Annotated in this window: 63 protein-coding genes and 1 pseudogene (2 of these 64 cut by a window edge); 23 read left to right on the top strand and 41 right to left on the bottom strand. The window is 42.3% G+C overall.

Annotated features, from left to right (window positions below):
* From rpsK to L3V41_RS18770, 15 genes are all read right to left on the bottom strand, one after another.
* On the bottom strand, positions 1-28 hold the 5' portion of the coding sequence (gene rpsK / locus L3V41_RS18840; RefSeq protein ID WP_036974009.1) for a 30S ribosomal protein S11. The gene continues 359 nt to the left of window position 1, outside the view; the window shows 28 of its 387 coding nt (coding positions 1-28); its start codon is at positions 26-28; the stop codon falls past the left edge of the window.
* A 13-nt stretch (positions 29-41) separates the two neighbouring features.
* Positions 42-398, bottom strand: a complete 357-nt coding sequence (rpsM, locus tag L3V41_RS18835) for a 30S ribosomal protein S13 (protein WP_054562818.1) — start codon at positions 396-398, stop codon at positions 42-44.
* Between the two features lie 127 nt (positions 399-525).
* A complete protein-coding gene (rpmJ, locus tag L3V41_RS18830; protein WP_002959476.1) occupies positions 526-639 on the bottom strand; it encodes a 50S ribosomal protein L36 in 114 nt (37 codons plus the stop codon).
* 22 nt (positions 640-661) lie between these two features.
* A complete protein-coding gene (gene secY, locus L3V41_RS18825) occupies positions 662-1990 on the bottom strand; it encodes a preprotein translocase subunit SecY (RefSeq protein WP_036974013.1) in 1329 nt (442 codons plus the stop codon).
* Positions 1991-2000: 10 nt separating this feature from the next.
* The gene (rplO, locus tag L3V41_RS18820) at positions 2001-2435 is read right to left on the bottom strand and encodes a 50S ribosomal protein L15 (RefSeq protein WP_036974015.1); all 435 of its coding nucleotides are present in this window, start codon (positions 2433-2435) and stop codon (positions 2001-2003) included.
* A gap of 4 nt (positions 2436-2439) precedes the next feature.
* On the bottom strand, positions 2440-2622 hold the full coding sequence (gene rpmD, locus L3V41_RS18815) for a 50S ribosomal protein L30 (RefSeq protein ID WP_016710201.1): 183 nt from the start codon (positions 2620-2622) through the stop codon (positions 2440-2442).
* 3 nt (positions 2623-2625) lie between these two features.
* The gene (rpsE, locus tag L3V41_RS18810) at positions 2626-3132 is read right to left on the bottom strand and encodes a 30S ribosomal protein S5 (protein ID WP_036974018.1); all 507 of its coding nucleotides are present in this window, start codon (positions 3130-3132) and stop codon (positions 2626-2628) included.
* Positions 3133-3141: 9 nt separating this feature from the next.
* Positions 3142-3492: a 50S ribosomal protein L18 gene (gene rplR / locus L3V41_RS18805; protein WP_062568277.1), complete on the bottom strand. Its 351-nt coding sequence runs from the start codon at positions 3490-3492 to the stop codon at positions 3142-3144.
* Between the two features lie 9 nt (positions 3493-3501).
* Entirely contained in the window at positions 3502-4035 is a 534-nt protein-coding gene (gene rplF / locus L3V41_RS18800) for a 50S ribosomal protein L6 (protein WP_062568278.1), read from the bottom strand.
* 13 nt (positions 4036-4048) lie between these two features.
* Positions 4049-4441 carry a 30S ribosomal protein S8 gene (gene rpsH, locus L3V41_RS18795; protein WP_062568279.1) on the bottom strand — a complete coding sequence of 131 codons (393 nt, stop codon included), beginning with the start codon at positions 4439-4441 and terminating at the stop codon, positions 4049-4051.
* 21 nt (positions 4442-4462) lie between these two features.
* The gene (gene rpsN / locus L3V41_RS18790; RefSeq protein WP_062568280.1) at positions 4463-4768 is read right to left on the bottom strand and encodes a 30S ribosomal protein S14; all 306 of its coding nucleotides are present in this window, start codon (positions 4766-4768) and stop codon (positions 4463-4465) included.
* A 10-nt stretch (positions 4769-4778) separates the two neighbouring features.
* Positions 4779-5318: a 50S ribosomal protein L5 gene (rplE, locus tag L3V41_RS18785; protein ID WP_010392500.1), complete on the bottom strand. Its 540-nt coding sequence runs from the start codon at positions 5316-5318 to the stop codon at positions 4779-4781.
* A 16-nt stretch (positions 5319-5334) separates the two neighbouring features.
* On the bottom strand, positions 5335-5649 hold the full coding sequence (rplX, locus tag L3V41_RS18780; protein WP_036974032.1) for a 50S ribosomal protein L24: 315 nt from the start codon (positions 5647-5649) through the stop codon (positions 5335-5337).
* A gap of 10 nt (positions 5650-5659) precedes the next feature.
* On the bottom strand, positions 5660-6028 hold the full coding sequence (rplN, locus tag L3V41_RS18775; RefSeq protein ID WP_058031680.1) for a 50S ribosomal protein L14: 369 nt from the start codon (positions 6026-6028) through the stop codon (positions 5660-5662).
* 276 nt (positions 6029-6304) lie between these two features.
* Complete coding sequence (locus L3V41_RS18770) at positions 6305-8248, bottom strand: AsmA family protein (protein ID WP_193987927.1); 1944 nt, start codon at positions 8246-8248, stop codon at positions 6305-6307.
* Between the two features lie 350 nt (positions 8249-8598).
* Here L3V41_RS18770 and L3V41_RS18765 point away from each other — a divergent pair, with 350 nt between their 5' ends.
* Both L3V41_RS18765 and L3V41_RS18760 read left to right on the top strand, forming a co-directional pair.
* Entirely contained in the window at positions 8599-9765 is a 1167-nt protein-coding gene (locus L3V41_RS18765; RefSeq protein ID WP_237128293.1) for a hypothetical protein, read from the top strand.
* 286 nt (positions 9766-10051) lie between these two features.
* Positions 10052-10729 carry a TorF family putative porin gene (locus tag L3V41_RS18760; RefSeq protein ID WP_237128290.1) on the top strand — a complete coding sequence of 226 codons (678 nt, stop codon included), beginning with the start codon at positions 10052-10054 and terminating at the stop codon, positions 10727-10729.
* 60 nt (positions 10730-10789) lie between these two features.
* Here L3V41_RS18760 and L3V41_RS18755 read toward each other — a convergent pair whose 3' ends face one another.
* Positions 10790-11686, bottom strand: a complete 897-nt coding sequence (locus L3V41_RS18755; protein WP_193987931.1) for an aldo/keto reductase — start codon at positions 11684-11686, stop codon at positions 10790-10792.
* Positions 11687-11806: 120 nt separating this feature from the next.
* On the opposite strand from L3V41_RS18755, the pseudogene L3V41_RS18750 reads away from it, so the two are divergent.
* Positions 11807-11995, top strand: a pseudogene (locus tag L3V41_RS18750) (multidrug ABC transporter substrate-binding protein); the annotation flags it as partial.
* On the opposite strand, the gene L3V41_RS18745 reads toward L3V41_RS18750, so the two are convergent.
* Positions 11996-12322 carry a hypothetical protein gene (locus tag L3V41_RS18745; protein WP_062568288.1) on the bottom strand — a complete coding sequence of 109 codons (327 nt, stop codon included), beginning with the start codon at positions 12320-12322 and terminating at the stop codon, positions 11996-11998.
* Positions 12319-12627, bottom strand: coding sequence for a Bor family protein (locus tag L3V41_RS18740; RefSeq protein WP_130149119.1), 309 nt, complete (start codon positions 12625-12627; stop codon positions 12319-12321). Before L3V41_RS18740 ends, L3V41_RS18745 begins: the two co-directional genes overlap by 4 nt.
* A gap of 169 nt (positions 12628-12796) precedes the next feature.
* On the opposite strand from L3V41_RS18740, the gene L3V41_RS18735 reads away from it, so the two are divergent.
* From L3V41_RS18735 to L3V41_RS18725, 3 genes are read left to right on the top strand one after another with little or no spacing between them, the layout of a single operon-like run.
* Positions 12797-13639, top strand: coding sequence for an endonuclease/exonuclease/phosphatase family protein (locus L3V41_RS18735; RefSeq protein WP_193987932.1), 843 nt, complete (start codon positions 12797-12799; stop codon positions 13637-13639).
* Positions 13636-14010 (top strand): DUF5329 domain-containing protein, encoded by a 375-nt coding sequence (locus L3V41_RS18730; protein ID WP_237128289.1) that lies wholly within the window; start codon positions 13636-13638, stop codon positions 14008-14010. The genes L3V41_RS18735 and L3V41_RS18730 overlap by 4 nt, the downstream gene beginning before the upstream one ends.
* A gap of 37 nt (positions 14011-14047) precedes the next feature.
* Positions 14048-14725, top strand: a complete 678-nt coding sequence (locus L3V41_RS18725) for a nitroreductase family protein (protein WP_054554404.1) — start codon at positions 14048-14050, stop codon at positions 14723-14725.
* Here the strand turns inward: L3V41_RS18725 and L3V41_RS18720 are convergent.
* The 3 genes from L3V41_RS18720 to L3V41_RS18710 are packed head-to-tail and all read right to left on the bottom strand — an operon-like array spanning position 14718 to position 19365.
* A complete protein-coding gene (locus L3V41_RS18720) occupies positions 14718-15779 on the bottom strand; it encodes an efflux RND transporter periplasmic adaptor subunit (protein WP_062568292.1) in 1062 nt (353 codons plus the stop codon). The two genes, L3V41_RS18725 and L3V41_RS18720, sit on opposite strands and share 8 nt — an antisense overlap.
* Positions 15769-19056, bottom strand: coding sequence for an efflux RND transporter permease subunit (locus tag L3V41_RS18715; protein WP_237128288.1), 3288 nt, complete (start codon positions 19054-19056; stop codon positions 15769-15771). The genes L3V41_RS18720 and L3V41_RS18715 overlap by 11 nt, the downstream gene beginning before the upstream one ends.
* A 3-nt stretch (positions 19057-19059) precedes the next feature.
* Positions 19060-19365: a metalloregulator ArsR/SmtB family transcription factor gene (locus L3V41_RS18710; RefSeq protein ID WP_062568294.1), complete on the bottom strand. Its 306-nt coding sequence runs from the start codon at positions 19363-19365 to the stop codon at positions 19060-19062.
* Positions 19366-19498: 133 nt separating this feature from the next.
* On the opposite strand from L3V41_RS18710, the gene L3V41_RS18705 reads away from it, so the two are divergent.
* The 3 genes from L3V41_RS18705 to L3V41_RS18695 all read left to right on the top strand — a co-directional run bounded on the left by L3V41_RS18705 (position 19499) and on the right by L3V41_RS18695 (position 21886).
* On the top strand, positions 19499-19687 hold the full coding sequence (locus L3V41_RS18705) for a DUF2892 domain-containing protein (RefSeq protein ID WP_054562832.1): 189 nt from the start codon (positions 19499-19501) through the stop codon (positions 19685-19687).
* A gap of 1 nt (position 19688) precedes the next feature.
* Complete coding sequence (locus tag L3V41_RS18700; RefSeq protein WP_054562833.1) at positions 19689-20033, top strand: rhodanese-like domain-containing protein; 345 nt, start codon at positions 19689-19691, stop codon at positions 20031-20033.
* A 62-nt stretch (positions 20034-20095) separates the two neighbouring features.
* Positions 20096-21886: an alkaline phosphatase D family protein gene (locus L3V41_RS18695; protein ID WP_237128287.1), complete on the top strand. Its 1791-nt coding sequence runs from the start codon at positions 20096-20098 to the stop codon at positions 21884-21886.
* Here L3V41_RS18695 and L3V41_RS18690 read toward each other — a convergent pair.
* From L3V41_RS18690 to L3V41_RS18680, 3 genes are read right to left on the bottom strand one after another with little or no spacing between them, the layout of a single operon-like run.
* Positions 21883-22422 carry a PH domain-containing protein gene (locus L3V41_RS18690; RefSeq protein ID WP_237128286.1) on the bottom strand — a complete coding sequence of 180 codons (540 nt, stop codon included), beginning with the start codon at positions 22420-22422 and terminating at the stop codon, positions 21883-21885. The genes L3V41_RS18695 and L3V41_RS18690 overlap by 4 nt on opposite strands.
* A gap of 10 nt (positions 22423-22432) precedes the next feature.
* A complete protein-coding gene (locus L3V41_RS18685) occupies positions 22433-23050 on the bottom strand; it encodes a LysE family translocator (RefSeq protein ID WP_237128285.1) in 618 nt (205 codons plus the stop codon).
* Complete coding sequence (locus L3V41_RS18680; protein ID WP_237128284.1) at positions 23050-23448, bottom strand: DUF3224 domain-containing protein; 399 nt, start codon at positions 23446-23448, stop codon at positions 23050-23052. The genes L3V41_RS18685 and L3V41_RS18680 overlap by 1 nt, the downstream gene beginning before the upstream one ends.
* Positions 23449-23526: 78 nt before the next feature.
* On the opposite strand from L3V41_RS18680, the gene L3V41_RS18675 reads away from it, so the two are divergent.
* Positions 23527-25299 (top strand): ABC transporter transmembrane domain-containing protein, encoded by a 1773-nt coding sequence (locus L3V41_RS18675; RefSeq protein WP_237128283.1) that lies wholly within the window; start codon positions 23527-23529, stop codon positions 25297-25299.
* Positions 25300-25362: 63 nt separating this feature from the next.
* Here L3V41_RS18675 and L3V41_RS18670 read toward each other — a convergent pair whose 3' ends face one another.
* Positions 25363-25995, bottom strand: a complete 633-nt coding sequence (locus L3V41_RS18670; RefSeq protein ID WP_062568300.1) for an OmpA family protein — start codon at positions 25993-25995, stop codon at positions 25363-25365.
* An 80-nt stretch (positions 25996-26075) separates the two neighbouring features.
* Positions 26076-26945, bottom strand: coding sequence for a transporter substrate-binding domain-containing protein (locus L3V41_RS18665; RefSeq protein WP_237128282.1), 870 nt, complete (start codon positions 26943-26945; stop codon positions 26076-26078).
* A gap of 31 nt (positions 26946-26976) precedes the next feature.
* On the opposite strand from L3V41_RS18665, the gene chrA reads away from it, so the two are divergent.
* Positions 26977-28116, top strand: a complete 1140-nt coding sequence (chrA, locus tag L3V41_RS18660; RefSeq protein ID WP_237128292.1) for a chromate efflux transporter — start codon at positions 26977-26979, stop codon at positions 28114-28116.
* 8 nt (positions 28117-28124) lie between these two features.
* Here chrA and L3V41_RS18655 read toward each other — a convergent pair whose 3' ends face one another.
* From L3V41_RS18655 to L3V41_RS18630, 6 genes are all read right to left on the bottom strand, one after another.
* Positions 28125-29363, bottom strand: a complete 1239-nt coding sequence (locus tag L3V41_RS18655; RefSeq protein WP_062568302.1) for a mechanosensitive ion channel domain-containing protein — start codon at positions 29361-29363, stop codon at positions 28125-28127.
* Positions 29360-30283, bottom strand: a complete 924-nt coding sequence (locus tag L3V41_RS18650; protein WP_062568303.1) for an acetyltransferase — start codon at positions 30281-30283, stop codon at positions 29360-29362. Before L3V41_RS18650 ends, L3V41_RS18655 begins: the two co-directional genes overlap by 4 nt.
* Positions 30284-30309: 26 nt before the next feature.
* Entirely contained in the window at positions 30310-31191 is an 882-nt protein-coding gene (locus L3V41_RS18645) for an acyltransferase (RefSeq protein WP_062568304.1), read from the bottom strand.
* A gap of 21 nt (positions 31192-31212) precedes the next feature.
* On the bottom strand, positions 31213-33093 hold the full coding sequence (gene speA / locus L3V41_RS18640; protein ID WP_237128281.1) for a biosynthetic arginine decarboxylase: 1881 nt from the start codon (positions 33091-33093) through the stop codon (positions 31213-31215).
* Positions 33094-33272: 179 nt separating this feature from the next.
* A complete protein-coding gene (locus L3V41_RS18635; RefSeq protein WP_237128280.1) occupies positions 33273-34829 on the bottom strand; it encodes an ABC transporter ATP-binding protein in 1557 nt (518 codons plus the stop codon).
* A gap of 1 nt (position 34830) precedes the next feature.
* The gene (locus L3V41_RS18630; RefSeq protein ID WP_237128279.1) at positions 34831-35895 is read right to left on the bottom strand and encodes a molybdopterin guanine dinucleotide synthesis B family protein; all 1065 of its coding nucleotides are present in this window, start codon (positions 35893-35895) and stop codon (positions 34831-34833) included.
* Between the two features lie 261 nt (positions 35896-36156).
* On the opposite strand from L3V41_RS18630, the gene L3V41_RS18625 reads away from it, so the two are divergent.
* From L3V41_RS18625 to speE, 6 genes are all read left to right on the top strand, one after another.
* Positions 36157-36555, top strand: a complete 399-nt coding sequence (locus L3V41_RS18625; RefSeq protein ID WP_062568307.1) for a hypothetical protein — start codon at positions 36157-36159, stop codon at positions 36553-36555.
* Positions 36556-36566: 11 nt separating this feature from the next.
* The gene (locus L3V41_RS18620; RefSeq protein ID WP_237128278.1) at positions 36567-37229 is read left to right on the top strand and encodes a response regulator transcription factor; all 663 of its coding nucleotides are present in this window, start codon (positions 36567-36569) and stop codon (positions 37227-37229) included.
* A complete protein-coding gene (locus tag L3V41_RS18615) occupies positions 37216-38583 on the top strand; it encodes an ATP-binding protein (protein WP_237128277.1) in 1368 nt (455 codons plus the stop codon). The genes L3V41_RS18620 and L3V41_RS18615 overlap by 14 nt, the downstream gene beginning before the upstream one ends.
* Before the next feature lie 14 nt (positions 38584-38597).
* A complete protein-coding gene (locus L3V41_RS18610) occupies positions 38598-39386 on the top strand; it encodes an SH3 domain-containing protein (RefSeq protein WP_062568310.1) in 789 nt (262 codons plus the stop codon).
* Positions 39387-39476: 90 nt separating this feature from the next.
* Positions 39477-40532 (top strand): porin, encoded by a 1056-nt coding sequence (locus L3V41_RS18605; RefSeq protein WP_237128276.1) that lies wholly within the window; start codon positions 39477-39479, stop codon positions 40530-40532.
* Positions 40533-40769: 237 nt separating this feature from the next.
* Complete coding sequence (gene speE / locus L3V41_RS18600; protein WP_062568312.1) at positions 40770-41633, top strand: polyamine aminopropyltransferase; 864 nt, start codon at positions 40770-40772, stop codon at positions 41631-41633.
* Between the two features lie 52 nt (positions 41634-41685).
* On the opposite strand, the gene L3V41_RS18595 is transcribed toward speE, so the two are convergent.
* From L3V41_RS18595 to L3V41_RS18585, 3 genes are all read right to left on the bottom strand, one after another.
* Complete coding sequence (locus L3V41_RS18595; protein WP_237128275.1) at positions 41686-43287, bottom strand: methyl-accepting chemotaxis protein; 1602 nt, start codon at positions 43285-43287, stop codon at positions 41686-41688.
* A 74-nt stretch (positions 43288-43361) separates the two neighbouring features.
* On the bottom strand, positions 43362-44591 hold the full coding sequence (locus L3V41_RS18590) for a hypothetical protein (protein ID WP_193987945.1): 1230 nt from the start codon (positions 44589-44591) through the stop codon (positions 43362-43364).
* Entirely contained in the window at positions 44578-45192 is a 615-nt protein-coding gene (locus L3V41_RS18585; protein ID WP_062568315.1) for a methylamine utilization protein, read from the bottom strand. The genes L3V41_RS18590 and L3V41_RS18585 overlap by 14 nt, the downstream gene beginning before the upstream one ends.
* A gap of 146 nt (positions 45193-45338) precedes the next feature.
* On the opposite strand from L3V41_RS18585, the gene L3V41_RS18580 reads away from it, so the two are divergent.
* The gene (locus L3V41_RS18580; RefSeq protein WP_237128274.1) at positions 45339-47381 is read left to right on the top strand and encodes a glycoside hydrolase family 97 protein; all 2043 of its coding nucleotides are present in this window, start codon (positions 45339-45341) and stop codon (positions 47379-47381) included.
* A gap of 63 nt (positions 47382-47444) precedes the next feature.
* On the opposite strand, the gene envZ is transcribed toward L3V41_RS18580, so the two are convergent.
* Together envZ and ompR are read right to left on the bottom strand one after the other, a co-directional pair.
* Entirely contained in the window at positions 47445-48740 is a 1296-nt protein-coding gene (envZ, locus tag L3V41_RS18575) for a two-component system sensor histidine kinase EnvZ (RefSeq protein WP_237128273.1), read from the bottom strand.
* A gap of 5 nt (positions 48741-48745) precedes the next feature.
* Positions 48746-49465: a two-component system response regulator OmpR gene (gene ompR / locus L3V41_RS18570; protein WP_062568318.1), complete on the bottom strand. Its 720-nt coding sequence runs from the start codon at positions 49463-49465 to the stop codon at positions 48746-48748.
* A 165-nt stretch (positions 49466-49630) separates the two neighbouring features.
* Here ompR and greB point away from each other — a divergent pair, with 165 nt between their 5' ends.
* From greB to L3V41_RS18550, 4 genes are all read left to right on the top strand, one after another.
* Positions 49631-50113, top strand: coding sequence for a transcription elongation factor GreB (gene greB, locus L3V41_RS18565; RefSeq protein WP_062568319.1), 483 nt, complete (start codon positions 49631-49633; stop codon positions 50111-50113).
* A gap of 112 nt (positions 50114-50225) precedes the next feature.
* A complete protein-coding gene (locus L3V41_RS18560) occupies positions 50226-50531 on the top strand; it encodes a hypothetical protein (RefSeq protein WP_062568320.1) in 306 nt (101 codons plus the stop codon).
* A gap of 53 nt (positions 50532-50584) precedes the next feature.
* The gene (locus tag L3V41_RS18555) at positions 50585-51166 is read left to right on the top strand and encodes a CBS domain-containing protein (RefSeq protein WP_130149154.1); all 582 of its coding nucleotides are present in this window, start codon (positions 50585-50587) and stop codon (positions 51164-51166) included.
* A 134-nt stretch (positions 51167-51300) separates the two neighbouring features.
* Positions 51301-53616 (top strand): Tex family protein, encoded by a 2316-nt coding sequence (locus L3V41_RS18550; RefSeq protein WP_237128272.1) that lies wholly within the window; start codon positions 51301-51303, stop codon positions 53614-53616.
* 60 nt (positions 53617-53676) lie between these two features.
* On the opposite strand, the gene L3V41_RS18545 is transcribed toward L3V41_RS18550, so the two are convergent.
* From L3V41_RS18545 to bioH, 3 genes are all read right to left on the bottom strand, one after another.
* Positions 53677-54540, bottom strand: a complete 864-nt coding sequence (locus L3V41_RS18545) for a putative metalloprotease CJM1_0395 family protein (RefSeq protein WP_062568323.1) — start codon at positions 54538-54540, stop codon at positions 53677-53679.
* A 2-nt stretch (positions 54541-54542) separates the two neighbouring features.
* Positions 54543-54851, bottom strand: coding sequence for a hypothetical protein (locus L3V41_RS18540; RefSeq protein ID WP_062568324.1), 309 nt, complete (start codon positions 54849-54851; stop codon positions 54543-54545).
* 102 nt (positions 54852-54953) lie between these two features.
* Positions 54954-55691, bottom strand: a complete 738-nt coding sequence (gene bioH / locus L3V41_RS18535) for a pimeloyl-ACP methyl ester esterase BioH (RefSeq protein WP_237128271.1) — start codon at positions 55689-55691, stop codon at positions 54954-54956.
* 58 nt (positions 55692-55749) lie between these two features.
* Between bioH and L3V41_RS18530 the strand changes: the two genes are divergently transcribed.
* Positions 55750-56457, top strand: a complete 708-nt coding sequence (locus tag L3V41_RS18530; protein ID WP_062568326.1) for a phosphoribosyltransferase family protein — start codon at positions 55750-55752, stop codon at positions 56455-56457.
* A gap of 6 nt (positions 56458-56463) precedes the next feature.
* Here L3V41_RS18530 and L3V41_RS18525 read toward each other — a convergent pair whose 3' ends face one another.
* Positions 56464-56672 carry the 3' end of a M14 metallopeptidase family protein gene (locus L3V41_RS18525; RefSeq protein ID WP_237128270.1) on the bottom strand. It continues 2341 nt past the right edge of the window, so 209 of the gene's 2550 nt are visible here — the last part of the coding sequence; the start codon falls outside the window, past its right edge; the stop codon is at positions 56464-56466.

Raw genomic sequence — 56672 nt, 5'->3', positions numbered from 1 at the left:
TCTTACGACGAATTGGTGCTTTAGCCATAATCTACCCCACCTTATTTCTTGATAGGCTTGCGAGGACCCTTACGAGTACGCGCGTTAGTCTTAGTACGTTGACCACGTAGTGGTAACGAACGACGGTGACGTAGGCCACGGAAACAACCAAGGTCCATAAGGCGCTTGATATTTAATGTAACTTCACGACGAAGGTCACCTTCTACAGTGTACTTGCCAACTGCTTCACGCAATACGTCAAGTGTTTCGTCTGAAAGTTCACCGATTTTTGTGGTCTCGGCGATACCAGTCGCTGCTAAGATTTCCTTAGAGCGAGTCTTACCTATGCCATAAATAGCAGTTAAACCGATAACTGCATGTTTATGATCAGGGACGTTAATGCCAGCGATACGGGCCACTAACACATCTCCTATATTTGAATTTGGTTATCATCTGTTTGAAAAGCCCGCAAGGATACTCAAACGAAGACCAAATCACATTAAAAACACAGGCCGAGTGAATAACTCAGCCTGCACGACTGTTTACTTAGCCTTGCCTTTGCTTATGCTTAGGCTCACTGCAAATTACGCGTACTACACCAGCACGTTTAATAACTTTACAGTTACGGCATATTTTCTTAACGGAAGCACGTACTTTCATTGCTCAACTCCGTAAACTGACCTTATCGACCGTAGCCTTTAAGGTTTGCTTTTTTCAGCACAGAATCATACTGATGTGACATCAGATGCGTCTGTACTTGTGCCATAAAGTCCATGATTACAACAACGATAATCAAAATTGATGTACCGCCGAAATAGAATGGCGTTTGCCATGCCATAGTCATGAATTCGGGCACCAGACAGATAAAGGTTATATACAAAGCACCTGCCAATGTCAGGCGTGTCATCACTTTATCAATGTATTTAGATGTCTGCTCACCTGGACGAATACCTGGGATAAATGCGCCAGATTTTTTCAGGTTATCTGCTGTTTCACGCGGGTTAAATACCAACGCGGTGTAGAAAAAGCAGAAGAAGATAATAGCCGCAGCTAAAACCATCGCATATAAAGGTTGACCCGGAGTCAACGTTGTAGCGATTGCTTGTAGCACATCAGCGACCGGACCTTCACCCTGGCCGAACCAGCTTGCAATTGTACCAGGGAACAGAATTATACTGCTAGCAAAGATTGGTGGAATAACACCCGCCATATTTACTTTTAATGGTAAGTGCGTGCTTTGAGCAGCAAATACCTGACGACCTTGTTGACGCTTTGCATAGTTAACGACGATACGACGTTGACCACGTTCAAAGAATACCACAAGGTAAGTAACAGCGAATACGATTACAGCAATCAATAACAGTACAAGTACATTCAGATCACCTTGGCGCGCCATTTCGGCTGTCGAACCAATAGCAGACGGCAGGTTAGCTACGATACCAACAAAAATAAGAACAGAGATACCGTTACCGATACCGCGTTCTGTAATTTGTTCGCCCAACCACATCAGGAACATAGTACCAGTTACTAAACTCACTACAGCAGTGAAGTAGAAACCAATACCTGGGTTAACAACTAACCCGTCCATCATACCCGGTAAGCTGGTAGCAATACCGATTGATTGGATAGTAGCAAGCACAAGCGTGCCGTAGCGTGTGTACTGGCTAATTTTCTTACGCCCTTGCTCACCTTCTTTCTTAAGCTCTATAAACGGCGGATACATATGCGTTAATAGTTGCGTAATAATCGAAGCCGAGATATACGGCATAATACCCAGTGCTAACACTGAAGCGCGCTCAAGCGCACCACCGCTGAACATGTTAAACATTTCAACAATGGTGCCCTTTTGTTGCTCGAAGAAATCGGCAAGTACAGCGGCGTCAATCCCAGGGATCGGCACGAATGAACCTAGACGGTAAATAATGATAGCACCTAATACAAATAGTAATCGACGCTTCAATTCCGAAAGCCCACTTTGTGCACTTTTCATATCTTGACCTGGTTTAGCCATTAGTACTTCCTTAGTCTTCTACCTTGCCTCCGGCAGCTTCGATAGCTTCGCGAGCACCTTTAGTCACTTTAAGACCTTTAACGGTTACTGCGCGTGAAACTTCGCCAGATTTAACTACTTTAACGAACTGGATGTTCTTTTTAACTAGACCAGCTGCTTGTAACGCGTTTACGTCTACTACATCGCCTTCAACTTTAGCGATTTCAAAAAGGTTAACTTCAGTAGATACTAGTGATTTACGTGAAGTGAAACCAAATTTTGGTAGACGACGTTGCATAGGCATTTGACCGCCTTCGAAACCAACGCGAACTTTACCGCCAGAACGTGATTTTTGGCCTTTATGACCACGACCACCAGTCTTACCAAGACCAGAACCGATACCACGACCTAGACGTTTCTTTTCAGTTTTTGCACCTGCAGCAGGTGAAAGTGTATTCAAACGCATCGAATTAACCCTCAACCTTTACCATGTAAGAAACTTGGTTAATCATACCACGCACACATGCTGTGTCTTCTAACTCAACAGTGTGATTGATACGACGTAAACCAAGACCGCGTAATGTAGCTTTATGCTTCGGTAAACGACCGATAGAGCTCTTTACTTGTGTTACTTTTACAGTTTTATTAGCCATGGTTTACCCCGTGATTTCGTCAACGCTAAGACCACGTTTAGCAGCGATTGACTCTGGAGAGTTCATGTTCTCTAGAGCTGCAATCGTTGCACGAACGATGTTGATCGGGTTAGTTGAACCGTATGCTTTTGACAATACGTTCTGTACACCAGTTACTTCTAGTACTGCACGCATCGCACCACCGGCGATGATACCTGTACCTTCAGAAGCAGGCTGCATGTATACTTTAGAACCCGCGTGGCGACCCTTGATTGGGTGCTGTAGCGTGTTACCGTTTAGATCTACACTGATCATGTTACGACGTGCTTTTTCCATTGCTTTTTGAATAGCAGCTGGAACTTCACGTGCTTTACCATAACCGAAACCTACTTTACCTGCGCCGTCACCAACTACTGTTAGTGCAGTGAAGCTAAAGATACGACCACCTTTAACCACTTTAGACACACGGTTTACCGCGATTAGCTTTTCAGCCAAATCAGGCTGTTGTTGCTTTGCTTCTACGTTAGCCATTGTCTACTCCTAGAATTGCAGACCGGCTTCACGCGCTGCATCAGCAAGCGCCTTCACACGGCCGTGATATTTAAAGCCACTGCGATCAAAAGCAATCTTCTCGATGCCTTTGTCAGCTGCACGTTCAGCAACCGCTTTACCAACTGCTTGCGCAGCTGCAACGTTACCTGTGCCTTTAACTGTTTCGCTAATTGCTTTTTCAACAGTAGAAGCAGCAGCCAGTACAGTACCCTCAGCGTTTACAACTTGAGCGTAAATGTGACGTGGCGTGCGGTGGATAACAAGACGCGTTGTGCCTTGTTCAATATAATTTCTACGAGTGCGTTTAGCACGACGTAGACGAGCTGTTTTTTTATCCATCGTCTTACCTTACTTCTTCTTAGCCTCTTTACGGCGTACATTCTCGTCCGCGTAACGAACACCTTTACCTTTATAAGGCTCAGGTTTACGGTATGCACGGATGTTAGCAGCTGTTTGACCAACTAACTGCTTGTCTACGCCCTTAACTAGAACTTCTGTTTGGCTTGGTGTTTCAACCGTAATACCTTCTGGTACTTCGAAGTTTACCGGGTGTGAGAAACCAAGAGTTAAGTCTAATACTTTGCCCTTAGCTGCTGCACGGTAACCAACACCTACTAACTGAAGCTTCTTCTCGTAACCTTCATGCGTACCAACAACCATGTTGTTGATTAGAGCGCGAGCAGTACCTGCTTGTGCCCATGCATTTGCTACGCCTTCACGAGGTAAAGTTGTAATAACGTTATCGTTAACTTGTACTTCAACAGCGTCGTTGATTGTACGAGTTAATTCACCGTTTTTGCCTTTAACTGTGATGTCCTGGCCTTTTAATGTAACTTCTACACCGGCAGGAACATTGATTGGTGCCTTTGCTATGCGAGACATAGTTCCCCTCCGATTAAGCTACAAAGCCAATGATCTCACCACCAACGCCTGCACTGCGTGCTGCGCGGTCTGTCATTAGGCCTTTAGAAGTTGATACGATAGCGATACCAAGACCACCCATTACCTTAGGTAATTCGTCACGTTTCTTATAGATACGTAAACCAGGGCGGCTAACACGCTGGATATTTTCAATAACAGCTTTGCCTTCGAAGTATTTTAACTCGATAGAAAGCTCAGGCTTCGCTTCGCTGTTTACAGCGTAATCTGCGATATAACCTTCATCTTTTAGTACTTTAGCTACTGCTACTTTCAGTTTTGAAGTTGGCATCGATACTGATACTTTCTTCGCTGACTGACCGTTACGGATACGTGTAAACAAATCCGCAATAGGATCTTGCAAGCTCATAGTCTTACTCCCGTGATTCTATTACCAGCTAGCCTTTTTAAGGCCAGGAATTTCACCGCGCATAGCTGCTTCGCGAACTTTGATACGGCTCATGCCGAATTTACGAAGGTAACCATGTGGGCGGCCCGTAACGTTACAACGATTACGTTGACGTGAAGAGCTAGAATCACGCGGTAAAGACTGTAGCTTTAATACCGCGTCCCAACGATCATCGTCAGATGTATTTACATCACTGATGATAGCTTTTAGTGCCGCACGCTTTTCAGCATACTGAGCAACTAATTTAGTGCGCTTTGCTTCGCGCGCTTTCATAGAATTCTTTGCCATAACCCTACCCTTATTTCTTGAATGGGAAGTTAAACGCTTCTAACAACGCACGGCCTTCCTCATCAGATTTCGCAGAAGTAGTGATTGTGATATCCATACCGCGTACACGGTCTACTTTATCATAATCGATTTCTGGGAAGATGATTTGCTCACGTACGCCCATGCTGTAGTTACCACGTCCATCAAAAGACTTAGCACTTACACCACGGAAGTCACGGATACGTGGGATAGCGATTGAAACCAAACGCTCAAAAAAGTCCCACATACGCTCGCCACGTAGGGTTACTTTACAACCAATTGGGTAACCTTCACGCACTTTGAAGCCAGCAACTGATTTGCGTGCTTTAGTGATTAGAGGTTTCTGACCAGAGATTGCTTCTAGATCCGCAACAGCGTTATCTAGGATCTTCTTGTCAGCTAGAGCTTCGCCCACACCCATGTTTAATGTGATCTTTTCGATCTGAGGGACTTGCATGACAGAGCTGAAACCAAACTTCTCTTGAAGCTCAGCAACTACTTTGTCTTTATATACTTCATGCAGTTTCGCCATCATTCTACTCCAACTATTAGATAGTTTTACCAGTAGATTTAAAGATACGTAATTTCTTACCATCTTCAATCTTGAAACCTACACGATCTGCTTTACCCGTTTCCGAGTTGTAGATCGCAACGTTTGATACGTCGATAGACGCTTCTTTCTCAACAATACCGCCAGCTTGGTTCAACTGAGGAACCGGCTTTTGGTGCTTCTTGATTAAGTTGATGCCTTCGACAAATACTCGACCAGACTCAGTAACAACTGAAAGCACTTTACCGCGCTTACCTTTGTCTTTACCGGCTAGTACGATTACTTCGTCATCACGACGGATTTTTGCTGCCATGATAGACTCCTTATAGTACTTCTGGGGCTAGTGAAACGATTTTCATGAACTTGTCATTACGAAGCTCACGAGTCACAGGGCCGAAGATACGAGTACCAATTGGCTGTAAGTTATCATTTAAGATAACAGCCGCATTGCTATCGAAACGGATCAAAGAACCGTCCGGACGACGAACGCCTTTTTTAGTACGCACAACTACTGCGTTTTTAACATCACCTTTCTTCACTTTACCGCGAGGAATTGCTTCTTTTACAGAAACTTTGATGATATCGCCAACCGCTGCATAGCGACGGTGCGAACCGCCAAGGACTTTAATACACTGCACTTTGCGAGCGCCGCTGTTATCAGCAACGTCCAGCTGAGTTTGCATTTGGATCATGTTAATGACCTCCGGTGTAGATATTACAACACGCCTTAATTTTGTTTAAAATCAAGACATTTCGGTTAAATTCCACTCAAAAAACACGCGAGTTGTCTCTTAAGGGCGGGCAATTGTATCAGCAATGACAGTGAAGTGGTAGGTTATTTTTTAATTAATTTTATAATTACGTGTTGCTAAGTCGAGGGGTCTATATGGAATATCAGCACTTGTTATTGATTATAAAACAAACAGGGCGCTAATGCGCCCTATTTTGATTTACGTATTAAAGTTTTATTAATTTCCGAATAGGCCTTTTAATTTATCTTTAATTTTATCTTTAGCCTTTTCCTTTACTTCTTCCTTCGCTGCGTCACTAACGTCAAGCTTGAAACCAACATCATGGAAAGGACCTTTTATACGCAGAGGGATCTTGAAGCCCGTACTGTCATCAGTCGTGCCTTGGCCTTCAATTGAATCAACAATGCCTGTTACTAAACGATAATCGACATTGGTCATTGGTAAGTTAACTTTACCTGATCCTGTAATGCGAATTAATGGGCTAAGTAATGATAAGTCATTGTTAGTCCCTACCCCATCTGTAAAATTGAAGCGACCTGTAAGTGCTGAGAAGTCTGTTTGCTGAGAGTTATCGAAACCAGTATCTAACCCTTCAGACACAGCATTTAAGTTCCCTTTAATGAGCTCTTTACCTTTTCGCACCATCTCTGCCACATTCGCACCTTTAATTGCACCATCTGCAAACTCAAATGCTAACTGACCATCTAATGCATTAACAAAGTCTTTTTGACTTTGTCCTGTGGTCGCTAGATCCCAGTTTAAAGAGCCTTTACCCATAAGCTTATTGAAACCTGCTGCATCAGTCAGTAATGGCTGTGCATCAATTTTATCTAAAGCAAAGTTAGTGCTAATTTTATAGGGTGTTTGCTTAGCATTGACTGTGATCACACCTTTACCACTGCCTTCATAAGCAACAAATTTATCTAAGCTAATTTTTGCTAGTGCATTTTTAAGGTTCACCGTTAACTGGTTTTCACCGAGTGTAATATCATTTGCTTTTAGACCACTTGAACGAACAACAATATTTGCATCAAGTGCATTTAAGCCACTCATATCAATTGGTGTATCATCCCAAACAATTGGCTGTGCAGGCGTATCTGTGGCTGGTTCTGCTTGCTCTTCTTTAGCTACACCCTCTGGAAGGTAAGGGTTCAAATCAAGCATGCCTAAATCAATATCGGCATTCACAGCTAAGCGACTCCCTAAGTTAATGTCGCTTTTACCTTTAATTTGTAGCTCATCTAAGGTGGCAAGTAACTCAGTGAGCTTAAATTTATCACCTTTTAAGTGCATTGAACCTTTAACATTGAACGCATTAAAGGCATTTTCTTTTGCATTAAGCTCAACACCTTGCCAGCTTGCTATCTCTTTAACTGAGTCACCACTTACTGATAACTGACCTTGCACATCTTTACCCATTTGGGCAATCGCGCCTTTGAAGTTCACATCCACTAAACGTGAATCAACCTCAGTGCTGACATTAAAAGTTTCGCCTTCAATCGCTTTTACCGGTGTATCTAGGGTGACATCTAAGTCAAAGCGTTCACCCATATAGGTAATACCGCCTTTTAACTCAAGAGTCTTACGAAGAGAAGGTAATAAGATTGCTAATTCTAAATCGCTTATTTGTTGTTTTGCCCCTGTTTTGCCATCAAGGTAGGTGAAAGTCCCGCCATAAATGGCTACTTCACCAAGCTCGATATCAAAGTTATCTGGTAAGTTAACGGCGCCAGAACTTTTTTGCTGCTCTGTCTGTGGTCGCTCAGCAACTGCATCAAATAATTGCCAGTTTGCTTTACCATTTTTATCGGTTTCTAATAAAATTGTCGGTTCATTAATAACAAACTTATCTAGTTTGAAATCACCGCCAAATAACGACATCCAAGGAATACGAATTGCAAGTTGCTGCATGCTTGCCATATCTTTTTGCGAGCCAGTTTGCATATTCGCAAAATGTACATCATTCAATTCGAGCTTTAATGATGGAAATACCGACAGCTTTTTATCGCCATTAATAGTCAGACTACGACCTGTGGTTTGTTCTACTTGCTCCGATACTTTGTTAAATATGGCATCGGTAGGTATGAGGAATGGTGCGGCGACTACTAATGCAATCAGTAATACGAAAATGACACCAACAATTTTCAGTAGGGTTTTCATAATCATCCTTAAACATGGGCAAACAATGTTCATATCATAGCGGGAGTTAGGCGCAAATGCATTGCCCAATCCATAAAAAGGTTTTTGAACAAGCTTAGGTACAAGAATATAAATCAACGCTGAAATAACTTAGAGCCATATACAGAGAAAAATAACCCACAAATATAAATAAATAGTTTAATGAACAATCGAGGTGATCTAAGCATGCTTTTTACTATTAAATGAAAAGTCTTCACTGTAGGTTACATCTAAGGGGTGACTTCTGTATGATGCACGACCCTGTTGTTTTTGCACCCTGTGTACTAAAATTAAACAACCTAATTTGGTCAAAACTGGAGTATCGATTAAGCATGAAGAAACTGCTTATTTCACCGTCAAAAATGGCGCTTGGCGAGCAAGAAAGTCAAATTTATCAAAACATCCTCAAGCAAGCCTCTGATATCAGCTTAAATCTAATGGCAGTTAAAGTAGAAAACCATCCTGAAGACTTTTTAGGTTGGTGCTATGAGCTATTAAGTGCAAGCCGCGATCGCATTAATTACGATCTATTAGAAGATAAGCAATTACCGACACTTAAAAAACTTCATGACTTATTAATTTCTGCAATCAGCTTTTTGCAGTTAAAAACGTTAAGAGTTGCGCCATGGCCAGTTATCGCAAGTTTCATCGAACAGCATAAAGAGCTTGTAGCCCTTGATGAGCAACTACGCTTAGCTAATTACATTGCAGCGATTAAATCACAATCACTAAAAGAGATGATCCCAGAAGACCGTTTAGCGTTTTCAGGTAAGCACAGTGCCTCGCTCGATCCAAGCAGCTATAACTTTGACGTTGAATGGTTTGCTTCTACTAAAAACGCCAAAGGTTTCCACCAAATGTTGAGTGATTTACCTGGTTCGTTCGATGAGGCTCTTGCACATATTCCACTTGAGGGTGAAGTAACTCAAGAACATTATCAGCATTTTATGGTTGCTTACTTCATGGCATTTAATGGCAGCGATGAAAAGCCAACGCTTGCGCCTGCTACTCGCTTACTTGCAATGCGCCGACCTGACGTGTTTACACCAATCGTAAATAGTAAACTTGATGCATTGTGTGCTGCATTAGGTATAACTAAGTTAAATAACCGCGATTTTGAGCGCTACTGGCAAGATGTTGTATCAACTGTGCATAGTATGCCTTGGTACAAAATGGCTAGTGCGGCTAATGAACTTGAACAATCTCTAGTTGAAATTAAAGCCTTGTTACCTAGCTTCTTTTATTATGCAGACAAAGCGACTGCTGATAGCTCTAACTATATTAAGTTACTAAACAAACCTAAAAGCAGCACAAGCTCTGCGGGTAAAAAGACTGTACGCCGCGGTAAAGAATCGGCTGAAATACTGGTAGACCGAGCCCTTGCAAGTGATGATATCCCTGAACATATTAAAGCTAAGCGCGATTCAATCATCAGTGAAGTTGAAAAAGGCCGTAGCGTTGAAGAAACCATTAGTTTAATACGTGCCATTTTCGGCTAAGTCTCTATCAAGTAAGAAAAACCTGGTTGCGTCTTCATTGTGCAACCAGGAAATTTATTGCACCATGCAAGTGCGCATGAATAATTCAAATACAAGTCAACTTTAACCAAAAGAATACTTACAAGACTGTTTTAAAAGAAATAAAGCATAAAAATTCCCACCGTAAATTAACTTGGCACAACCAGTGCTATATCGTATCCAGACAACACATAAAAATAATGCCCCGACAAATAACCAGACTGCAATCTGAAATGGGCAAAATCAACATAACAACAGGATACAAAACATGCTAAAACTAAAAAAAGTGGTCGCGGCCAGCGCCCTCACGCTACTTACTTTAAGCTCGACGTATAGCTTTGCAGAAGTAACAGCTAACGCGGCAGCAACCTCAAACTACTTATGGCGTGGTCAAGAACAGACAGGCGGTGATGCCGCAATTCAAGGTGGTATTGATTACGCAAGTGAATCTGGCTTTTATGCAGGTACTTGGGTATCAAATGCTAGCTGGGCAGAAGATATGACCTACGAGCTTGATCTCTACGCTGGTTTTGGCGGCGATATCAATGAAACCTTTAGCTACGATGTTGGCTACATTTATTATGCATACCCAGATGCGGCCTCGTTTACCGATGCAGACTTTTCAGAGATCTACGGTAGCATTAGTATGGGTAGCTTCACGTTTGGCGCAGCCGTATTAGCTTCATCAGCAGCAAGCGGCGATGGCACCGACTTTGGAGATTCACTGTATTTAAATGCCGATTATAGCTTTCCAATAGGAAATAATGGCACAGAGCTGGCGCTGCATGTCGGCCATTACTCAGGTGATTTCATTGGTGATGACAATATCATCGACTACGGTGTTTCGGTATCTAAAGACGGCTTTACATTAGGCGTTTCAGATACTGACATTGATGGAACAGATGTGAAAGTGTATGTCGCTTACGCGGTAGATTTTACACTTTAAAAAGAATGTGTTACTTGCTGCAACACGAAGGGCCGCAAGGCCCTTTTCTAGTTTAGAAGCTTAAGGAACACTGTGGCCTGTTGAGCCCTGCCAAATACGATACCACTGCTCACGGCTTATCTTAAGAGCCTTAGCTGCAACAGCTGATTTAACGCGTTCAATGTTACCCGTACCTAGCACTACAGATGGCGCACTCGGATGCATCAATAACCAAGCATACACCACTTGATCAAGAGAACTTGCACCAACTTCAGTGCCGACCTGCTCTAACACTGCGCGTAAACGTATCGCTTTTTCATCATCACTTGAGAACAGACGTCCACCTGCTAACGGCGACCAAAGCATTGGTTTGATATCGAGCAATTGACATTGGTCTAAAGTTCCATCATCAAGGGCTTTCATTTCGTAAGGCGAAAACTCAATCTGATTGGTAACCAATTCAAAATCTAAACGGGATTGTAATAAGCTGAGTTGAGATGGCGTAAAATTAGATACACCAAAGTCAATCACATCACCATTCGCTTTGAGGGTATTGAATGCTTCAGCCATTTCATCAGCATTCATTAAATAATCAGGACGATGAATTAATAACACATCTAACCTATCTGTATTGAAATGCTTTAATGACTGTTGCGCTGAGGCAATGATATGCACAGCACTGGAATCATAATGGTTAGCCTTACCTTGTAACCCTAAACTTGCAAATGCGGGTTTGATACCACACTTGGTAATTATTTTAATTTCATCACGAATACTTGGTTTCAACTTAAGCGCTTTACCAAATTCGGCTTCGCAGCCATATTCGCCGTAAATGTCAGCGTGGTCGGTATGTGAAACCCCCATATCGATTGCATTTTCTAAAAAACTTAAACACTGTTGTGGCGTAACTTGCCAATCTAACAAGCGCCAAAACCCTAACACTAACTCATCAATACAACGTCTATTGTTATTCGTCATAACTACCTACTTACTTAAAAATATCGACTCATTCCAGTGCTTACACAATAACACAACTAACAGCATCACACCTGTTAACATACAGTTACAATATAAATTGCTAAAGAATCAACAATTAGGGTATTGATTGGTTATGGCGCCGCGTCGCTGATTTCGTTATCAGTGCCGAGCATGCCAGATGCCTACATACCGAGTTGGGCAGTTATACTGTCATTTGGCTTTACTTCATTGATTGGTATTGTGTTTGGCTTAGCGCCCGCTATTAAAGCGGCACGCTTAAACCCAATTGATGCTTTACGATACGAATAATTAATCGGCTTTATAGGGTACCTGAGCACAGCTTACTTCCACTGTTTTTGGGTACCAAATAGGCCCACCTATTTCATTAACCGCCTCGCCTGCTACAACATTAAGGAATGACTTGTAAGTATGTACACTTTGCCACTCGGAATTAGGACAGTATATTGATAAATCCACAGGCTTGGAGCCTTCGTACAACGCAGCAGCAAAATTGTGATGCCAACGTTCTGTAACTGCTCCCTTATTTGCTGAGGTAGGGCTGCCATTATCAAAATAAATATGTGTACAACCACTTAAAGCAGCAGCAAGAATTACAGTTAAGCATACATGTTTCATAATTGCTCCTGCCCATATTGTTCACACCATACTTTCACAGTGTGAGGCGCATAAATACCCAGTGTAACCAACCCCAAAGCTCCATCTGTAAATGTTTGCTGGGATTGCATTTGCATTACTTTTTTATCTTGGCAGACCGCTTTAACATCAACACGCTGTTCACCCACCAATCCCCACAAGTAGAAAGGTCTACTGTCTTGATAGTCAGCATTCCGTGTTAATTTGTCTGCCTTATTAGGCACGATAGTCACCGATGAACATGCTACTAACGATAGCGTAAGTAACACGCACACTAACTGCTTCATGTGTTTTCCTTCAGATATAATTTGAAGCTGCAGTGTACAACATGAAGTTTCTATAAAGGGTAAGAAAATATATAAAATTGTAAAAAAGCTACAGTTTCTCACAGGCTCAGTTTGAACTAAACTGGAAAGAGTAAAGACTAATCAGGAAGGTCTGTAAGTAAAGGTAATTATGACGTCGTATCTACATTTATTGTTCTTAAGTTTATTGTCTTGGCAAAGTATTGCAAATACTCCAAGCTCAGATGAGCAACAAGGCATTACCAAAACCGCAGCCAACCTAGCAAACTGTCAACAACAATTAGCACAAAGCCGCATGCAAACTTATGCAGCGCATTACATTTTACCCTATCAATTCACATTGTTGAGCTGGAACATCTACAAAGCACAAACAGATGGCTTACTCACAGATTTGCAAAAGCTAAATGCCAATGCTGATATTGTGTTACTGCAAGAAGCTATCAAAGAGCCTGCGCTTACAAAGCTCAAACCTTACTGGCGTTTTGCTAAAGGGTATAAAAGTGGCAGTGTGCAATCTGGTGTTATGACACTCAGCCGCTGGCCCGCCGCGGTGCATTGCACACTCACCCACACAGAGCCTTGGTTACGTAGCCCAAAAGCGACCAACATTGTTGAATATGCACTGCCTAATCAACAGTTATTACTAAGTATTAATCTACATGGCATTAACTTCACAATAGGTGTGAGTGACTTTAAACAACAGCTCGAAGATGCAGCGAGCATCATGCGAATGCATCAAGGACCGATCATATTTGCTGGTGACCTTAATACTTGGAGCGACCGAAGACAGGCTCTTTTGAAACAAACACTTAACAAGTTAGGGTTACATGAAGCTATTTATTTAGATGATAAACGTACAAAAGCATTTGGATTAGCACTTGACCAAGTATGGGTACGTGGTGTCAAAATAGAAACAACGGTCGTGCCAGAAATGGATAGTTCAGATCATAACCCTATTATTGCCACTTTAACGATAGAACCAGAAATGCTATGAAAAATTTAATAACTGTATATTGGCTCTTTGCGCTCATTCTGCTGGGTGTTAGTCAATTAAGCTACGCTCAGAGTGCACAGCAGGAGATCGATCACTTAATTGACTTTGTCGCTAACAGCGATGCCGTATTTATTCGCAATGGCACAGAGCATTCAAGCCAAGATGCTGCTGAGCACCTTGCCATGAAATATCGTAAAGCGACCCGTTATGCGAAAACTGCCGAGAAATTTATAGAAAACCTAGCAAGTAAAAGCTCATGGAGTGGCAAGCCTTACAAGGTAAGATTTAGCGACGGTACTTTAATTAATGCAAAAGACTGGTTAAGTAATGAGTTGGCAGATTATCGCCGTAGCCAGCATAGACAACAATAACACGATTTTATCATCAACACACAAGAAGCGAAAAGCCATGCAAGAACACAAAAATCAGCCACTCAATGATTTTATTGAGTACCCTCATGACGAGATGCTAAAACGCGCCGAAGAGTTTTTAGCCGTGAGTCAACGTCGCCATAGTATTCGCAGTTTTAGCGACCGACCTGTGCCAAAAGAAATAATCGAAACCTGTATTAAAGCGGCTGGCACTGCACCAAGTGGTGCCAATCATCAACCTTGGCACTTTGTGGCAATACACAGCAGCGATGTGAAGAAACAAATTCGTGAAGCAGCTGAAAAACTAGAGCGCTCATTTTATGAAGGTCGCGCAGGTGAAGAATGGTTAGATGCATTAAAACCACTTGGCACAGATGCCAGTAAGCCCTACCTTGAGCATGCACCTTGGCTAATTGCCGTGTTTAGCCAAAAGAAAGGGGGTATTTCTGCCGATGACAAAAATACCAATTACTATGTTCATGAGTCTGTAGGCTTGGCAACTGGCTTTTTAATTCAAGCACTTCACAGAGCGGGCCTTGCAACTCTTACGCATACACCAAAACCAATGAGCTTTTTAACCGAAATTTGTGGCCGCGATAAAGATAATGAGCGCCCTTACATGCTGCTCATTGCAGGCTACCCAGGCACAGATGCAACCATCCCTGAACATGCCTTAGTGAAAAAGTCGCTGGACGAAATAGCGACCTTTATTTAGCTTTAAAATCAACAGCCAGCACATCACCTGGGTTTAAACCTGAAACGATGTGCTGCTGTCCATCGACCATTTCGCCAAGGCGAACGTAGCGACGCACGATTTGATTATTTTCAAGTAAATAAACCATACTCAATTGGCCATATTGATGCACCCAGCTCAAGTCAATCAACACCCCTTTTTCAGGGGCGAGCGGTAATTGTAATTGTGCGTAAAGGCCAGGCATTAACCCAGTTTGCGCATCTGTTTCTAAACGGATTTCCATACTACGCGCAGCACTATCAGCAACGGGCACAATTTCTGTCACTGTGGCAGGCATCGATATTGATAAAGCAGGTAATTTAACCGTTAGGGTTTGGCCAACATTCAGCTTAATTGCTTGCTGCTCTCTGACATTAAACGCTAATTGCAATTGCTGTGGGTTATACAGTGCGAGTAATGGCGTGCCAGGGGTTGCGGTGTCGCCAGGTTCTGCAAAACGCTCCACCACAACACCTGAAATCGGCGCTTTAATTTGCGTAAAACTCAATGCAACTTGTGCTTGTGTTTGCTGCTGCTTAGCAATGGCTAGATTTGCGCTTAAATTATCAAACCTTGCTTTCGCATCATCATAATCACTGACTGACACTAAACCTTGTTTGAAAAGGTCATTAACTCGCTTGAGCTGCTTTTCAGCTTGAGTAAGCGAGGCATTAATAGCATTAATTTGTGCATCACTTTGAGCAAGCCCTGCTTGAAAGTCATCTTGCTGCAAGGTAATTAGCACATCACCTTGTTTTACTGTATCGCCAGCGCGGACATTTAAACGCTCAACTTGTGCCATAACTCGCGATGAGATTTGCGTATTTTGTTTGGCAATCACAGTGCCCGGTACAACTTCATCACGCGCAATATCAGCCAGTCTCACTGTCACTAACTGACCCTTGTAATCATTTGCCGATGGGTTTTTCATGCCTGCAGCTTGCTTATCAGAAAAACTGCCCGCCATGTAAAGTACCGCCACAATGATCACTGATAACGCGATGATTGAACCAATAAGTTTTGATTTACCTTGCATGAGCTTGTTCCTCTTTGGCTGCATCCTTTGCAAACACTAAATAATAAACCAGCGGCACAACAAATAATGAGAACAATGTTGATGCCACAATCCCAAAAATAATCGCAATCGCTAGACCGCTAAATACTGGGTCTAGGGTGATCACCAAGTTACCTAATAAGGTGGTTCCGGCTGTCAGCAACACGGGGCGCATTCGCACCGTGCCTGCGGCGATTAAAGCCTGTTTAATTGCCATACCTTGGCTGCGAGCTTGATTAATAAATTCAACCAAAATAAGTGAGTTACGAACCACAATACCGGCAAGTGCAATCATGCCAATCATGGCTGTTGCAGTGAATAGCACCGGCTCTGGAGCACCAGCAATGGTGCGCTCTCCAAATTGATTTAATAACCAAAAGCCCGGCATGATCCCTATTACGGTTAATGGAATAGCCGACATGATGATCAGTGACAAACTGACAGAATTTGTTTGAATTCGTAAGATGATGAAAATTGCAGTGAGCGCAAACGCAAAGGCAATGCCCATATCTCTAAATACATCAATGGTAATTCGCCATTCACCTTCACCACTAAAGGTTACGTCAGTGCCAGCAGGTAATTGCCAAGCCTGGCTACCACCATTATTGAAAAAGTGCCTACTTTGCCAATCAGTTTGGCTAAATTCGTCTGCGCTGATACCTAAGTCGGCATTGACGTCAGCAATAATTTCAGCGGGTGTACGACCGTTTAGCTCAGCCATTACATACACCACATTACGCTGATCTTTACGCATAATTGGTTTAGCAACATCTTGATGCTGAAACTCACCCAATTCAGATAACGCCACCAGCGGACGCGGTGCACTTTGCAGCCCAAATTCGTCACTGGTTTTTGCAAGCTCTCTGTCACCGCGAACCTGCAATGCCAGCAATTGAGCAAATTGATTTCGGTCTTGATACGGCAGTTGCAGCTTAATATCAACAGGGTCTGTTTCACCGCTCACATATAACACCCCAACATTTTGCCCATGCGAGGCAATGGCTAAAGTCTGGGCAATATCTTGCGTAGACACCGCCGACAATGACGCTTTACTTTTATCAGTCACAAAACGCTGTAAGGGCGCATTAGCAGCAATACTGGTATCAACCTCTACCACATGCGGCTCTTGCTTTAACCTTGCTGCAACAGCAAGAGCTGCTTGATAGTGAATCTCTGTATCAACAAATGGCTCACTGTAAACTTCGGCCACTAAGGTACTTAAAACAGGCGGGCCTGGTGGTACTTCAACCACTTTAATAACAATGCCATCAGTTGCCAATGGCGCTAATGCGGCACGCAAGCGCATGACCACAGCATGAGATTGATGGCCGCGCTCAGTTTTATCAAGCAGAAGTACTCTGAGCTCAGCAAGGTTCGCTGCTTCACGTCGATAATAACCACGCACCATACCATTAAAGTCCATGCTCGATGGCTGGCCAACGTAGGCTGCCGCCTCGCTTACTTCATTTAATTGCCAAGTGATGGTTTGTACTTGTCGAGTGAAAGCCGCGGTTTGCTCAAGGCTCGTGCCTTCTGGCATATCGATTAAAACTTGTAACTCATTTTTATTATCAAACGGTAATAGCTTTAAAGGCACAACACGCATGACGGGTAACATGGCACTGGCGACAAACAAGGCTAATGTAGTCCATAAAACGAGTTTGGCACGGCCTTTAGACTCAAGTAATGGCGATAATATACGCTCATATAAACCATGCTGATTGGCATCGAGTTGTACGCTGTCATCGACTGGCGCTTTAAGTAGTTTCATGGCCAACCAAGGCGTAACAAAAAATGCCACTATGGTTGAAACCATTACACTTACCGGCACATTGAATGCCATCGGTGCCATATACGGCCCCATCATGCCGGTGATAAACGCAAGTGGGATAAATGCCACCATAATGGTCAATGTAGACATAAACAGCGCTACACGTATTTCACTCATGGCATCAACTATGCGCTGTTTTTTATCGCCTTTGTGGGTTAAAAAGCGACTTATGTTGTCTATTCCTGTGATCGGATCATCAACCAATAAACCTAAAGAAAGTATTAGTGCAAACAGTGTGACTCGGTTAATTGTATAGCCAAAGGCAAAATCAAGTGTCAGGGTGATGCCGTAGCAAATAGGTACTGCTAAACCAACCACAATTGCTGGTCGCCAGCCTAAAAATACACCAACAAAAATAACCACGGTAAATACCGCAAACACTAAGCTCGAGGTAAGGTTATTTACTTTTTCGTTCGCTGTTTGGCCATAGTCACGCAGTACGGTGTAGCCCACTTCATCTGGTAGTAGATTAGCCGATAAACTGCCCATCATACTGTGCACTTCATTCGCTACAGCGACCGCATTGGTGCCTGCTTGTTTAGCGACACTAATGGTCACTAAAGGAAGTTGTTGCTGATTATCTGATTGAGCCAGCCATTGATAGCTTTGTGCTTCGCTTGGGCCATCACTCACCTGGGCCACATCACTTAGGTAAACACTCTTACCGTTTACCACGTTGACAACAAGGCGTTCAATCGCAGATTGTGAACGTAAAACATCACCCACTTGTAAGGTAATTTGCTGCCTCCCCTCAACAACACTGCCCACATTCACTAATTGGTTAGATACGCTAAGTGCATAATACACATCGGTTAGGGTTGTTTGGTGTGCAGCGAGCGCGCTCGCATCAAGGTTAATCGTTAATTGTCGAGTTCTACCAGCAATCACTTTCACTTCGCTGGTGTTTTCGATGCGCTGTAAACTGTTAGCGATTTCGTTGGCAAAGCGGGTTAGTTGGTAATCATCGTAGAGTTTTGGATCTTTACTAAATAAGCCCAGCATCACAATGGGCACATCGTTCACTTCAACCGGACGAATTTGCCATGAACTGATCACTGACGCCATGGTGTGTTGATAGCTATAGAGTTTAGTGTAAGTGTCGAGAATGGCTCGCTCACGATCGTGACCGACTTCAAAGCGAAGAGTGACAACAGCAGCATTACTTTGTGTAGTCGAGTAAATATGCTCAACGCCCGTTAACTGCGCCAATAACTTCTCCAATGGCTCAGTTACCAACCTTGCTACTTCTGGCGCTTCAACGTTTGGCGCTGCCACATATATATCAAGCATAGGAACCACAATTTGCGGTTCTTCTTCACGAGGGGTTTGCTTTAATGCCATTAAACCGAGCAATACCGACATAATAAAAATAATGACAGGGAGGCGACCGCTCAAGCTGTTTTTTACTGCATTATCGATAGCATTCATTACCTAACTACCTTTGCAAAATAAACCATATAAGGTTGCAAGAATAGCCACTACATTCTTATCTATTACACGGTAATAGATGGTTTGGCTTTCGCGTCGAGTCGCGACGATCTGAGCTTTTCTCAGCGCCGCTAAGTGTTGCGATAATGCCGACTGCGCCAACGGCACAGCTTCGTTTAATTCGCTCACGCTCATTTCACCATCTTGTAGGGAACATAAGATCATCAAACGATTTTTATTCGCCAATATCTTTAGCATTTGCTCTGCTTGTTCAACATTGTCGGCCATAGCCGCAAAATCGATGTTCATAATCACACTACTCTATATTCTTAAAATACCGCTAAAGTATAGATTGATATATTAGAAAAGTCTAATATTAGAATTTACTAATGTAGAATTATCTAATATATTAAATACATCACTCTGTTATCGAGGTCTTATTATGAAACTAAATGACGCGCTTCGCTTAATTGCTGGTGTAATGATCTGTATTTCATTGTTGCTACAACAGTTTCACAGTCCGCTGTGGATTTGGTTTACGGTATTTATTGCTCTAAACTTAATTCAATCCGCATTCACTAAGTGGTGCCCAATGATCACCATTTTACGCAAACTTGGCATGGAGGATTAGTATGCTGACCCCAATTCCTGACTTAATGAAAATTATTGCTCCAAACCAGCGCCGCATTAGCGCTGACCAAGCAAAACAAGAATTAAGCGAAAACCATGGTTTACTAATTGACGTACGTGAACCTGCTGAACACGCCACTAAAGCAGCGACAGGTGCAATTAATATCCCACGTGGTGTACTTGAAATGAAATTAATGGAAATTGAAAAAGACCCTGCTCGGCCAATCTACTTACACTGTGCAAGTAGTGCCCGTGCTACACTCAGTGCCGAAGCACTGACTCGTGTTGGCTACGAAAATGTCACAGTAATCACCTGTAATGCAGAACAAATTTGCCAAGTGTTTTAGCTTCATAGAATAGTAACACTGGTCGGATAAGCTCGTACTTTTCTACTCATAGGTACAGAGCAATGACTTTTACACGGAGACGTTTTTTAAAAGCATCGGCGGCGGGTTTTGGCGCCGCCGTTTTATCTTTCGGTTTAACTGGCTGTAGTCTTAATGACGATGATGATGAAACCACAAAGCAGACCCTTGTCAGCTTTGATCACGGTGTAGCCAGTGGCGACCCGCTCGCTGACAGTCTGATTATTTGGACTCGCATTACCCCGCTTGAAAACGTCACGAGTGTTAACGTAGTTTGGCAAGCCTCAACGGATGCTAACTTCACAACCATAAGCCATGATGGCGAGACACAAGTAAGTGATGCAACCGACTTTACCTTGAAAGTTGATCTGCAAGGTCTCGATGCTAACACTACTTATTATTACCGCTTCATAAGTAATGGTAAAACTTCACCCACGGGGGCAGGTAAAACACTCCCAACCAGCAACATAGAGCAAGTAAAATTTGCCGTTGTCTCTTGCGCTAACTACCCTGCTGGCTACTTCCATGTGTATGGTGAAATCGCAAAACAAACCGATTTAGATGCAGTACTGCACTTAGGTGACTACATCTATGAATATGGCAATACAGGTTATGCCACTGAAGATGCCACCGAACTAGGCCGTTTATTACCTGATGACAATAGCGATGAAATCATTTCTTTAGCGGATTATCGCAAACGTTACGGCCATTATCGTAAAGACGAGAACCTACAAGCTGCACATAGTCATTGTGCATTTATTACTGTTTGGGACGACCACGAAATAGCAAATGATACATGGCACAGTGGCGCTGAAAATCACAACGACGGCGAAGGTGAATTTAGCGAGCGCAAAATGCATGCGCTACAAGCCTACTTTGAATGGATGCCTATCCGTAATGTAGCCGATAAAGAACGTATTTATCGACGCTTTGAGTTTGGTAATTTAGTGTCATTACACATGCTCGATACCCGTGTTTTAGCTCGCGACGAGCAAGTTAATTACGCCGATTTCGATTTAACCAGCAGCCAAGGACAAACTGACTTTGTTACAGCAATCAGCTCTCCAACTCGTGCTCTATTAGGTAATGAGCAACTAACATGGCTAACCGATGGTTTAACGACAGCAACAACACAATGGCAAGTGCTTGGGCAGCAAGTGCTGATGACCAAAATGCATTTGCCATTTGAGGTTTTGCAGTTACTAATGAACATTCAAGTGACTCAAGCAAGCGGTGCTGATCCATCGGCATTACTTGCTCAAGCAAATACATTATTTAGTGAGCTTGCGCAAATTAAAGGACGCATTTTAGCTGGCGATCCAACGGTTACGAGTGAGCAGCGAGCACGCGTAGAAACAACAGCACCTTATAATCTTGATGCATGGGATGGCTATGCTTATGAACGTGAGGTAATACTTGGGACAGCAATTGCAGCGCAAAAGAACTTAGTCGTCTTGGCGGGTGATACGCATAACAGTTGGGCAGGACAATTAGTCACTGATGCCAGCAACCCTGTTTCTGCTAACGCCGCAGCCGGTGTTGAGTTTGCAACATCTTCGGTTTCTTCACCGGGCCTTGAGAACTACTTAGCATTAAATACACAATCGAGTGAAGCTGTCGCACAAGTTGAGCAAGTCATCGCATTGCTGGTTAACGACTTAGCTTACAACAACTTAGTTGAACGCGGCTACTTAACCGTCACCTTTACTCAGCAACAAGCGCTTGCCCAGTGGCATTATGTAAGTAGTGTCAAAACAGCCGATTACACACTGCTTAACGAGCGTCAAAAAGCGCTCAGCGTACAAGCTGGTAGCCCTACTTTACAAATGGCCTAACGCTTTTCATCTAATAGCGTAACTAACATTTGCTCAATGTTTTTTACGCTATAAGTAAGTGAACGTAGCAGTTCTAACTGACTATCTTCTGCTTGATGCTCAGCTTTAGGACTGGTTTGAGATATTTCATCTTTTTGTTTCAAGATTGCTTCGCGAAACGTCTCTGCATCAATCACTCCGAGTAATGATACCAATGCACCTTGCCCTGATTGACCTGCCGTTTCAAAGCTCAGTCGATAAAGGCCAAATTGACGCATCAAAGGACCTTGGCTTAGTGCTACATCGGTTATTTTTTCAAGAGGGATCGACTTTTCTTCTTTAAAAAAGACACCACGCTTCACCACTAATTTACGAGTTAACAAAGTAGCTGACATCGCCGCTAAAATACGCCCTGCCACCAGCCAGATTATTAACGCAACAATGGGAATGAAAGGGATACCTACCATACTAATCACACAGGTAAACATACCCAGTAATAACCAATACCGTTTTACTTTGGGATCAAAACTGGCACTCAATAAACTGCTTTCTGTCATTTCGAATTCCTTATAAAGTGACGACAACGCGAACTGACAGAGCAATAAAAATCACCCCCAGTAGCTTTTCAAACCAAGGGTTTGCCTTGGTAAAACCAAACCGTTTTTTTGATATTTCGGTTAACAGTGCAACAAGTAGATACCACCCCGTATCGAGCACAAACACCGTTAAGCACATAATCAACCCAACCTGAAACGTGAGGTTTTCTGGGTCAATAAATTGCGAGAACAGCGCTAAAAAGAATACCGCAAGCTTTGGGTTCAAAAAGGCAATGGCAAAGCCATCTTGCAAAGCTGCACGAGGGCTTGGCTTCGCTTTCTCAACATGCAGTGTTTGCGAGCTGGGCCTAGCTAATAAAATACGAATCCCTAAATAGGCAAGATATGCTGCACCGCCATAAACAAGTACTTGATAAAGTGTTGGCAGTTGAGTCATCAATGCCCCTAACCCTAGCAACGAAGCACAGGCATAAAACCCGACCCCGATACCATGGCTAAGTGCTGCTAACATACCGTTTTTCATGCCACCATGCAGACTGTGCTTTAATACCACAGCTAAACTCGGCCCCGGTGACATTGCGCCCATAATGCAAACGGCGACTAGGCTAAGCCATAAAGGTAATGTCATTACAGCTGGTACTCAAAATCGTAATAATGAATCCCCTCTTCGACTCGAATGTGCATTTTCCCTGTTACACCTTCAAGTTCACCGGCCCCCGAGTCAGGCACGACTTCTAAAATCAAACGATCCGCCCCTTTATCCATCGTGCCAAAATGTTGCAAAACAAAACTGCCCTGCTTGCCATTGAGTTTTCCTATAACTTGTTCAATAGCAACATAACCTGCACTGCCTTGAGTTGGTGTCATGGCACTTAACATCTCACCTTGACTCAATGCCTCAAGTGCACCAGAGAATTCTTTATCTATTGACATACGTCCAAGATTCACACCATCTTGACCTGTCGCATAACCACCGATTGGGTTTAATTTAACGGTGAATTCACCACTAACAGTTATTGATTCCATACTAATCCCTTACTTTACTGTTGATTTTTAAAACAAAGATAACCATATCTATACCCTATTCACTTAAAAGAATCTAGCATGGCAAAAACCAAAGAGCAGGCCGCTTTTCGAAGCTTATTACCCATTTTAGCGTTTATAAAGCCTTATAAGTGGGTGGTATTCGCCGCCCTTGCAGCTTTGTTACTCACCGCAGGTGTCAACCTATCGCTTGGTCAAGGCGTTAAATTTGTCATTGATCATGGCTTTATTGCTGGCTCACAAGCCCAGCTCCAACAAGCTGTAATGGTACTCATTGGTTTGATTAGCTTATTAGCTGTTGGCACATTCTGCCGCTTTTATTTAATGTCGTGGATTGGCGAGCGAGTCAGTAATGATATTCGTAAAGCGGTGTTCGACCGTATCGTCACTTTGCACCCAAGCTACTTTGAAGAAAATCGTAGCGGTGAGCTAATGTCACGGTTAACGACCGACACAACCTTATTACAATCTATCATCGGCTCCTCTTTTTCAATGGCACTACGCAGTAGCTTAATGCTGATTGGTGGTTTGGCTATGCTGCTTATCACCAACTTAAAGCTAACCCTTGTGGTTGTTGCTTGCGTACCTGTGGTACTACTTCCAATGATGATTTTTGGCCGAAAAGTGAGAAAGCTCGCAAGCTCTAGCCAAGATGCCATTGCCGATATCAGTACTTACGCAGGCGAAATAATCCAGAATATTAAAGTTGTACAAAGCTACAGCCATGAAGAACGTGAAAAAGCGGCCTTTGCTAACGAGACCAATAAAGCCTTTCAGGTGGCTAAAAGCCGCATCAAGCAACGCTCATTTTTAATTGCAGCGGTGATATTCCTCACCTTTACAGCTATTAGTATTATGCTTTGGATTGGTGGCAGTGATGTACTTGCGGGCACGATGACAGGCGGTGAGCTTGGTGCTTTCGTGTTTTATGCCATTATGGTGGCGATGTCTGTAGCAACGGTTGCTGAAGTTTACGGTGAATTACAAAGAGCTGCAGGTGCTGCCGCCCGCTTGCTGGAGCTACTTGCCGTTGAAAGTATGATCCAAAGCCCAGCCAAAAACAGTGATGCACAATTTAATGCGAATAAAGTAAATCACCCTGCAATTCAATTTGAAAATGTGTCTTTCCATTACCCTTCAAGACCAGATAGCGCCGCATTAAATACGCTTAATTTAACCGTAAAACAAGGGCAAACAGTGGCGATTGTCGGCCCATCAGGGGCGGGTAAAACCACACTGTTTGAATTACTACAGCGCTTTTACGATCCAAGTTCAGGGAGTATTTCACTAGCAGGGGTTAATATTAAAGCGCTTTCACTAAATTGCTTGCGTCAGCAAATGGGTATGGTGGCACAAAACCCTATTTTATTTAGTTCAGACGTGATGCATAACATTCGCTATGGCAACCCTGATGCAACCGATGAGCAAGTTTATACGGCGGCAAAATATGCCCATGCCGATGAGTTTATTACTCAATTACCGGATGGTTATCAAAGCTTTTTAGGTGAACAAGGAGTCAGGCTTTCTGGCGGGCAAAAACAACGCATTGTGCTAGCACGGGCAATATTAAAAGATCCTGCCATTCTTTTACTTGATGAAGCCACCAGCGCTCTTGATGCGCAAAGTGAGTTTCATGTACAAGCCGCACTAGAACATTTAATGCAAGATAGAACAACACTGATCATTGCACATCGTTTAGCAACAGTTAAACATGCTGATGTAATAGTGGTAATGGATAAGGGGGAAGTGATTGCGACAGGAACACATCCGCAATTACTAGCTGCTAATCCTTTGTATAAGCAGTTGTGCGAACTACAATTTAATCGTGATTAACAAAGAGGGATTGTCAGGTTTGAAAGGGCAAATCAAACCTGACCACAAGCTCAGGCTTTAAGCCTAACCTTGTGTGTTTGGTACAATTTGAATCTCTACACGACGATTCAGAGCACGACCATTTGCAGTATCATTACTTGCTACTGGACGTGTTTCACCATAACCTCGTGTACTTATACGGGCAGATAATATCTGCTGATTCACTAGGTAATCTTTAACACTTTGTGCACGTTGTTGAGAAAGCGTCATGTTATAGCTATCACGACCGGTGCTATCAGTATGACCTTCAACACTTAAGTAAGTTTTTTCGTACTTGTTCATCACTTGAGCAATAGCGTTCAGCGTATTATGAAAGCCCGATGTGATATAAGATTGGTCAGTTGCAAATGTAATATTCGATGGCATGACTAGACGGATATTATCGCCTTCACGAACAACCTCAACGCCAGAGCCTGCCAGCTCATCACGGAAAGCCTCTTCTTGCTTGTCCATGTAATCACCTACAGCCGCACCTGCTAAAGCACCAATTGCTGCACCAATGAAAATACGTTTATCATCATGATCGCCTGTTGCTTTACCTAAAACAGCTCCCGTTGCTGCACCAATAGCTGCGCCTTTACCTGTATTTGTTGTTTCACAACCTGTTAATAAAACAGCGCATACACCTACTGCTAGAACCGATTTGCTAAAAGTCATGTGTCTCTCCATGGCAATTACTAATATTGAATTATTAACAATTATGAACAAATAACGATGAACAAACCATGAAGAATAGGTTAATTGTTCACATTTACTTTTGTGACAGCCGGCAGGTTATAAACCTTAACTAACTCGCTCAGCCGGCCATTTTCAACAATTGCATTCAGGTGCTCTTGAAACTGCCGTGCTAATTCAGTGTTAGCAAACTGTTTGCTAAGAGCAAGATGCCCATAGATTACATCATCAAAACGATAAGGCATTTTAATAATTTGTTTTGTGGGTCGATGTAAAAACACTGACGCATTATCGGCTGTATCTTCGACACCGATGACTAATTCGACACGTCCCTTAAGTAACATCTCGAAGGCATTATTTTCACTAAGCGCTTCCACTTTTAGCAATCGTTTGTCTTGGTCAAAGCGAGGAAAGTGAACAGCACCACGCGTTACAGCTATGCGTTTACCACGTAAATCTTGATATTTATTGACAGTGAATAAGCTGCTAGCACGGGCATAAAACACAAATGAAGACGTCAGCACCATATAAGGAGGTGTTAAAAAGTGCATTGTTTTTTCACGCTTAGCAGTACGGATTAATCCACCTTTAACATCGATTTCATTTTGTTGAAGCATTTTCACACAGCGAGGAAATGGACAAGCAACAAAATCAACTCTAAATGGTAAACTTTTTTGCATGTCGCGCATTATATCAACCACTACACCACTAAATTTTCCATCTTTAGTCGCTATGCTATAAGGGGGCGCGTGATCTAACCCGACCGTTACTTTAGGCAACGGCGAAGCAAAAACAGCCCCTGTACCAAGTAGTAATAGCAGGTAAGTAAAATATTGTCTCAAAGGGTTACTCACACCAAGTTCACTCATTTTTGATAATGAAAGACACGTTAATGTCATAAAAACCACAAAAATGTCATACAATGCTGTCATAATAGAGTGGATTACCTGTATGGCAAAAGCAATGTTACTCATTATATTTAAACAATTTTTATTACTAGGCTGTATGAGTTTTGGTGGCCCTGCAGCTCACCTTGGTTATTTCAAAAGGCATTTTGTTGATAATCTGAACTGGCTAAGCAACGAACGATACGCGCAACTAATTAGTCTAAGCCAAGCTCTACCAGGACCGGGCTCCAGCCAAGTCAGCTTTGCTATTGGGGTCGAAAAAGCAGGATTGCTGGGTGGCCTTAGCGCATTTATTGGCTTTACCCTGCCTTCATTTTTAATTATGTTTTTCCTCGCGTTGAGCGCCCATCAATTTGGCAACCTTTACTTTGCCGTCATTGCGGGTCTTAAACTTTTTGCTGTAGTGATTGTCGCCGATGCAACCTACAGTATGGCAGTGAGCTTTTGCAAAACCCACTTACACAAGCTTATCGCGGTGATGAGTACACTTGCGCTTATATTCTTTGCTCAGTTATCAAGCCAAGTTTTTGTGCTTATTGTGGCAGCTGCAATTGGCTGGTTTTACCCGCACATTAAACTCCCCCTCACCAATAATAGTAAAAAAGTGACTCTCGCGTGGCTCCCCCTTGGGCTATTCGGCACCTTACTATTACTTAGCTTTTTACCTTTAGGTGAATGGTTTGAAATGTTTGCACCATTTTACCAAACTGGTGCGATGGTATTTGGCGGTGGCCATGTAGTGCTACCCATTTTGCAAGCAGGTGTACCAACTCTTGAGACTGGGCAATTCTTGTCGGCTTATGCTAGTGCACAGGCCATCCCTGGGCCTATGTTTACGATTGCCACATACCTCGGCGCACAAGTGATGCCCAACAGCTCATTGGCAGGTGCAATCCTCGCAACACTTTTAATTTTCTTACCTGGTTTTTTATTAATGTTCGCATTTTTGAAAAGCTGGTTGCAGCTTGCTGATAAGCCCCGTTTCGCAGGAAGTATTGCTGCATTAAATGCCGCGGTAGTCGGCTTTTTAGCAGCGGCACTTTACTCGCCGATTTGGCAATCAGCAATACACACTGTGTGGCATATCATCGTTGTGGTAGTTGCGTTTGCTTGGCTTAGACTTGCAAAGCCACCTATTTGGTGGCTATTAGTAGGTTTTATTATGCTGGCGTTGGGGCAGCAATATATCAGCTAGTACTATTATTAACTCGCCGAGCTATTTACCTTAATGCTCGGTTTAATACCGCTCTGATCATTAGCGCTAAATTGTCCCGTGACACTTTGGTATGGGCGCAGTCCAAAAATCGGAATCACTGCTAGCAAATGGTCCATAATTTCAGCTTGTAGATGCTCATAAGAAATCCAACGTTTATCTTCACTAAAGCAATAAAATTCAATCGGTAATCCATGGTTGAGCGGTTGTAACTCACGCACCATCAACGTGAGATCACGGTTTATCTTTTCATGCTGTTTTAAATAGCCTTCAGCATAACGACGAAACAAACCAAGATTTGTAACAGGCTCAGGTAAACTAGAAACACGAATATAATCATGCAATGGAATCGCACTGTCGATTTGCTCGCGAAATGCTTCATCAACTAAGCGAATACTGTTCATATCAATGTTCAAAGAACGTTTGATGCGACGCCCACCAGACTCCTGCATTCCTCGCCAGTTTTTGAATGAGCCAGCAACAAGCATGTAAGTCGGGATCGTTGTAATTGTGTTATCCCAGTTACGAACTTTCACCGTATTTAAGCCTAGATCAATGACTTCTCCATCCGCACCATAACTGTCAACTTGAATCCAATCACCATAAGTAACTAACCGATTAGCTGCAATTTGAATACTGGCAACAAAACCTAAAATCGTATCTTTAAATACTAACAAGGTCACCGCAGCTATCGCACCAAAGCCAGACAAAATATAGGTCGGTGACTTTTCAAGTAAAATACTGACAATTAAGATTGCACAGATCATAAACGTGATAAGTTTTACCACTTGAATAAGACCTTGAATCGGCACTTCTCTTGCGAAATCAAGCTGGTTGTAAATACCACCTGCAACACTAACAATACTGCTTATGATGAAGCCGCCATAGATGATTAGCACTACTTGCCCTATCGTTTTAAGTATAAGGGCTGCAACATCAGTAACAGGGTATACATTGTCAAACGTAGCTAAAAATAATACACAACATAACGTACCGGCAAAACGGCCATTAAGCTTAGTCAACAAAGGAGCTAGGGCGCCAATACGCTCAGGCGATAAACGCGTCACTGCTTTTTGAATACCAGGAAGCATAAGTTTGCGTGTAAAAACATACACAAACAGTAATGCACAAATGCCAATAGCCGTTGCCGTAAGTGCGCTAAGCAGCTGTGCATCAGGCATATTTTCAAACCAAGGCATGACTAATTTTTGCAGGTTAGTTTGCTTCATGGTGTTTCAACTTCCTCATTCATCGTTGCCATATAGTTGTCTTGTTGCGTTTGATGATAACTTATTAGCTGAGCATCTTTTTGCAACCATAAATCGTTAATATGCTGCTGAAAAGAGGTTCTAAAGTCACGGTCATGCTGATAGTCCCCAATCATCTGTGCAGCAATTGCTTGCACTTGCATATCCACTTTTATCGCATCAAGACGACCACAAATTAAATTGCGGCAGATATGCTCTCCCTCTCCTTGATAAATAATCGATGTATTCAAAAGTGCATCAAATTGCTCTCCCAATACTTCGAGGGCAAAAGCAATCCCGCCAGCTTTTGGTTTGAGTAAATGGGTAAAGGGACTATTTTGTCTATGGTGCTTTTGAGTGGTAAAACGCGTGCCTTCGACAAAGTTAATAATGGTTGTTGGGTGATTTCTAAAATCTCGACAGCTGCGCTTGGTTCTCTCAACGTCAAGACCTTTGAGTTTAGGGTTTTTAGCCAGCTGCGACTTACTTACACGCTTCATAAATGGCATGCCCATGGCCCATGCCCCCGTGCCGATGAAAGGCACGTACTTTAATTCATCTTTTAGAAAAAATTTAGGTGCTGGCAGTGCATCAATCGCACTCAATACAACAATATCAAGCCAGCTCATATGGTTTGAGATAAGTAAGTACCAACCTTTACGATTTAATGAGCCTTGAATATTAACTTCTATACTGGGGCACCCAAGCCATAGTGCAAGACGGTTACCATTACACCAGCCTTTATAAGCTAAATGCAAAGTATGGCTAACCACCTTAAACGGTAAAACCAATTTGAGCACACCTAATAGCAGCACAAGCGTGCCCCATAAAATGACATTGGCAAACAGCACAATACTGACAAGTAGCCCTGTTAGCCAATTAGGTAAAAATTTTTTTAACATATGTGTGCTCTCAATGGCGCAAGTAACTATGATTTTACTTGCGATTCAAATTGCGCTAATTGCTGATTTTTCTGCAACCAGATTTGGTTCAATTCAGCCTGAAAGTTCACCCTAAAGTCTGCATCGTTAGTGTAATCACCAATTAAGTTAGGGCTTACATCCATCACTTCAACACGGACATCAATGCATTTTACACGACCGCTCGCAAAATCAACAAAGCTCGGGATCCCACCAGGGTAATGTATGGTGACATTGACCACTTTTGAGATTTGCTCCCCCATCGCTTGCATAACAAACGCTACACCACCTGCTTTAGGCTTTAGTAAATACTCAAACGGGCTATTTTGACGTTGATGTTTTTCTGCCGTAAACCGTGTTCCTTCAACAAAATTAACCACGCTTACTGGCATCTCTTTAAACTTTTCACAGGCTTTACGTGTTGTTTCTAGGTCTTTACCACGTAACTTGGGGTTTTTCTTCAATTGACTTTTACTGGTACGAGTCATAAATGGAAAATCGAGTGCCCACCAAGACAGTCCTAAAAAAGGCACATAAATTAATTCTTTTTTTAAGAAAAAATTTAAAAATGGAATACGTCGATTAAAAATGCGTTGCATCACCAAAATATCAACCCAGCTTTGATGGTTTGCAATCACTAAATACCAGTCTTTTGCTTGTAATTGCTCAAGCCCTGTAACGTTAAGCTTGTAAGGGGCAAATATATTTTGATTAACACTGTTACCAGAAACCCAAACTGTCGCACACTGCTTGGCAAGCCAGCTCATTAGTTTTTGCAATGGCTTGATTGGAATCAACTTAATCAGACCACAAATAAAAATCGGCACAAACCAAAAAAGTGTATTGATGGTATAAAAGAAAATACTTAACACACAACGAATAACGGACATTACAACTTATTCCTTTAACGCTTAATCTTCAAAATACGTGTAGCCTGCAAGGCCGGCATCTAGCTCGGACAAATATTGTGCCTTATATTGCTCATCAATTGCCAGTTCACTGACCCTTTTTGCGAAGTTTTCAGCAAGAATTTCGCTATCATAATCAACAAACTTTAATACGTCCTTAACACTATCACCTTTTATTGCATTCGTTAGCTGGTAGCCGCTGTCAGTAAGTTCCACATGAACTGAGTCAGTATCACCAAACAAGTTGTGTAAATCACCTAAAATTTCTTGATATGCACCCACTAAGAACATCGCAATATGATACTGCTGCCCAGGTTTATATTCAGGGATAGGTAGGCTGCTCTCAATCCCCGTGCCTTCAACATAATTACGGATTTGCCCATCAGAATCACAGGTAATATCTTGAATAATGGCGCGTTGTGTTAGTGGCTGATGTAAATTTTCAACAGGCATGACGGGGAATAACTGTTGAATCCCCCACACGTCTGGCAATGATTGAAACAATGAAAAGTTAACAAACAGTTTATCAGCCAACTTTTCATTGAGATCATCGAGCACCTCACGATGCGCACGTGCATTTTCGCTAAGCGAAGCACGAACACGGTGTAAAATAGTAAAATAAAGCTGCTCTAGCTTAGCCCACTCAAGCATGCTCAGTAAGCCGTGCACATATTGGTCGTGAGCTTCACTAAATAAATGCATAGCATCATGATAGATTTCTAAGGCCATACGGGGTGTTAAACGCTGTAAGCATTGCCACATATCTTCAAGCACTAACACACTATTTGTTTCTGGAGGCGCTGGGTTAGCATGATTAGGCGCACGCTCAACGTCAATCACGTCAGTAATCAATACCGCGTGGTGCGCAGTTAACGCACGACCCGACTCTGTTATAATAGCTGGATGTTTTAAGTCATGCTGCTGGCATACTTCAGCAAACGCATTCACAACATTACGTGCATACTCTTCAACACTATAATTCATTGAACATGCGCTACGTGAACCAGAGCCTTCATAGTCAACACCGAGTCCTCCACCAACATCAACGGTATTAAGAGGCACACCGAGTTGTGTTAGCTCAGCAAAGTGGCGGGCACATTCGCGTAACGCTCTATGAATGTCACGGATATTGGCAATTTGTGAACCGATATGAAAGTGCACTAGCTGCATCAGGTGTAATTTATTATGTGACTTTAATAACTCAACAGCCGAAAGCACCTGTCCCGCCGTTAAGCCGAACTTACCTTTTTCACCACCTGTGTTTTGCCACTTTCCTTTACCCACGGAGTTTAAGCGGATACGAATACCAATTGAGGGTTCAATACCTAAATCATCAATTTCAGTTAATAGCGTTGTTAACTCAGAAAGCTTCTCAACAACAATGTGAACTTTATGACCAAGCGCTTGACCTATGCAGGCTAGGCGCAAAAACTCACTGTCTTTGTAACCATTACAAACAATGGTAATGGGGTTTTGCGCAACACCCAAAATCGCCATTAATTCAGGTTTAGAACCTGCTTCTAAACCAACCAAGCCGCTTGGATGAGCCAGAAGTTTAGTTACCACAGAGCGCTGTTGGTTTACTTTAATTGGGTATACACAAGTATAACTACCTTGATAATCTCGTGCATTACGTGCTTTGGTAAATGCACTCGTTAAAGTGCCAACACGATTTTGCAGAATATCGGTAAAACGCACTAGAACAGGTAATGTTAGACCTTGCTTTTTAAATTGTTCAGTCAGTTCAGATAGGGAAATTGCCGCCTTAGCTTGATCGCCATCAGGGTAAGCAACCAGCTCTCCTTGCGCATTAATGTCAAAATAGCCGTCACTCCAATGAGCGACATTATACGTGTTGCGTGCTTTATCTAAACCCCAAGTCATGGCATTGTCTTCTGTAGTTTCTTTAATATAAACGCATATTTTAATACGCTACCCGCCACCACGCTAACAAAAAATACTGATTAAACCAAAGACAAGCCAAATTAAATGATGTTTATTATCTAAGTCCCCCTTATAAAATTCCGAAAGTAATAAACCTATCAGCTGTAGAATGAATAATATTAGGGCGCCGTGAGCTGGCCTTTATCTACATTCAAAACGCCTGTATAGGCTATGGGTGCCAGCTCTGGCTCACTTACGAGTAAAAGCGTGAAAGAGTGTTGCTCAGCAACATCTTTCAGTAACTGCCTGATCTCAGGGTGAGCAATAAACACCGGCAAATCGATTACCAATACCGCAGGTTGTATAAGTAGTGCTCTAGCTAATAAAATTCTGGCGACTAAGCTTTGTGGACAACCGCGTCCAAGCTCAGCAACTTGGCTGTCTAGTAAAGATTCATTAAATCCTAATTTTGCAATGAATGCTTCAACCTCTGCACTGCGCTTTTTTCCCGTGCCATATAAAATATTGCTGTAAATTGATCCCTTAAAAAGCTGAGAAAATTCATCAATAACAACTATCAACTGCTGTAAGCGTCTAAAGTCTAGGTTTTCAAACCGTCTTCGACCTAACACTAAAAACCCAGAGACAGGTTCTCGTTGTTGCGCAAGAGCGCGACATAGCATTGACTTACCGACGTGCCCGCAAATTAAAATACGCTCGCCAGCAGCAATCTCAGCATTACACTCTGGCATTGCACTCAAAATACGTAACTGACGTAGTTTTAAATCATAACGTTGAAAACGCTTTAAACGATGCTCCGCACGCTTTGTTGTTAGCGTGCAGCGATCATGAGCTAATTTTAAACGCTTTCGAGCAACATAAAAGTTAACCCAATCGGCCCAGCTTCTAATTAAATAATCGATACTCAATAAACATAGAGATAAAATAAGTACGCGCACTAAACTCGACCACGCCATTATGTTCATATCTTTTGAGTTCAGTATGATTAAAGTGGTAACGGTGAGTGGTGCTAAGCTTCGGCATATTAAAACTCCTCCTCGCCAGTGCACAAGCTGCCATGCTAAATCACGTCCTCGACGATCAATACGCTTCACTTCTTTACCTTGATTCCTCATCCGAGCAACATTGAGATAACCAAAGCAACGCTCGCTCAAATGCCCACTTAAACGACCACGACTAGTACGAATATTACCCGCGAACCGCAAAGCCCACAGCGTAATGGACGCAATAAAAGCAAACACTATAATCACAGCAAGTAGTACACTAAAAGCCAGTTTTTGATTCTGCATAAACAGCAGCCAACCAAAAACGATTAGCCCTATTCCTCCCATTTGTCCGTAAGCTAAGCCTCGTCCTGCAAAATGAGCAACACCATTAGCGTCACTAATTAAGCGGTTCATAGCCACGCCAATACGGTTGGGCCCATGTTCTATATCTGCACTCAACATCCGCTGAAAAAGCGCATTACGATATGCTAAAACGAGTTTCTGTCCATTTTGCTCGGCAAGAACACTGAGGCAAAATCTGGCTACAAGATTAACTAAAACGCCCCCCAAAAGTGCTATGGTTAGCGAGAACACCTCGCTTTGCCAAGCATTTGAAAACCAAATTAACTTGTAGCTACTCGCTCCCACACTTAGCAATGCTAATAGAGTGAGGGATATAAGCCGCAACGGCCCAATCCCCGACAAAAATGTAGGAAATCCACTGTTCATACTAGGCTGTACCTGATGTGTAAGCGTCAGTTCCTAAAATATAACAAGCTGTTGTAGGGTCGCGTAAATCAGCTAAATCATACACCGTCATCCCTAATGCATTTGCCGCCTCACGTGTGGCTAATGGAGAAGCACAGATACGTCCACCAATTCCCTGCACATTGTATCCCTGGTTCACCAGCCAACTGGCACCACTTTGTGCACCCATAGCTTCGCGTGCAGTAAATAAAACATTTGGAAAATATTGTTTAAAGTCAGGACTTTCTAGAATCGCATTTGTTTCTTGTTGATAGATACCATCCGCCACTTCAATCACAATTGCAGTGCAACCCTTGCGTATTAGTTCTGCCGCTAGAACAGGATAAATTTGCTTCGCTTGTTCATTACCAATATTAAAACTTGTTGGATAACCTGCATCAGTAAAGTCAAGTACGTGCGCGGCACCTGAATCCTTCATTAGCCAAAGATCACCACCTGCTCCAGTGCCTGTAATTTTCATTGCCCCCACAGTGTGACCAGCAGCATTTAAACCATGAATTAAATGGGCCGCTGTGGTTGTTTTACCCGCATTCATCGAAGTTCCAACCACCACCACGCTTGGCACGCTATTGGCTACGAGCCCATATTGATGGCTGGGCAGTTTATAATCAGCGACATTTATAACCTGATCATATTTATTGGTGATTAATCCTATTGGTTGAATAGCAGTGGGTACTGAAATGCGACTGTGCCAACCAAGCGCTAAACCAGCAATACCACCAGCAGCAACCATATGACAAGCATCTAAGTTATTGGGTACGGTCGCTTCAAATTGATCTGGAGCATAACGATTGCCAAAAGCGAGAATAATCTCATCACCTTCATATAAAGTTGCTTTACGACCATCAATTCGTTCTATTTTTGTATGGTGACCAATCTCTGTCACTCTTGCTAATACAAGGTCACCACTTTTAGGTGACTGGTTTGTGTTTAATCCCTGCAAATCATTGCTGTCTACTCGGCGCGTTACAAAAGCACGCTTTGCAGACTGAAGGCGCTGTGACATAGTGTAAGATGATGCTGACATAATATAATTCCTATACATTAAGTGACTATAATTGGCCTCATTGCCAATCAATGAGTGCATCTTAAAAGCATCACCCTGACAGCTATGTTATATAACCAGTAAGCTTGCTGTAATATTCAAAAAAGACATTACAAATCAAATAACTAACTATTTATTTTTTATTAAAATAATAAATTAGTAAACCTAAGTGGTGACTGTAAGGTTGTTGTAAGCTAAGGCTAAGTATACTCCTTTGTTGCTATCTTCTTTTTTAGGCGGGCTATGTCGTTATCCAACAATAAACAATGCCATTTTATCCCTTTAGCAATCGTTTTATTTTTGCTGACAGGGTTCGCTTATGGTCAAGATGAGCAGTGCACAGTTCAAAGCAACACTCCCTCAGCGAAAGTTTTTTATCGCTTTATTAAGAAGTTCAAAGCTGAAGACTTATTAAATGGGGAGACTCTTTTGAAATCAAATGTGCAGCAACTCGACTGTCAACAAGTCTTTAAGGTCAAAATTGTTAATCGTAGTGGTGATGTCAGTCATCGTTATTACCAAACCGACACCTTTGAGTTGATTTTAGATGATAGTAAAAAGCAATGGGATCCCATCAATCGTGTTTTTCAAGAATTAGATAAACTGGTTGGTGATAAGAGTATCAGCAAGGAACAACCATAAAAGGAAGCAATATGCGCGCGTTAGTCGTTGAAGATAATACTCAAGCTGCCGAGCAAATTAGTCACGCATTAACTGAACATGGATTTGCAGTCGATCAATGTCACGATGGCGAAGAAGCGTGGTTTATAGGTGATACGGAAGAATATGATATCGCTATTTTAGATATTGGCTTGCCAAAACGTGATGGCTTAAGTGTCTTATCTGATTGGCGAAGAAATGGTAATAAAATGCCCGTGATTATCTTAACCGCCCGTGACACATGGCGTGAGCGGGTAACAGGGTTAAGAGCTGGCGCAGATGATTACTTAATCAAACCATTTGAAATGGAAGAATTACTGGCACGCGTAGAAGCCCTTGTTAGGCGCAGCAATGGCCACGCTAGCAGCGTTTTAAGTGCCGGTTCTTTGCAGTTAGATACCGCAACTCAACGTGCGACACTAGCAGGAACTCATCTTGATCTAAACGCATTAGAATATCGTTTGCTCGCCTACTTAATGAATAGACAGAATCAGGTTGTCTCCAAAGCAACACTGACAGAGCATTTATATCAAATGGACTTTGAACATAACTCAAATGTTATTGAAGTTTTGGTCAACCGTGTACGTAAAAAGCTAGGCACCACGCATATTCAAACCCGACGCGGACAAGGATATCTTCTCAATGCCGACGAATAAAACTTACTCGTTACGCGGTCGTTTAATACAGCGCATGATCATTTTCATGATAATTGCGCTGAGTGTGTTATCGGTGGCACTAGTCATGCTTTTCGACTCATACATCGAGCGACGATTTGATCGAACGCTAACAAATAAATCAAACTCGTTATTGGCTGCCACACAGTTCACGGCATCAGGGGAGTTACAGCTAGATCACATCTCTGCAGCAGCGCGATTTCAAGAACCTTTTTCAGGCTGGTATTGGCAAGTCATTCATCAAGGTGAGGTAAAACAGCAATCAGCTTCTTTATATGCCGACGCCCCGTTTCCTTTAATTGCTGAGCATAACAACCCGCAGCTAACTTTTATTGAATTTGAAGGACCAACAGGCCTAGCCTTACGAGGAGCCATTCGTCGTGTTCATTTTCAAGCTGTCGATCAAACGGTATTCATCATTGTCAGCGGCCCAAAAGATGATATTCATAGTGATGTGATTGCTTTCGCAACTCGCTTAATAGTCGCGTTCGCACTTTTAGGCTTGGTGTTTGCCAGCCTTTTACTCTGGCAACTAAAAAAAATGCTTCATCCGATAAAAGAATTACAACGAGGAATTCGCGCCATTCGTGATGGGCAGCAAGACTCCTTGACTTTATCTCTTCCGAATGAGCTTGATGAAGTACAAACTGAACTTAATCATTTGCTACAAAACAATAAAGAAATATTAGAGCGAGCTCGTTTGCAAGCATCAAATCTCGCTCATGCTTTGAAAAATCCAATTTCAGTGTTGAAGAATCATGCAAATCAGTTACCTCAAAGCGACGCAAAAATCATTCTCGAACAAGCTGAAAAGCTAAGTCAAAGCACTCATAGCCACTTGGCACGCGCTCGTTTGGCGGGCTCATTTGAAAAGCTAGCAGCAAGAACTAATGTCGCAGACACACTCAGTGAGCTGATTTTTAGCCTTGAGCTTTTATATAAGCAAAAAGGCTTGAAAATAGATTTCTCTTGCCACCCTCATCTGCAATTTAATGGCGATAACCATGATCTTGATGAGGTCTTAGGGAACCTAATCGATAATGCCTGTAAATGGGCCACACAACGTGTATTTATTAAAGCAACACATGTTGAGCGTGGCATAGAAATATGCATAGAAGATGACGGCCCAGGTATTCCAATTGCTGAGCGCCAAACTGTGTTTGCTCCTGGCAAGCGCTTAGATGAAACAACACAAGGCAGTGGCTTAGGTCTCAATATAGTTCAAGATATTGTTCTACTGTATGGCGGCACTATTTCCTTGCATGACAGTACACTTTCAAAAACAGGTTTAGCTATCACTTTGCTACTACCTGGCACGCAAATAATCATGGATTGACACTCGGAGTTCTTATGAAACAATTAATCTTATCAATTGCTTTATTTACCCTAACTGGATGCCAGCTCACTGAATTAGTTAAAGATCCTGGGGCAATTGAAACACAACTGAAAAAACAGCATGCCTTAGCAGCATTGGCGATCAACGAAGAGCTTGATCTGTTTTTAAGTGATCAAGGTCGTCAGCACCTGTTTCGTGAGTTGGCTCATAGCCTTAAAAAGCCCACACACAGTAAAATAGTTAATCAAGACTCAGTGACTAAAACTCGCTGGACGGCAAGCATCGACGACACCACTTTACAAGCCTTTCAGCTACAACGTGTTGGTCAAGAAAATATAAAAACCAATTTTGAACTCATGTTTCTTGATATACCGGTGATTAGCAAAAATAAAATATCTCTTTTTCAGGCGCCATCGTCTGATTCAGTACCAATGGGTCAAATTGCCAAGAATGAATTAGTAAAAGTGCTAGCCTTAGAGCTTAATGAAGAATGGGCATTAATTGAGCGAGACAACCAGCTCATCGGCTATGCAAAGTATGCCGATTTTGAAAATACAATCAAAAAGCGAGATTTTCTAAACAGCCGTCCGTATGAGCTAAAAGTAACATATGATAACGATCTAACCCGCGATGGCTATGTATTACCTATTCACCACATTTTTGGCTTAGCACAGTGCCGCATTGTTAAATTACAATTTAAGCGCCAAGCGATACAACAGCAGCGCACTATCAATTTATGCCAAAAAACACCTGATGTTTGGTTTATTGATCCTCACCACGATAGCGCAACCACAGCCAATTAATAACCTGACACTCACCTTACAACGCCTCTAAGCATCTTGTCAGGAGAGGTTTTTTACCATGTCTCTTATTGAATTAATAAGAGACAAAACATGCGATACTCATACACTATTTTCCCTGTAACCCTACTACTCACAAGTGCACAAGTCAGCAGCAGTGACATACAATTAAAAGACTTAATAAATGAGCTTGATATTTCACCTTACGCTAATTTAAAAATTGCCGCGACTTATAGCAATAAGCAAGAAAAAACACATGAACGGTCAAACCGTTCTTCTCAACAGTGGCAATTAAAAGATAATGCCAGTAAAGCAGGAATTAAATTCAATTACCCTGTTGCCCAAAGCAAGATCTACGGTCGTTATGAATTAGGAACCAATGCTAATACTGATGACACGCCCTTTTTTAAAACTCGGCAAGCCTATTTAGGTGTACGCACCCAATGGGGGAAACTGCAGTATGGGCAACAAAATGCGATTGTAAAAAACTACGACAATTTTGACCGTAGCCACCGTGTGGGCGCATCGGTTCATTTAACAAAAGACGAGTTAAACACCAAGCGCCCTTCTCATACTATGCAATATCACACTCGCTTTGATGAGTTTCGCCTTTCAGGTCAATACAACTTCAGCCGCACGCTGGAAAATAGACCGCAGTTGAGAATTGGTAGCCAGCGATTGAGAGTCAAAGATACTAAGCTAGATTACGGGGTTGGACTAGGTATTCATTACACAGGTCTCAAAAATATCGAGCTTGAAGCTGGTTATCAAGCCAGCTATTACGAACAAGCCAAGTATCATACCCACATCGCTTCTGCTAAATGGCAAGCAAGCTCAAATTTGCAAGTTTCTATTTATGGCGCAACACACTCACTCAAAGACTTACAAAAATCTAAAACAGCAGAATCTCGACACTACGCACTTGGCGCTCGTTATCGTTTATTTGACCAGCATCGAATCTATGGCAGTCTAGAGTATGCTTATGGCGCTAATGACATAAAAGGAGCGAAGCAACGCGCCCTTGTCATTGGTAACGACTATCGATTTGCATCGCAAAAACACGCTTATGTAGAAATTCGAAAACGTTATTTCGATGCTGATAAGACTGATGATATTAATGTGGCTCTTGGCATTAATATTAAATTTTAATTAGTCTTACTATTTGGATAATGGTTTATTTTTGTAATGCCTGTAGTTTATTGTTTTAAATAATTATTAATTGTTTATCTCGATAAAACGACACCACCTTTATCACGGTTAAAAAGGTGCCAACTACAAGGTGAAGAAAAATTTTCGCTATACTGATTAAAATTTGATTGAGCAATTGGCCAAGCACTGGCAGAATTGCACCCCTTTTTTACCATTAACCAAAAGTGTATAAGCAAGATGGCTAATTTAGATCAAAACAACTGGTTCACTGAAATTAGTGACCGTGATGGTAGTGCCTTTTCACTTCGCATAAACAAAAAGCTTGATGAACAGCAGTCACCATTTCAAAAAGTAGAAATGTATGAAACGACTGACTTTGGTAATCTTATGATTATTGATGGCTGCACTATGGTAAGTAGCCGTGAAAACTTTTTCTATCACGAAATGATCAGTCATCCAGCATTGCTTGCACACCCCGCTCCTAAAAATGTAGTTATCATTGGTGGTGGCGACTGCGGAACATTGCGCGAAGTATTAAAGCACCCAGGTGTTGAAAGCGTGACGCAAATTGATATTGATGAAGTCGTGACACAAATGTCACTAAAATATTTCCCAGAATTATGTGAATCAAACCAAGATCCACGCGCCACTGTGATGTTTGACGACGGTATCAAATACATGCGTGAAGCAGCACCTGAGTCAATCGATGTTGTGATTGTAGACGGTACAGACCCTGTTGGTCCGGGTGAAGGTTTATTTAACCATGCTTTTTATACTAGCTGTTTAACGGCACTTCGCCCTGGTGGTATCTTAATTCAACAAAGTGAATCACCGCTTATGCACATGCCACTGTTAGTAGAAATGCGCGACGCGATGACAGAAGTGGGCTTTGTTGATCTACAAACTCTGCCTTTTCCACAACCAATCTACCCAAGTGGCCTATGGTCAGTAACCCTTGCACGTAAATCAGAAGCCTTCAATGGTTTTCGTGAAGATGATGCTGATACACTTTCGCAAAGTACAGAATACTATAATGCAGGTATTCACCACGGCGCATTAGCCACACCAAATTATATGAAACGCGCTTTTGAGAAAAAGTAGTTTTACTAAACTAAAAAAGGGCTCATTGAGCCCTTTTTGTTATCAATTAGTTTTAAACCTTAAACCGATTAACTAAATGATTAAGCTCATTAGTTAATTGGCTCATACGATTAGCCACCTCTTGAGTCGAGCTTGCCAAGCCTCCGCCTTGCTGAGTTTGATCGTTTAAGTCTGACAAGTTTTGGCTTATTTCATCAGCCACAGCGGTTTGCTCTTCAGTTGCTTGCGCCGTCTGCATTGCCATGTCGTTTACTTTCACTGACGATTCTTGCATCAAGTTTAATACATCATTTGTTTGCGCGAATGACTCAACCGCTTCATCAGCATAACGCTTACCACTATTGATAGCCTGTAGTGATTGTTCAACACTTTCCGCAAACTGCTCAACCATTGTTTGTATGTCATTTGTGCTGTCTTGCGTTCGCGTTGCAAGAGTACGTACTTCATCTGCTACAACAGCAAACCCTCGTCCTTGTTCGCCTGCTCGCGCAGCCTCAATGGCTGCGTTCAAAGCGAGTAAATTTGTTTGCTCAGCAATGGCACGTATAACTTCAAGTACTTTGGCAATATTATCAGAGCTTTGCTGTAATTCAGTAGAACGTTGACTTGCATGCTCCATATTTTCGGATAGCGCGGTAATTTTTCTACTTGAGTTATCTACTGCCGACAAACCCTGCTTAGCAAGCTGTTGCGAGTTATCAGCCTCATGGGATGAGTTTTGCGCTACATTTGCCACTTCACGGCTAGCGACACTCATTTCATGTACCGCGCTGACAATTGACTCAGATGCTTGGCTGAGCTTTTGATTTACTTGGTGGTTATGATTAGCAAAACTGCCTAAATCGTTACCTAATGCATTTAACTCTTTTGCTTGTTCTAAAATATCTTTAATCAACTGCTGTAAATTATCCAAAAAGCGGTTGAAAGCAGTCGCAAGATCAGCAAATTCGTCTTGTGTTTTTACGTTAATTCGCCCCGTTAAATCACCATCTCCAGAGGCAATTTCGTTAATTCGTTCTGTGACAAAGTTAATTTGTTTTGTAAGTTGACGTGGCACAAAATAACTAAACCAACCTGCAATGGATAATACGACGGCGATCATGATCATTAACATCACTTTAAAATTGATCACTTTGCTCATCAGCTTCTCGGTTTCAGCTTGTGATGTTTTATCCGCTGCTTCACCTGCTTTATCAAGAATATCTCGAAGCGCCGAAAATGCGCGTTCAGCGTTTTGTTTTTTCTCGCTACTCGATGAATCATTTATGTAAGCAGTAGATGCTAAAAACCATGAATCAAAGGCTTTATTAAAACCACCAAATTGCCTTGTTACCTCAGGATAGGCAGACATATAGGATAAATACTGTTTGAAGCGGTCAGCCACTTGATTTGCATTTTCTTGATGGTCATCTAGATAAGCTTTATCGCCTTTATCTGTGGTCACTAAGTGCAGTTCAGCCACTTTTGCTTGATATAAGTCTCTGTCTGCATTTACGACTACCGATACGGCATTTACAAACCGCTCTGACTGGGCGTCTATTGCCACTCTTTGTATGTTTATTAAGTAGGTGTAACCTGCTATCAAGATTACGATAGCAATTGCGAGTAAAACGATAGGCAGTGAACTTTTGACGCGAATGCTTTGTAAATTCATACATTATCCTAATTCAAATTCTAATTAGCACGTTTATTAGAATGTTAGTAGAAAAACTAAAAAAGTGTATGAGGTTAAAAGCGCCAATGTGCAGATAGCATTAACTGTTGTTGTGAATTGCGCTCATTAAATCCCATACTTGGTCTATTTTGAGCGTCACTGCTCAGTACTGAATATTCAGCACCCACTTGCCACTGTGTTGACAATTGATACCGCCAACTAGCGGTTAAAGCATCTCCTCGGCTTTGGTTAGGATCAAACATCCAATCATCATGATCACTAACCTTAAAGTAATCATACCTAATTGTGAGACGATGCTGGTCTAACTTGTGGCTTAACATAACAAAATGACTGTAAAAACTGTTGTTTACTCCTCGATTTTTACCCATTGCAGTCTTACCATCTAGGAGCTGCATAATAATGCGCGTCTGCTTGGTAAACTTGTACAACCAGGCCGCACTCAAAAAGCGCGTATCCCAAGCATACTGACCAGTACGCGTATTTATTGCGCTCGGATCACCATTATTATCATAGTAGTAAATACGAAATTGTGAACGTTTTTGATAATCCCAATGTGCGCCAACATAGTAACCAAACCGACCATCGACTTCTTCGAAGGGCTGCACATAGTCGGCCTGCTTGGTAAGCTGTGAATGAGAAAAAGATGCCGGCACAGAAAAATCGATACGTTCATTAAATGTTGTTTGCCTATCATGAAGTGCAAAACCACGCCAAGACAACAGCGTTCCAGCAGGATCGTTACCTTTAAAGACCGCTGCAACACCCTCAAAACTATGCTCACTACGAAATTGTCGGCCTGGGCGCTTTATACTTGCTTCAACACCAAAAGTACGTATTTCTTCTCCTAACCAACTATTAATGGCTGAGTTGGTGTAGTTATAAGGTGACATCCAGCCACTTTGCGGATTCTCAAGCGACATTTTCGGATAAAAGCCACCGGCTTTAATAGCTAACTTATAACGACTTTCTGTCAACGGCTGGTATTGCAGATAAGCTTGACTAAAACCGATTGTCGTAGAAGGGTCAGCATGAACATTAACAGTGGAGTGCATAGACCAATCTCTATCTAACTCTAAGCGACTGCTGAGCATCGCTTGAGAAAGACGAATACCATCATGGTCATTATCGTAGCGATATAAACCAATACCGGTACGCTGGTAGCTGGCTAATTGATCGCCTGTTAGTGCGGATATTGCGATTAATCCTTCATGCTCTGCAAGTACAGAGCTAGGTAAACCAAAAAGCACAGAGCACAGTACTACTTGCCACTTATTCATAGTCATCGAACTCGTCACTGCTTAATTCAAGTGCTGGTAAAAGCGCCTGCTTCAATTGATAACGTAACACACTGTTTTTGCTATTAAACGAAGTAATTTCTGGTTCGCTAATGTCAGACAATCGATCATGCCATATCGCTAACTCAAACGTCCCTTCAGGGAGATCTAAATCAACAAAACCTTGTTCATCAGTTTGCGCAAATGATGGACTATCAACCACAACAATATAACCCAGCATCCAGTCATGAATATTACACCCGAGTTCAACAACCCCGGTCTGCTCAAAACGAACCGGCTTTTCAGGTTTATCTCGGTAAAGTTTTAATTCGAAGTGTTTTGCTTTAGAAAATGAATACACATGGTGCATGATAGAATCTAAGTTCGGAAATTCAACATTCGCCCCTTTAGGCACCACTAATACATGAGGAGAAAAAGCTCTATTTTCTTGGCTCATGGTGTAACTAGCTTCCGTTGATGGACTTTGCGAGTGGCCTTTCAACCAAACAACAGCATTAGCAACAGGCTGACTGTTTTGGTCAACAACTTGAATTTTCTGTGCCATCAGTGTTGGACTAAAGGTAAGTAATAACAGGATTATTCTTATCATTTTTGATGAACCTTTTCATATGCTTGGCTTTTTAAAATCAGTGCGTACTTTGCTGAATACGTATGCAGATACCTCGTATTAACACGCAAGTCAATTTATGCTTATTGTGACAACAATCCACAACCATAAGCCGCCAAGGAACAACAATGCGATTAACTGCCTTAATGTTAGCAGCCTTTTCAGGTACTTGCCTAGCACAAACCACAACCGTCAGTTCACCTGATGGGCAGATCAAAGTAACTATCTCAGATGAACAACACACACCTAGCTACGAAATCAGCTTTGCAGGTAAACAAATCATTGCTAACTCTGCGTTAGGCCTTGTTTTTAAAAAACAGCCAGCAATGAGCGAAGGTTACAAAATTAGTAGTCAAACTACCGATTCTGTAAAAAGCAGCTGGGAGCAACCTTGGGGTGAACGCCAAACTGTGGTTGATAACCATAACGAAGTGGCTGTTACGTTTAAAAAACCTCAGCCGCAAGGTGGCACTTTTACAGTACGTTTCCGTGCTTTTAATGATGGTATTGGCTTTCGATACGAATTACCAAAGCAAGCAGGCTTTGAAGATATAGAAATCACCAAAGAGCTTACGGAGTTTGCAATTACAGACTCATCACACGCAACGGCTTGGTGGATACCTGCACGCGGTTGGAACCGCTATGAATATGTTTATAACACCACGCCATTACATCAAGCGGCGCTGGTACACACACCATTTACCTTAAAAAACAAAGATGGCATCCATATTAGTATTCACGAAGCTGCCCTTGTTGACTATGCGGGCATGGTTCTAAATCAACGCCGTGACGGTACTTTTCAAGCCGATTTAACACCTTGGTCTGATGGCGTAGCAGTTAAAAAGCACGGCGCATTCAATACTCCTTGGCGTACCATTCAAATTGGTGATGAAGCTGTTGATTTAATTAACTCCGATATTATCTTAAATCTAAACGAACCAAATAAACTCGGTGATGTATCGTGGGTTAAACCCGGCAAATACGTCGGTATTTGGTGGGGTATGCATATCAATGAAAATACGTGGGGTAGCGGTAAAATTCATGGTGCTACAACCGCAAACACTAAATACTATATGGACTTTGCGGCTAAGTATGGCTTCGATGGCGTACTCGTCGAAGGCTGGAATACTGGCTGGGATGGTGACTGGTTTTATAACGGTGATGTATTTAGCTTCACACAGCCTTATGATGACTTCGATATTGAACAGTTAACCCACTACGGCAAAGAAAAAGGCGTGCAATTAATCGGTCACCACGAAACATCAGGTAACGTAACTAACTACCGCAATCAAATGGAAGATGCGTTTGCACTGTACGAAAAATCAAATGTGAGTCAAGTAAAAACAGGTTACGTCGCTGACGGCGGCAATATCAAACGTATTGATGAAAACGGTATTGTGCGTAAAGAATGGCACGATGGTCAGTTCATGGTAAACGAATACTTATATAACGTAAAACTGGCTGCAAAACATAAAATTAGCATTAATACTCACGAACCAATCAAAGATACCGGTCTGCGTCGTACATACCCGAACTGGATAACCCGCGAAGGGGCGCGCGGACAAGAGTTTAATGCATGGGGAACCCCTCCAAACCCACCAGAACACATTCCTATGCTTGCTTTCACTCGCATGCTGGCAGGCCCAATGGACTTTACACCAGGTATTTTTGACATGGGCTTTAACGGTTTAGGTGCCGATACCAACCGTCCACAAACGACGCTCGCAAAACAATTAGCCTTGTATGTTGTGATGTATAGCCCAATTCAAATGGCCGCAGATTTGCCACGTAACTACTTAGCGAAACCAGATGCATTCCAATTTATTCAAGATGTACCAACCGATTGGCAACAAAGTATTGCTCTACAAGGTGAAGTGGGCGATTACGTTGTGTTTGCACGTAAAGAGCGCAAGCGTGATCAATACTCAGGTAACGACTGGTATTTAGGTGCTGTAACAGATGAAAACGCCCGCACTTTAGAAGTGAAGTTAGACTTCTTAGATAAAGGTAAAAAGTTTGAAGCACAAATCTACCGTGACGGTGATAAAGCACAGTGGATAAATAACCCTTATGACTTAACAGTAGAAAAACGCATAGTGACTGCTGATGATAAGCTAACGTTAAAGCTTGCTACCAGCGGCGGCACAGCGATTCGATTTAAAGCACTGTAAGACGAGTTTAACAAACCTAAAAAACGCGGCATGTAGATGCCGCGTTTTTCTCTAAGTTAGTATCTACAGTGGCAAATAGATCTGTGCGCTAAGGCCACCTTCTGGGCGATTAAGTAGCTGCACTCGCCCGCCGTGCATATCAACAATACGCTTGATAATCGCTAGACCTAAACCGCTCCCTTCACTACCGCGAGCGGCATCACCTTGTTTGAACGGCTCAAAGACAGTTTCAAGTTCACTTTCAGGAATACCTGGCCCTTGGTCATTTACAACCACCATGGCAAACTTTTTATTACTGCTCATGCGCGTTTCCACTTCAATATCACCGTCAGAGTAACGAATGGCATTTTCAATCATATTGGTCACAACACGCTTTATAGCTACCGTACTGACAGGTACGTTACTAATGCTGGGGTTTTCTGTAAAACTAATTTGCCGATGATGCTTTTGCTCGGCCTCAACGACTTCATTGACGATGGCATTAAGATCTTCAAGAGCAAGCTCTTCGCGCTTGTGATGACGCAAGTATTCAATAAATTGATCGATAATCGCATTCATATCCTCAATATCATGAATAATTCCTTCACGCAGATAATCTTCGTCGTCAGACATCATTTCTGTTGCTAAACGAATACGTGTAAGTGGTGTACGTAAGTCATGGGAAACCCCTGCCATAAGTAAACGACGATCGTTTTCTAACGCCGCAATACCACGCGACATTTGATTAAACGCACGGGTTACTTCTATCACTTCAGTTGAGCCTTGCTCTTCAAGTTTTGTTGAGAAGTCCCCAACACCTACTTTAACTGCCGCCTGCTGTAGCGCTTTTAATGGTCGGTTTAGATGGCGCGCAAACAACCAACCACCTAATACGCTTAAAAAGCCGATACTAGATAAATAAAAAGTGAGGAATTCAAGGTTATTCTCTTGTAACCCAGTCAATGGCACTCGCACCCAATAACCTGGGGCTTGTGGTGCTTCAACCCAGTATACAAGTGGATCTGTTTGGCTTATACGCACTCGCGCAGAACCGTTAAGTTGCTCCGACATGCTACGTGAAAGCATTGAATATTCTCGTGTTTCCGCCAGACCTTCACGCATAGCCTGGCGCTGCGTCATGACTTCAATGCCAGTGATTTCAAAAAATTTTTCGGACGCTTCTTTACTTACTTCAACGCCTTCTTCCCACTCAATAAACACCGTTTTAACTTGTTTCGAGAGGATCAGATTAACTTGCTCTATGGTGGGTTTAACCACATAAAAACTAACCGTTATATAGGACACTATTTGATTGATTAAAAGCAGTGCAGCAACCAAAAATACGGTTTGTCCAAAAGCACTACGTGGAAACATCCCCATAACTGTTACTTTTCACCATCTGGCACAAATACGTAGCCTAAGCCCCATACTGTTTGGATATAACGAGGATTAGCGGCATCCACTTCAATCATACGTCGCAAGCGCGACACCTGCACATCGATACTACGTTCAAGTGCGCTGTAATCACGACCACGGGCTAGATTCATCAGTTTATCGCGACTAAGTGGCTCACGTGGATGAGTCACTAATGCTTTTAATACCGCAAACTCACCACTGGTCAACGACATCGTTTTATCGCCATGCGACATTTCTCGAGTAGCAAGGTTAAGCGTAAATTCGCCAAATGATATTTCGTTTTCTTCTGCTGCTGGCGCACCAGGTACTTCCTTTGCTCGACGACGTAAAATGGCTTTAATACGTGCTAACAGTTCACGGGGGTTAAATGGTTTTGGAATATAATCATCAGCGCCAAGTTCTAAACCGATAATACGGTCTACCTCATCACCTTTTGCCGTTAACATAACAATCGGTATATCATTTTCTTTTTGACGTAAGCGACGACAAATCGACAAACCGTCTTCTCCAGGTAGCATAAGATCAAGCACCATTAGATGAAAATTTTCACGCTCGATTAAGCGATCCATCTGTTCAGAGTTTGCCGCTGTACGAACAATAAACCCTTGTTCTACCAAGTAACGTTCAAGCAAACTACGCAAACGCATATCGTCATCAACTACCAATACCTTTGTCGTTTCGTGTCCCATAACTTTCATTCTTTTTGTAATATGTTACTTGTTAATATAAATGAAAAACTTAAGAATAAAAAACGAATTGAACGCTTAGATTGTTACTGAACATTTCAAAACGATCTCGACAAAGGTAAAAGACTTTTATACCTTGCACAGGTTTTCTTTAAAGGCTTAATAGATATGGCAAAAACCAACTTAATCACACGTGAAGGGTATCAGCAATTGCAACAAGAGCATGATTACCTATGGCATGAGAAACGCCCTGAAATCACTAAGATTGTGACATGGGCAGCAAGCCTTGGTGACCGCTCTGAAAATGCCGACTATCAATTCAATAAGCGTGTATTACGACAAATAGACCGTCGCGTGCGCTACTTACGTAAACGCATGCCTGACTTAAAAATCGTTGATTACAACCCACAACAGGCGGGGAAGGTGTTTTTTGGTGCTTGGGTTGAGATAGAAAACGAACAAGGGGAAACTAAACGCTTCCGCATTGTTGGCCCTGACGAAATTTATGAACGCAAAGATTATATTTCTATCGATGCGCCGATGGCTCGCGCGCTCCTTGGCAAGCAAGTCGATGACGATTTTTCAGTCACTACCCCTGAAGGCCAAAAAGAATGGTATGTCAATGAGATAAGCTACCCAGACGCGCCATAATTAATAAAATAAATTCAGAAAAGGTTAATTTGTGATTGTTTAGTCTAAAAATGTGATCTATAACTAAATAAGCTTATGACGTTTTAAGCTTGATGTTTAGAAGGTAGTAACTATGTCAAACGCAATACATCGCATATTAAGTAATGCCATTGTATTCGCACTTTTAATCAGTGTGAGTTTGATTTCTTACGCCAGCGACATAGAAAACCATTCTGATAGTGTTACACCCACCTCACATTTCATTGCGTGTGATAATGCAGACCTTGCTAACCTTGATACTGATTTAGATAAACATACTCCAGCACTCAACTTTTGCGCAGCCCAACCACTGCCTGATGTGCGTCTAGGTGTACGTGTTTTTACTCAGACTAAGGCCTCTGTATACAGTGCGCACCAGCGAGGCCCACCTATATTTTAATTTAACTACGTTTTTAAAAAATCGATGCTTAATTAAAATTTATGGTGACAAATATGAATAATTTCAAAGAATTACGTCTTCAAGACGTATCTAATGGTGCATTATCTAACGCTGTTAATGAAGTAGAACCAACACTTGATCTAACATCTCCAGCATTAAAAGTACTAAATAGCTTTACACAAAAAGATCCACTACGTGCTCACGCAAGCACCACCATTGTTGATGCGCTAAAACAAACAAGTAACCGCTGCTCTGACTTCATCTTAGTCGTTGATGACACAGACAAGTTAGTTGGGATCACATCGAGTGCAGATCTACAAAGCTCTAAAATAATGATTCTTGCACAACGTTTAAACTTACACCGCGACGAAGTGACTTTGCATGATGTAATGACTCCATTGAATAATCTTGCTGGTGTTAGCTTACAAAGCATCAGCTATGCATGTATTGGAGATGCACTACAAACTATGGAACACCAAGGTATGATGTTTCTTTTAGTAACAAGTGCTGAACATGAAATTTGTGGGTTAATTTCTGCACGTGAAATTGCGAAAAAGCTACATATTCCTGTCAATATTAACCCTATTGCAAACAGCTTCAGTGAGGTGATGCAGCATATCGATCACCCTCACTAAGCCATAAATATTGCGTTGTGTAGAACAATTTTCGAGGGCCTTAAAAGCAGTGCTTTTAAGGCCTTCTTATTGTGATATTATTCAGGCAATTAATCTTCAGTTTACTGATTTTCTATTTTTAAAAAGGTTTATGCATGAGCAATATCTCTGCACGCTTAGCGACCGAGCTAAATGCCCAGCAACCACAAGTTGTTGCTGCAATCAAATTACTTGATGAAGGTGCCACAGTCCCTTTTATCGCACGTTACCGGAAAGAAGTTACAGGTGGCCTAGACGACACGCAATTACGACTACTTGAACAGCGTCTTTCGTACTTACGCGAGCTTGAAGAGCGCCGCAGCTTTATTCTTGCCACAATTGAAGAGCAAGGTAAGCTAACCGCCGAGTTAAGTAGTGATATTAATAACGCTGACAGTAAAACAGAGCTTGAAGATTTATACCTACCATTCAAACCTAAACGCCGCACGAAAGGACAAATTGCCATTGAAGCGGGTATTGAACCACTTGCCGATGCGCTATTTAATGACCCTAACCTCGAACCAGAGCAACACGCTGCTGACTATATTAATGCTGACGCAGGCTTTGCTGATACAAAAGCGGTGCTTGACGGTGCTAAATTTATTTTGATGGAACGCTTTTCTGAAGACGCCAAACTGCTTGCTAAATTCCGTAGTCATATTGCACAACACGGCCAAATTGAAAGTACAGTAATCGCTGGTCAAGAAAATGAAGGCGCTAAGTACCGTGATTACTTTGAACATCAAGAACCGCTTAAAAAAGTTCCCTCACACCGTGCTCTGGCCATGCTCCGCGCTCGCAATGAAGGCGTTTTACAATTAAGTATCAACCCAGAACCGAGTGCAGAAAACCCAGCACAGGTATGTGCACAAATGATTGCTGACTATTATCGGTTAGATGTGAGCAATAGCGCTGCAAGCAGCTGGTTAATGAGTGTTGTACAGTGGGCTTGGAAGATTAAATTAAGTCTACACTTAGAAAATGAATTTTTAGGTGCAATGCGCGAAAAAGCGGAAACCGGCGCGATTGACGTATTTGCAAAAAATCTAAAAGACTTATTAATGGCTGCGCCTGCAGGGCCACGTACAACCTTGGGACTTGATCCTGGTTTACGTACGGGTTGTAAAATTGCTGTTGTAGACAGCACTGGTAAGCTGTTAACAACGCAAACAATTTTCCCACATGCGCCGCAAAATCATTGGGAAAAATCACTTCGCACACTTGAGCAACTTTGTCGCCAATATAAAGTTGAGTTAATCGCGATTGGTAATGGCACAGCTTCACGTGAGTCAGATAAGTTAGTTGCTGAATTGATTAAAACCAACAGTGAACTTAAATTAAATAAAATAATGGTCAGTGAAGCGGGGGCATCTGTTTATTCAGCGTCTGAATTTGCTGCCAACGAATTCCCTAATCTTGATGTATCATTACGCGGTGCAGTGTCAATTGCACGTCGTTTGCAAGATCCACTTGCCGAGCTTGTAAAAATCGAACCTAAATCAATTGGTGTAGGTCAATATCAACACGATGTGTCACAAAGCCAACTAGGTCAAACGCTGACCTCGGTTGTCGAAGACTGTGTAAACTCAGTCGGTGTTGATTTAAATATGGCCTCAGTGCCGTTACTGACTCGTGTATCTGGCTTAAACAAAACGTTGGCGCAAAACATTGTTAGCTATCGTGATGCCAATGGCTCATTTAGCAAACGCTCTGAGCTTAAAAAAGTTGAGCGCCTAGGACCAAAAGCCTTTGAACAAGCAGCTGGTTTCTTACGTATTAGCACAGGTTCAGATCCTCTTGATAACTCATCAGTTCACCCTGAAGCTTACCCTGTTGTTAAGCGTATTTGTGAAAAGAACAGCTTAGATGTAAACAGCTTAATTGGTAACACTGATATTTTGAATAAATTGGTTGCTAACGACTACACAGATGAAAAGTTTGGTTTACCAACCGTTACCGACATTATTAAAGAGCTTGATAAACCAGGTCGAGACCCTCGCCCAGAGTTTAAAACAGCTGAGTTTAAGGCCGGTGTTGAAACCATTAACGATCTAAAACCTGGTATGATTCTAGAAGGTGTGGTTTCCAATGTAGCTAACTTTGGCGCCTTTGTTGATGTGGGTGTACACCAAGATGGTTTAGTTCATATTTCAGCGATAACCAACAAGTTCATTTCTGATCCACGCGAAGTGGTTAAAGCAGGTGATATTGTTAAAGTAAAAGTACTTGAGGTTGATGCAGCGCGTAAACGTATTAGTTTTACAATGCGTTTAGATGATGATGTAGATACAAGCAATAAAACAGCACCTGCAGGCAAATCAAAGCCTGCGGCTAAAGCGAAAAGTGCGCCTAAGCAAAAGCGTGACTTTGGTAATGCGGCCATGGGTAACGCATTTGCCGATGCATTTGCAAATGCTAAAGTAAAAAAATAGTTTTAGCTTAAAAACAAAAACGCGGTTCAAATTGAACCGCGTCTCTTATAAATCTAATAATTATATAACCGCCGAAAAATTATTTTGTTCCCCAGGCGATGTAGCCATTTGGTAAAAATTGGCTATTCGTGTGGCTCGTTCATCAACTTCCACATCTCGTTTGGCTGTCTTGGTCTGAGAAGTGCTCACTGCTTCACTTTCGTCTTCAGCACCTTCACGGTCAATTCTTAATGACGACGATTCATCACCACCCTGTGCTTTTTCGCGCGACTGCATAGCGAGTTCAGCCTGCGCTGCGGCAAGTTTCTGTGTCGCATCGGCTGCAATAGCACGGTCTGCACTAGATGGCTCTTGGGGTGCAAGTGCTGCCGCTCTTACCGTTTGCATTTTATCGATTGTTGCTTGAGGGTCACCACTTACCTCAGCCACATCAATTTGTACTTCTCCGCCAACCGCGTAGTTTGTGCCATCGGGGCCTCGTTGATACTCATAACTTGGCGAGCCTGCGTATTTACCTCCCACCGAAGCATGCGCCTGTTCATGTACACGCACTTCAGTGTCTCGCGCTTTCAGCTCTTTAATTTGTTCAAGCTCTAACTGTTCTTGCTGTGCAACTTTTTGCTCTTGTTTTTGCTCTTCTTGTTGCTGCTGCTCTGATTTCTCTTCGCTACCTTGTTCGCTTTGCTCTCGCTCTTGAATCGCTTTATCGTCCTCAAGGCGACCTTTAGCATCATAAGTACTTGCATCGCCACTTGGCTGTCTTGCTTTTTCGCCATCATTCAGTGCTTTATTTTCTGCGTTACTCGAATTAGTTGCCACAGGAGGCGGGATGACTTCACGCAACTGATTATCACGGCGCGCACTTTCGGTGTGTACATTCGCCGTGTTAATGTTGATTGCGGGAAAGGGAGTAACGATATTCATGGCTAAGCTTTTATATCGATTAGCGTGCCTAGTACTTCATCGGCAGTTTGAATCGTATTAACGTTAGCCTTAGCATTGAACTCTTCAACTTTTAGGTTCACCAATGCTTCATCAATACGAGCAGGCTGAGACACAGGTGGCGTAACAGCTTCCTCTGGTCTTGCACCTTGTAACTGTCTTTGCTGAGCAAGTTGGGCGTCGTCTTGCTGGTCAATAGACGCGCGGCTAATTTGCGCGCTTGCTTTTTCAATGCCTTGACTTGCGCGGTTGTAACCTTCCACGCCATTATTAAATACAGAACTGATTGGCATCATATCCTCCAACAGTGAGATCTTCCCTACAAGTATCGCTCACAAAACAATCAAAATAAAGTAAAATCCCCCTATTTTTGGGCTCTGCAGAGCAATATTTAATTAACACATTGATTTCAGAGCGCTTATAAATTCAGTTTTATGAGAAATAAAAGGAGCGTGAGACGCCTTATCGATCACCTCATACTCAAAGTTAGGTTGCAAAGCCTGCATATCCTTAATTGCACGGTAAGGGACTAGCGCATCTAAACGCCCAAATATACCGCGAATGGGGAGCGTTATTTTGCTAAATAGCAGACGTAAATCTTCTTGCTGTAGGATATCTAGGCCTGCACTGAGGGCGCGCTCTTGCGGTGCTGGATACTGTTTTAATAATCTTTTTAACGCTTTAATATCGTCACGAGCTGATTCGCTGCCCATAGCTTGAATCGCTAGGAATCGCTCAATGGTTTTGTCTGTCTGAGTGATTAATTGCTCTTTAAACGCATCAAGCACTTCAGGCTTAATACCTGCCCAATTATCAGCTTGAGCAAAAAAAGGGCTCGATGCCACTAAAATAACTTTTGATACTTTTTCTGGCCAGTGAGCTGCAATGTAAAGTGAAAATAATCCGCCAAGCGACCAGCCAACTAGTATTGAGTCGTTATGCAATTGTTCACTCAGCATCTTGGCTGCTTCATGCAAATTATAGGTGTTAGGTACTGACTGCGCTTCACCAAAGCCTGGTAAATCAAGGCAGCGAATGGTGCCCTCATATGAAAACTCAAGCTCTGGTAAAATCACTTGCCAGACCCCTTGGTTCATTCCCCAGCCATGTAATAACACCATTTCATTTTGCATATTTTTAAACTCTCAAGCACACTGATGGCTCATAATAGCGTTTAAAGGATTGAATGCAATGGCTCACCTAACGAAGATATTAAAACATGGCTTACATGCGCTGTTTCCTAACTTTTGTGTTACGTGTCAAACGCATATAAAAAGTAACTACGCACTTTGCGAGCATTGTTTAAACGACTTAAGATTATTTGATCTAAGCAAACATGCCAATTTACTTCATCGCCCTGATATTTGTGACGCATTCCCCGATTGTCATTTTGATCACCTCATAGCCTGTGCATGGTATGAAGCCCCAATGAAACAGTGGCTTAAACAGCTGAAGTTTAGTGACAAACAGTACTATAAAATTGCCCTACAACAGGTTATTTATTTGCAGTTGCAGCGCGCAAAGGCAGTCAATGAATCTTGGCCTGATGAATTTATTATTATGCCGCTGCACAATAAACGCTTTATAAAACGAGGGTATAATCAGGTAAGCCAAACTTGGCTACCGGTATTAAAAGCAATGAACTTAGTTGTAACTGAGCCGCTTGTTAAACAAAAAGCAACGATTGCACAATCTTCTCTCAGTAAAGCGAAACGAATTAAAAATATGCGTAATGCATTTGTGTGCGAAACTAATTTGCAGGGTAAGTCGGTCGCCATTATTGATGATGTAATGACCTCAGGGGCAACATTGAATGCAGCAACCGATGAACTAAAAAAAGCAGGTGCCAAACACGTATGGGCAATGCTGACGTGTTTGACCCCTTTAGGAGAACCTTAAAATACGTTAATCACCCGCTGCATGAAAAGCATTACCAAAGAATAAAGCATTGCTCAATAATCGGCTAGTACCATACCAATACCCACGGAACACGGGGTTATCCGTCATACCAATAACACTGCCATTTCCATATGAATGGGCTATTAAGCCCGCAGCACCGGCAACTTGCTCTACATTCACATCATCAGTAAAGCCCGCTAACAATGGCTTATCTG

The organism is Pseudoalteromonas sp. L21 (genome assembly GCF_021728035.1).
Classification (GTDB): Bacteria; Pseudomonadota; Gammaproteobacteria; order Enterobacterales; family Alteromonadaceae; genus Pseudoalteromonas; species Pseudoalteromonas arabiensis.
Note: the sequence above shows the minus strand (reverse complement) of the source record. Positions and strands in the feature narration are given on the sequence as shown.

Coding starts and splice junctions, on each gene's coding strand:
- rpmJ (WP_002959476.1), bottom strand. CDS start 639: ATGAAAGTACGTGCTTCCGTTAAGAAAATATGCCGTAACTGTAAAGTT.
- secY (WP_036974013.1), bottom strand. CDS start 1,990: ATGGCTAAACCAGGTCAAGATATGAAAAGTGCACAAAGTGGGCTTTCG.
- rplO (WP_036974015.1), bottom strand. CDS start 2,435: ATGCGTTTGAATACACTTTCACCTGCTGCAGGTGCAAAAACTGAAAAG.
- rpmD (WP_016710201.1), bottom strand. CDS start 2,622: ATGGCTAATAAAACTGTAAAAGTAACACAAGTAAAGAGCTCTATCGGT.
- rpsE (WP_036974018.1), bottom strand. CDS start 3,132: ATGGCTAACGTAGAAGCAAAGCAACAACAGCCTGATTTGGCTGAAAAG.
- rplR (WP_062568277.1), bottom strand. CDS start 3,492: ATGGATAAAAAAACAGCTCGTCTACGTCGTGCTAAACGCACTCGTAGA.
- rplF (WP_062568278.1), bottom strand. CDS start 4,035: ATGTCTCGCATAGCAAAGGCACCAATCAATGTTCCTGCCGGTGTAGAA.
- rpsH (WP_062568279.1), bottom strand. CDS start 4,441: ATGAGCTTGCAAGATCCTATTGCGGATTTGTTTACACGTATCCGTAAC.
- rpsN (WP_062568280.1), bottom strand. CDS start 4,768: ATGGCAAAGAATTCTATGAAAGCGCGCGAAGCAAAGCGCACTAAATTA.
- rplE (WP_010392500.1), bottom strand. CDS start 5,318: ATGGCGAAACTGCATGAAGTATATAAAGACAAAGTAGTTGCTGAGCTT.
- rplX (WP_036974032.1), bottom strand. CDS start 5,649: ATGGCAGCAAAAATCCGTCGTGATGACGAAGTAATCGTACTAGCCGGT.
- rplN (WP_058031680.1), bottom strand. CDS start 6,028: ATGATCCAAATGCAAACTCAGCTGGACGTTGCTGATAACAGCGGCGCT.
- L3V41_RS18770 (WP_193987927.1), bottom strand. CDS start 8,248: ATGAAAACCCTACTGAAAATTGTTGGTGTCATTTTCGTATTACTGATT.
- L3V41_RS18765 (WP_237128293.1), top strand. CDS start 8,599: ATGAAGAAACTGCTTATTTCACCGTCAAAAATGGCGCTTGGCGAGCAA.
- L3V41_RS18760 (WP_237128290.1), top strand. CDS start 10,052: ATGCTAAAACTAAAAAAAGTGGTCGCGGCCAGCGCCCTCACGCTACTT.
- L3V41_RS18755 (WP_193987931.1), bottom strand. CDS start 11,686: ATGACGAATAACAATAGACGTTGTATTGATGAGTTAGTGTTAGGGTTT.
- L3V41_RS18745 (WP_062568288.1), bottom strand. CDS start 12,322: ATGAAACATGTATGCTTAACTGTAATTCTTGCTGCTGCTTTAAGTGGT.
- L3V41_RS18740 (WP_130149119.1), bottom strand. CDS start 12,627: ATGAAGCAGTTAGTGTGCGTGTTACTTACGCTATCGTTAGTAGCATGT.
- L3V41_RS18735 (WP_193987932.1), top strand. CDS start 12,797: ATGACGTCGTATCTACATTTATTGTTCTTAAGTTTATTGTCTTGGCAA.
- L3V41_RS18730 (WP_237128289.1), top strand. CDS start 13,636: ATGAAAAATTTAATAACTGTATATTGGCTCTTTGCGCTCATTCTGCTG.
- L3V41_RS18725 (WP_054554404.1), top strand. CDS start 14,048: ATGCAAGAACACAAAAATCAGCCACTCAATGATTTTATTGAGTACCCT.
- L3V41_RS18720 (WP_062568292.1), bottom strand. CDS start 15,779: ATGCAAGGTAAATCAAAACTTATTGGTTCAATCATCGCGTTATCAGTG.
- L3V41_RS18715 (WP_237128288.1), bottom strand. CDS start 19,056: ATGAATGCTATCGATAATGCAGTAAAAAACAGCTTGAGCGGTCGCCTC.
- L3V41_RS18710 (WP_062568294.1), bottom strand. CDS start 19,365: ATGAACATCGATTTTGCGGCTATGGCCGACAATGTTGAACAAGCAGAG.
- L3V41_RS18705 (WP_054562832.1), top strand. CDS start 19,499: ATGAAACTAAATGACGCGCTTCGCTTAATTGCTGGTGTAATGATCTGT.
- L3V41_RS18700 (WP_054562833.1), top strand. CDS start 19,689: ATGCTGACCCCAATTCCTGACTTAATGAAAATTATTGCTCCAAACCAG.
- L3V41_RS18695 (WP_237128287.1), top strand. CDS start 20,096: ATGACTTTTACACGGAGACGTTTTTTAAAAGCATCGGCGGCGGGTTTT.
- L3V41_RS18690 (WP_237128286.1), bottom strand. CDS start 22,422: ATGACAGAAAGCAGTTTATTGAGTGCCAGTTTTGATCCCAAAGTAAAA.
- L3V41_RS18685 (WP_237128285.1), bottom strand. CDS start 23,050: ATGACATTACCTTTATGGCTTAGCCTAGTCGCCGTTTGCATTATGGGC.
- L3V41_RS18680 (WP_237128284.1), bottom strand. CDS start 23,448: ATGGAATCAATAACTGTTAGTGGTGAATTCACCGTTAAATTAAACCCA.
- L3V41_RS18675 (WP_237128283.1), top strand. CDS start 23,527: ATGGCAAAAACCAAAGAGCAGGCCGCTTTTCGAAGCTTATTACCCATT.
- L3V41_RS18670 (WP_062568300.1), bottom strand. CDS start 25,995: ATGACTTTTAGCAAATCGGTTCTAGCAGTAGGTGTATGCGCTGTTTTA.
- L3V41_RS18665 (WP_237128282.1), bottom strand. CDS start 26,945: ATGACAGCATTGTATGACATTTTTGTGGTTTTTATGACATTAACGTGT.
- chrA (WP_237128292.1), top strand. CDS start 26,977: ATGTTACTCATTATATTTAAACAATTTTTATTACTAGGCTGTATGAGT.
- L3V41_RS18655 (WP_062568302.1), bottom strand. CDS start 29,363: ATGAAGCAAACTAACCTGCAAAAATTAGTCATGCCTTGGTTTGAAAAT.
- L3V41_RS18650 (WP_062568303.1), bottom strand. CDS start 30,283: ATGTTAAAAAAATTTTTACCTAATTGGCTAACAGGGCTACTTGTCAGT.
- L3V41_RS18645 (WP_062568304.1), bottom strand. CDS start 31,191: ATGTCCGTTATTCGTTGTGTGTTAAGTATTTTCTTTTATACCATCAAT.
- speA (WP_237128281.1), bottom strand. CDS start 33,093: ATGACTTGGGGTTTAGATAAAGCACGCAACACGTATAATGTCGCTCAT.
- L3V41_RS18635 (WP_237128280.1), bottom strand. CDS start 34,829: ATGAACAGTGGATTTCCTACATTTTTGTCGGGGATTGGGCCGTTGCGG.
- L3V41_RS18630 (WP_237128279.1), bottom strand. CDS start 35,895: ATGTCAGCATCATCTTACACTATGTCACAGCGCCTTCAGTCTGCAAAG.
- L3V41_RS18625 (WP_062568307.1), top strand. CDS start 36,157: ATGTCGTTATCCAACAATAAACAATGCCATTTTATCCCTTTAGCAATC.
- L3V41_RS18620 (WP_237128278.1), top strand. CDS start 36,567: ATGCGCGCGTTAGTCGTTGAAGATAATACTCAAGCTGCCGAGCAAATT.
- L3V41_RS18615 (WP_237128277.1), top strand. CDS start 37,216: ATGCCGACGAATAAAACTTACTCGTTACGCGGTCGTTTAATACAGCGC.
- L3V41_RS18610 (WP_062568310.1), top strand. CDS start 38,598: ATGAAACAATTAATCTTATCAATTGCTTTATTTACCCTAACTGGATGC.
- L3V41_RS18605 (WP_237128276.1), top strand. CDS start 39,477: ATGCGATACTCATACACTATTTTCCCTGTAACCCTACTACTCACAAGT.
- speE (WP_062568312.1), top strand. CDS start 40,770: ATGGCTAATTTAGATCAAAACAACTGGTTCACTGAAATTAGTGACCGT.
- L3V41_RS18595 (WP_237128275.1), bottom strand. CDS start 43,287: ATGAATTTACAAAGCATTCGCGTCAAAAGTTCACTGCCTATCGTTTTA.
- L3V41_RS18590 (WP_193987945.1), bottom strand. CDS start 44,591: ATGACTATGAATAAGTGGCAAGTAGTACTGTGCTCTGTGCTTTTTGGT.
- L3V41_RS18585 (WP_062568315.1), bottom strand. CDS start 45,192: ATGATAAGAATAATCCTGTTATTACTTACCTTTAGTCCAACACTGATG.
- L3V41_RS18580 (WP_237128274.1), top strand. CDS start 45,339: ATGCGATTAACTGCCTTAATGTTAGCAGCCTTTTCAGGTACTTGCCTA.
- envZ (WP_237128273.1), bottom strand. CDS start 48,740: ATGGGGATGTTTCCACGTAGTGCTTTTGGACAAACCGTATTTTTGGTT.
- ompR (WP_062568318.1), bottom strand. CDS start 49,465: ATGGGACACGAAACGACAAAGGTATTGGTAGTTGATGACGATATGCGT.
- greB (WP_062568319.1), top strand. CDS start 49,631: ATGGCAAAAACCAACTTAATCACACGTGAAGGGTATCAGCAATTGCAA.
- L3V41_RS18560 (WP_062568320.1), top strand. CDS start 50,226: ATGTCAAACGCAATACATCGCATATTAAGTAATGCCATTGTATTCGCA.
- L3V41_RS18555 (WP_130149154.1), top strand. CDS start 50,585: ATGAATAATTTCAAAGAATTACGTCTTCAAGACGTATCTAATGGTGCA.
- L3V41_RS18550 (WP_237128272.1), top strand. CDS start 51,301: ATGAGCAATATCTCTGCACGCTTAGCGACCGAGCTAAATGCCCAGCAA.
- L3V41_RS18545 (WP_062568323.1), bottom strand. CDS start 54,540: ATGAATATCGTTACTCCCTTTCCCGCAATCAACATTAACACGGCGAAT.
- L3V41_RS18540 (WP_062568324.1), bottom strand. CDS start 54,851: ATGCCAATCAGTTCTGTATTTAATAATGGCGTGGAAGGTTACAACCGC.
- bioH (WP_237128271.1), bottom strand. CDS start 55,691: ATGCAAAATGAAATGGTGTTATTACATGGCTGGGGAATGAACCAAGGG.
- L3V41_RS18530 (WP_062568326.1), top strand. CDS start 55,750: ATGGCTCACCTAACGAAGATATTAAAACATGGCTTACATGCGCTGTTT.